The sequence below is a fragment of the Nocardioides ginsengisoli genome (genome assembly GCF_039537225.1).
In the GTDB taxonomy this organism is placed as follows: domain Bacteria; phylum Actinomycetota; class Actinomycetes; order Propionibacteriales; family Nocardioidaceae; genus Nocardioides; species Nocardioides ginsengisoli.
The window spans coordinates 170,558-226,222 of the sequence record NZ_BAABAC010000049.1 but is presented as its reverse complement, the minus strand read 5'-3'; the positions used below and the strand labels follow the sequence as shown (position 1 = coordinate 226,222).

The following is a 55,665-nucleotide window of genomic DNA, read 5'->3' as shown; positions in this document are numbered from 1 at the left end:
AACCTGCTCGACCTCGACCGTGAGGAGATGCGCCGCATGCGCGGGCGCGAGGTCTCGATGATCTTCCAGGACCCGCTGTCGGCGATGCACCCGTACTACACGGTCGGCAACCAGCTGATGGAGGCCTACCAGGTCCACCACAAGGTGGGGAAGAAGGTCGCCAAGGCCCGTGCGGTCGAGATGCTCGACCGGGTCGGCATCCCCAACCCGGACAAGCGCGTCAACGACTACCCGCACCAGTTCTCGGGCGGCATGCGGCAGCGCGCGATGATCGCGATGGGGCTCATCAACGACCCCGGCCTGCTCATCGCCGACGAGCCCACGACGGCGCTGGACGTGACGGTGCAGGCGCAGATCCTCGACCTGCTCCAGGACCTGCAGCGCGAGTTCAACTCGGCGATCATCATCATCACCCACGACCTGGGCGTCGTGGCCGAGATGGCCGACGACGTCCTGGTGATGTACGCCGGCCGCGCCGTCGAGTACGGGCCGTGCAACGAGATCCTGACGCACCCGGAGATGCCCTACACGTGGGGCCTGCTCTCCAGCGTCCCCGACGTCGCGGGTGACACCGAGGCCCGGCTGGTGCCCATCCCCGGCAGCCCGCCGAGCCTGCTGAACCCGCCGTCCGGCTGTGCCTTCCACCCGCGCTGCGCGCACCGGGACAAGGTGCCGGGCGACCTGTGCCGGACCGACCTTCCCGAGCTGGTCGCCGGCGCGCGGGGCGGCCACCACCTCAAGCGCTGCCACCTGCCCGACCCGGATGCCATCTACCTGACCGAGGTGCTGCCCGAGATCGCGCCGGACCTGGCGAAGGAGCTGTGATGAGCGAGAACACCGGCACGGAGACCGTGTTCGAGAGCGGCGACAACGACGGCCCTGTCGAGGTCGTCGGCCACGCCGCGGCAGTGGCGCCCAAGGACGCGAAGCCGATCCTCGAGGTCGACCAGCTCCGGATGCACTTCCCGGTCAAGTCGCCGGGCCTGTTCCGGCGTACCGTCGGGCACGTCCAGGCCGTCGACGGCATCTCCTTCCAGGTCGCGGAGGCCAGCTCGCTCGGTCTGGTCGGCGAGTCCGGCTGCGGCAAGTCGACCACCGGTCGCCTGATCACCCGGCTCTACGACCCGACCTCGGGCCAGATCCGGTTCGAGGGCAAGGACATCGCCAAGGCGCACCCGCGCGAGCTGAAGCCGCTGCGCCGCGACATCCAGATGATCTTCCAGGACCCGTACACGTCGCTGAACCCGCGGCACACGGTCGGCGCGATCATCGGCGCACCGCTGCTCATCCACAAGCTCCTGCCGCGGAACAAGGTCCTCGGCCGGGTCCAGGAGCTGCTCGAGATCGTCGGTCTCAACCCGGAGCACTACAACCGCTACCCGCACGAGTTCTCCGGCGGCCAGCGCCAGCGCATCGGCATCGCCCGCGCGCTGACCCTGCACCCGAAGCTGCTCGTCGCGGACGAGCCCGTCTCCGCGCTCGACGTGTCGATCCAGGCGCAGGTCATCAACCTGCTCCAGGACATCCAGAACGAGTTCGGCGTGGCGTTCCTCTTCATCGCCCACGACCTCGCGGTGGTCCGGCACTTCTGCCCGGAGATCGCGGTCATGTACCTCGGCAAGATCGTCGAGATCGGCGACCGCGAGTCGATCTACGAGAACGCCCACCACCCGTACACGCAGGCGCTGCTCTCCGCGGTGCCCGACGTGCGCCAGGCGGCGACGGGCGAGCGGCGCGACCGGATCCGGCTGCAGGGCGACGTCCCGAGCCCGATCAACCCGCCGTCCGGCTGCCGGTTCCGCACCCGCTGCCCGATCGCCCAGGAGATCTGCGCCAAGCACGAGCCGCCGCTGCTGCAGATCGGCCGTCAGCACAAGGTCGCCTGCCACTTCCCGGGCCGGATCGGCGAGGCTCCGCGCGAGCCGCTGACCGCCGGGCTGCTGGGCGTCGACGCCGAGGGCCGTCCCGACCCGGGCGCCAGCCCGAGCACCGACCTGGTCGAGCAGCCGGGCTACGCCGACACCTGGTTCGACCTCGACAACAAGTCCATCGGGCGCGCCTGATCGACTCCTGCCGGGCCGTGCCGCCCACGTCTCCCACCTCGGGTGACGTCGGTGGCACGGCCTAGAGTCATTTCCGTGGACTCCGACCTCCAGCTCTTCGACACGCCCGGCGCCGGGCCCTCCGGGGCGGCGACGACGGGCGGGTCGCTGGCCGACGCGACGCATGCGGCGGCACCGCTCGCCGTACGCATGCGGCCGCGCGACCTCGACGAGCTGGTCGGGCAGTCGCACCTGCGGGCCCCGGGGTCGCCGCTGCGGCAGCTGGTCGACGGCGACAAGCCGCTCTCGCTGCTGCTGTGGGGGCCGCCGGGCACCGGGAAGACGACGATCGCCTCGATCGTCAGCCAGCAGACCGGACGACGGTTCGTCGAGATCTCGGCAGTGTCGGCCGGGGTCAAGGAGGTCCGCGCGGCGATCGACCAGGCGCGGCGCGAGCTGATCGCGACCAGTCGCGAGACGGTGCTCTTCGTCGACGAGGTCCACCGGTTCAGCAAGGCGCAGCAGGACGCGCTCCTGCCGGGTGTCGAGAACCGGTGGGTGACGCTGGTCGCGGCGACGACCGAGAACCCGTCCTTCAGCGTGATCTCGCCGCTGCTCTCGCGCAGCCTGCTGCTGCGCCTCCAGCCGCTCACCGACGACGACATCGCCGAGGTGATCGACCGGGCGGTCGCCGACGAGCGGGGGCTGGGCGGCGAGTTCGCGCTCGACGACGAGGCGCGCTCGCACCTGGTCCGGCTAGCCGGGGGAGACGCGCGGCGGTCGCTGACCTATCTCGAGGCGGCGGCGGGAGCGGCCGTCTCGAAGGGTCTCGACGTGATCGACGTCGAGACCGCCGAGACGGCGGCCGACCAGGCGGCGGTGCGCTACGACCGCGACGGTGACCAGCACTACGACGTGGTGAGCGCCTTCATCAAGTCGATCCGCGGCTCCGACGCCGATGCGGCGCTGCACTACCTCGCGCGCATGCTCGAGGCGGGGGAGGACCCGCGCTTCATCGCCCGCCGGCTGATGATCTCGGCCAGCGAGGACATCGGCCTCGCCGACCCGACCGCGCTGCAGACCGCGGCCGCCGCCGCGCAGGTCGTGCAGATGATCGGCCTCCCCGAGGGCCGGCTCACCCTCGCGCACGCGACGATCGCGCTCGCCGTGGCGCCCAAGTCCAACGCCGTCACCACCGCGATCGGCGCGGCCGTCGCCGACGTCAAGGCCGGCAAGATCGGCGCCGTCCCGCCGCACCTGCGCGACGCCCACTACGCCGGCGCCAAGGGCCTGGGGCACGGCGTCGGCTACGTCTACAGCCACGACGCGCCGTTCGGCATCGCCGAGCAGCAGTACGCGCCCGACGTCATCCTCGACGCCGAGTACTACCGCCCCACCGAGCACGGCGCCGAGGCGGCGGTGAAGCAGCGGTGGGAGCGGGTACGCCGCCTCATCCGCGGCAAGTAGGCTTGTCCGTCGTGACCTCCGACCTCGCCGTACCGACCTGGCTGGCCGTCGCGATCGTGCTGGCCCTCGTGGTCCTGGCGGTCGCGGCGCTCCGCCTCGCGCGGTCCGTGCGCCAGGCGCGGAGCCAGACCGAGGCGCTGCTCGCGGCGGCCGCCCACGACGCCGACGCGCTGCGCGAGCAGCTGGCCGGCATCGAGGCCGAGCTGGCCGCCCAGCAGGCGGTCGCGCAGCGTCGCGACCGGAGGCCGGTGACGGTGGTCGACGAGCGGGAGTACGTCATCACCGACCTCGGCCACGACCGTGGTCCGCGGGTGCCCGCGCGCGTCGTCCCGGCGCCGGTGTTCACCGACATCGTGATCCGCGAGAGCGTGATCAAGACCGCCGCGCTCGCCGCCGGGCTGCGCCGGGCGCTGTCCGCCGAGGCGCGCAACCGGATCCGGTTCGAGATGAAGCGCGAGGTCAAGCGCTCGCGCAAGGAGCGCAAGGCCATGCTCAAGCAGGCCCGCCGTGACTGGGAGGCCCGCCAGCGCGCGACGCTCGAGGTGTCGCCGTGAAGTCCGGCGTCTGGTTCGCGGCCGGCGCCGCCGCCGGCGTCTACGGCATGGTCCGCGTACGACGACTCGCCGAGGCGTTCACGCCCGACGGGATGCGCGACCGGATCGGCGCGGCCTTCGTCGGCGCCCGCATGTTCCGCGAGGAGGTCGCGCAGGGGCAGGCCGAGGCCGAGACCCACCTGCGGGCCCGCCTCCAGGCCGCCGACGCCCGCCATCGCGAGCTCGCCGCCCCCAGCACGCCCAGCATCACCCGCACCACCGGCACCACGCCGATCGACAGCACCAGCACCCGCACCATCACGACGGCCGAGTCGGCCGCCCTCGACCAGGAAGGCTCCCGATGAGCAGCGACCGGTACCTGAGCAGCGCAGAGATCCGCAACCGGTTCCTCGCCCACTTCGAGGGGCGCGGCCACACCGTCGTACCGTCGGCGTCACTGCTGCTCGACGACCCCAACCTGCTCTTCGTCAACGCCGGCATGGTGCCCTTCAAGCCGTACTTCCTCGGCCAGGAGACGCCGCCGTTCCAGCGCGCGACCAGCGTGCAGAAGTGCGTGCGCACCCTCGACATCGAGGAGGTCGGCAAGACCACCCGGCACGGCACGTTCTTCCAGATGAACGGCAACTTCTCGTTCGGCGACTACTTCAAGGAAGGCGCCATCCAGTACGCCTGGGAGCTGATCACCAACGCCCAGGCCGACGGCGGCTTCGGCTTCGACCCCGACAAGATCTGGGTCACCGTCCTCCCGGACGACGACGAGGCGCGCGACGCGTGGAAGCGGATCGCCGGCCTGACCGACGAGCGGATCCAGCCGCGCGGCCTCAAGGACAACTACTGGAACATGGGCATCCCCGGCCCGGGCGGCCCGTGCAGCGAGATCTACATCGACCGCGGCCCCGAGTTCGGCCCCGACGGCGGCCCCGAGGCCGACGAGGACCGGTTCCTGGAGATCTGGAACCTGGTCTTCATGCAGGAGGAGCTCAGCGCCGTCCGCGCCAAGGACGACTTCGACGTCGCCGGCCCGCTGCCGAGCAAGAACATCGACACCGGCATGGGCCTCGAGCGGGTCGCCTACCTGCTCCAGGACAAGCACAACATGTACGAGATCGACACCATCTTCCCGGTGATCGAGAAGGCGATGGACCTCTCGGGCAAGAAGTACGGCGCGAGCGGCGCCGACGCCCACGTCGACGACGTCCGCTTCCGCGTGGTCGCCGACCACGTCCGCAGCTCGCTCATGCTCATCGGCGACGGCGTCACCCCCGGCAACGAGGGCCGCGGCTACGTCCTGCGCCGGCTGCTGCGCCGCGCGGTCCGCAACATGCGCCTGCTCGGCTACCAGGACCCGTCGCTGCCCGAGCTGCTGCCCGTGTCGCGCGACAAGATGGGGGAGAGCTACCCCGAGCTGGTCACCGGCTGGGACCGGATCGCCCAGGTCGCGTACGCCGAGGAGGAGGCCTTCCGCAAGACGCTGCAGGCCGGCACCCAGATCTTCGACCTCGCAGCGGGCGAGGTGAAGCAGGCCGGGGCGACCACCATCTCCGGCGAGAAGGCGTTCGCGCTGCACGACACCTACGGCTTCCCGATCGACCTGACCCTCGAGATGGCGGCCGAGGCTGGTCTCGCCGTCGACGAGCCGGGCTTCCGCGAGCTGATGGCCGAGCAGCGGGCGCGGGCCAAGGCCGACGCGAAGGCGAAGAAGGGCCAGCACGCCGACACCGGCGTCTACCGCGACATCCTCGACGCCAACGGCCCGACCGAGTGGCTGGCCTACGAGACGCTCGAGACCGAGTCCCGGCCGCTGGCGCTGCTGCGCGAGGGCGCCGCCGTACCGGCGCTGGCGACGGGCGAGATCGGCGAGCTGGTCCTCGACCGGACGCCGTTCTACGCCGAGTCCGGTGGCCAGGTCGCCGACGCCGGCGTGATCGAGTTCGCCGGCGGCAAGCTGGAGGTGCTCGATGTCCAGCGCCCGGTGCGCGGGCTCGTCGTCCACCAGGTGCGCGTGCTCGAGGGCGAGCTGCCCGCCGACGCCCGCGAGCTGCACGCGAAGGTCGACCCGCAGTGGCGCATCGGCGCCCGACAGGCCCACTCCGGCACGCACATCGTCCACGCGGCGCTGCGCGAGGTGCTCGGGCCCACCGCGCTGCAGTCCGGCTCCTACAACCGGCCCGGCTACCTGCGCCTCGACTTCGGCTGGCTCAACGCGCTCAAGCCCGAGCAGGTCCGCGAGATCGAGCAGGTCGCCAACAACGCGCTGCGCGCCGACCTGCCGGTCGGCTGGCAGTACATGACGCTCGGCGAGGCCAAGGACTGGGGCGCGATCGCCCTCTTCGGCGAGACCTACGACGACCAGAAGGTGCGCGTCGTCGAGATCGGCGGCCCCTGGTCGCGCGAGCTCTGCGGCGGCACGCACGTCGACCACTCCAGCCAGGTCGGCACCCTCGTCGTCACCGGCGAGGCGTCCGTCGGCTCCGGCAACCGCCGGATCGAGGCGCTCACCGGCGTCGAGGGCTTCTCCTACCTGGCCCGCGAGCGCGACGTCGTCGGCCAGCTGTCGACGCTGCTCAAGGCGCAGCCCGACGACCTGGTCGGGCGGGTCGGCGATCTCGTCGACCGGCTCAAGCAGGTCGAGAAGGAGATGGACCGGATCCGCCTCCAGCAGCTGCTGGCCGGCGGCGCGGCGATCGCCGACAGCGCGAGCGACGTCAACGGCGTGCGGCTGGTGGCCCAGCGCCTCGACGGCGCGGCCGCCGGCGACGTCCGCACGCTCGCGACCGACGTCCGTGCCCGGCTGACCGGCGATGCGCCGGCGGTGGTCGTCCTGATCGGCGCCGCCGACGGCAAGGCCGCGATCGTGGCCGCCCTCAACGACGCGGCCCAGGCCCGCGGCCTCGCCGCCGGCGACCTGGTCCGCGCCGCGGCGCCCTTCCTCGACGGCAAGGGCGGCGGCAAGGCCGACATGGCGCAGGGCGGCGGCACCGACGTGTCCCGCATCGACGAGGCGCTCGCCGCCGTGACAGCCGCGGTGGCGAACGCCTGATGCGGGTGGGCGTCCGCCTCGGTGTGGACCCCGGGGACGCCCGGATCGGCGTCGCACGCAGCGACCCGTCCGGGATTCTCGCCACCCCCGTCGAGACGGTACGACGTGGCAAGGGCGACCTGCGTCGGCTGCACCAGCTGCTGACCGCCGAGAACGCGGTCGAGGTGGTCATGGGCCTGCCCCGCTCGCTCGGCGGCGGGGAGGGCCCGGCGGCGCTGAAGACGCGGGAGTTCGCCGTACGGCTGGCCCGGCGGATCGCGCCGGTGCCGGTGCGGCTCGTCGACGAACGGCTCACCACGGTGACGGCGGAGGCTATGCTGCGCGACCAGCGCAAGGGCGCGAAGCGTCGTGCGGTGGTCGACCAGGTCGCGGCGGTCGTCATCCTGCAGCAGGCGCTCGACGCCGAGCGCGCGACCGGCACCCCCCCGGGCGAGCTGGTGACACCCACGGACGAGGAGAACGATGACTGAGTCGGAGTCGGTCCTGCCGGAGCCGTCGCCCGGACGGCGACGTGCGAAGAAGCGGCGCTCGGGCTGCCTGCCGATGCTGGTCGTCGTGGTGATCTTCGGCGCCGTCGTCGCGTGGTTCGCGCGCGGCGCCATCGCCGACGTCAAGGACATGCTGGCCGGACCCGCCGACTACGCGGGCCCCGGCAGCGGTGAGGTCGTGCTCGTCATCGACCCGGGCCAGTCGGTCACCTCGATGGGCGAGGAGCTGAAGAGCCTCGGCGTCGTCGCGTCGTCGAAGGCGTTCGTCGACGCGGCCTCCGACAACCCGAAGTCGACGTCGATCCAGGCCGGCACCTACCTGCTGAAGAAGAAGATGAGGGCGTCCGACGTCGTCAGCATCCTGGTCGACCCGTCGAAGATGGCGAAGGAGACGGTGACCATCCCCGAGGGGATGCGCCTCGACGACATCGTCAAGACCCTCGCGAAGAAGACCGACTTCACGGCGGCGCAGTACCGCAAGGTGCTCGCCGACCCGGCCGCGCTCGGGCTGCCGGCCTCCGCCGCCGGCAACCCCGAGGGCTACCTGTTCCCCGCGACGTACGTGGTGACGCCGGCCGACACCCCGACCACGGTCCTCAAGGCGATGGTCGCCAAGTGGAAGTCGACCGCGGCGTCGCTCGACCTCGACGCGCAGGCGCAGAAGCTCGGCATCACCGCGCACGAGGTGCTGACGGTCGCGAGCATGCTGGAGTTCGAGGCCAACCGCACGCAGGACTATCCGAAGGTGGCGCGAGCGATCTACAACCGCCTCGACAAGGACATGGCGCTCCAGTCGGACGCCACCGTGGCCTACGCCAACGGCCTGTCGGGTGAGGTGTGGACGACGTCGACGCAGCGGCAGATCGACTCGCCGTACAACACCTACCTGCACCAGGGCCTCCCGCCCGGTCCGATCGGCAACCCGGGCGAGGCGACGCTCGACGCCGCGCTGCACCCGGCCAACGGGCCGTGGCTGTACTGGGTGGTCGTCAACCTCAAGACCGGCGAGACGGTCTTCTCGACGACGCTGGCCGAGCACAACGCCGCGACGCAGAAGCTGCGCGAGTACTGCCAGACCTCCGACGCCTGCTGACCCGATGACCTCGCTGCGCTGCGCCGTCCTCGGCGACCCGATCTCGCACTCGCTCTCGCCGGCCCTGCACCGCGCCGGCTACGCGGCGCTCGGCATCGACGCGTCCTACGACGCGGTGCGGGTGCCGGCCGGCGAGCTGGCGGGCTTCGTGTCCGGGCTCGACGCGTCGTGGCGGGGACTGTCGGTGACGGCACCGCTCAAGCGCGAGGCGCTCGACTACGCCGACGAGGTCAGCGACCGCGCGCGGCTGGCCGGTGGCGCCAACACCCTGGTCCGTACGGCGACCGGCTGGGCCGCCGACAACACCGACCTGCCGGGAGCGATGGCCGCCGTCCGCGAGAGGTACGACGGTCCGGTCAGCGCCGCGACCATCGTCGGCGCCGGCGCGACCGCCGCCTCGACGGGCCTCGCGCTCGCCGAGCTGGGCGCCCGCACGATCCGCCTCCTCGCGCGGGATCGCGCGCGGGCGGCGGAGACCGTCGCGGCGCTGCAGCGGCACCCGGGACTGGAGGTCGACGTCGTACCGATCGACTGCGCGGCGATGATCGGCGAGGTCGTCGTCTCGACCATCCCGGCCGCGGCGCAGACCGAGGCCCTGGTCGGCAGCACCGCCGACGCGGCGGTCGTCTTCGAGGTCGTCTACGACCCGTGGCCCACGCCACTCGCCGCCGCCGCGCGCGACCGCGAGCAGCCGCTGGTGTCGGGCCTCGACCTGCTGGTGCACCAGGCGGTGCTGCAGTTCGCGATGTTCACTGGTCAGGAAGGACCACTGGGCGCGATGCGCTCGGCGGGCGAGAGCGCGCTGGCCGCCCGGTAGGTTCGCGGCATGGAGCTGCTCCCGGCGCTGGTCTGCGCCCTGATCGCGGGTGCGTCGGGCCTGCTGGTGCCGCGGCTGATCGCGTGGTGCCCGGAGCCGGAGCACGACCCGACGGAGAACCCGGAGGACTTCCCGGACCACGTTCCCTTCGCGGTGTTGGCCGCGCGGCCGGGGCTGACGGTGCGCTCGGTGGTGGCGTGCGCCCTTGCGGGGGCGGTGCTGGGCGGGGCGCTCGGGTGGACCTGGGCGCTGCTGTGGCTGCTCTTCCTGGTGCCGGTCTGCTGTGCGCTCACGGTGATCGACTTCGTCACCTGGTACCTCCCGTCGCGGCTGATCCGGCCGTCCTGGGTGATCGTCGGCCTGCTGGTCGTCGTCGCCGCGGTCGCACTCCGCGCCCCGGACGTGGCGCTGTGGGGGCTCGGGGGATTCGTCGGGCTGGGCGGCTACTACGGCCTGATGCGGCTGATCAGCCCCCGCTCGATGGCGGGCGGCGACGTACGGCTGGGGGCGCTGCTCGGCGCGGCGCTCGGGCCCTTCGGCGTCGGCGTGCTGCTCGCGTCGGTGCTCGCGGCCGCCGTCCTGGGGGTGGTGGCGATGGTGCCCATGCGGCTGCGCGGCACGATGATCCGGCGGCGGCTGCCGTACGGCCCGTTCCTGGTGCTGGGAGCGCTGGTCGCGATCGTGGCGGGGCAGGTGCTGGCCGGCTGAGCGGACCGGTCTGCGTCGTACCGGACGATTCGGTCGTGAGATCGCCCGATTCGCGACCGATACGTCCGGTACGACGAGTGCCCGGGCTTGTCGCTGTCCCTACGCGTCTTCTACCGGGTGGGCGACGACCAGCTGATCGTGCTGCGCGTCCTCCATCGTCGTCGGGACCGCGCGGAGCTTTGGGACGGGTCCGAGGCGCGCGAGTGACGCATGGGAGACTTCTCCCATGTTGCGCTGGCTGACCGCGGGGGAGTCCCACGGCCCCTCCCTGGTCGCGATCCTCGAGGGCCTGCCGGCCCATGTCGAGGTCGCGACCGACGACATCTCCGATGCTCTGGCCCGTCGCCGTCTCGGCTACGGCCGGGGGGCGCGGATGAAGTTCGAGGCCGACGAGGTCACCATCACCGGTGGCATCCGGCACGGACGCACCCAGGGCGGCCCGGTCGCGATCGAGGTCGGCAACACCGAGTGGCCCAAGTGGGAGACGGTCATGTCGGCCGACCCGGTCGACCCGGAGGTGCTGGAGAAGCAGGCGCGCAACGCGCCGCTGACGCGGCCGCGGCCGGGGCACGCCGACCTGGCCGGCATGCAGAAGTACGACTTCGACGACGCCCGCCCGATCCTGGAGCGCGCCTCCGCCCGTGAGACCGCGGCGCGGGTCGCGCTCGGCCGGGTGGCGAGCAACTTCCTCGAGCAGGCGACCGGCGCGCGGATCGTGAGCCACGTCCTCGAGATCGGCGGCGTCCGTACGCCGTCGCGCGAGCTCCCGGCCCCCGACGACGTCGCGCGCCTCGACGCCGACCCGGTCCGCTGCCTCGACGCCGACGGATCGAAGCAGATGGTCGAGCGGATCGACCAGGCCCACAAGGACGGCGACACGCTCGGCGGCGTCGTCGAGGTCGTCGTCCACGGGCTGCCGCCGGGCCTCGGCTCGCACGTCCACTGGGACCGCCGGCTCGACGCGCGCCTCGCCGGCGCGCTGATGGGCATCCAGGCGATCAAGGGCGTCGAGGTCGGCGACGGCTTCGAGCTGGCGGCGACGCCGGGCTCGCTCGCGCACGACGAGATCGTGTCCACCGACGAGGGCCTGCGCCGGGTCTCCGGCCGCTCCGGCGGCACCGAGGGCGGCATGACGACCGGCGAGATCCTGCGCGTGCGCGCGGCGATGAAGCCGATCGCCACGGTCCCGCGGGCGCTGCGCACGGTCGACCTCGCCACCGGCGAGGAGGCGGTCGCGCACCACCAGCGCTCCGACGTCTGCGCCGTCCCCGCGGCGGGCATCGTCGCGGAGGCGATGGTCGCGCTGGTGCTGGCCGACGCCGTCCTGGAGAAGTTCGGCGGCGACTCGGTCGGCGAGACCGCACGCAACGTGCAGACCTACCTCGACACGCTCCGGTTCAAGTGAGCAACGTTCCCGAGGGCCGGGGTGCGGGGGTCCACGGGGGCGGAACCCCCGTGCGTGCCCCCGTGTGTGTCCTGATCGGCACCATGGGCGCCGGCAAGACCACCGTGGGGCGGCTGGTGGCCGAGGCGATCGGCGTCGGCTTCGTCGACAGCGACCAGCTGATCGAGGACAAGGTCGGCAAGAGCGTCCAGGACGTCTTCGTCGAGGACGGCGAGCAGGCGTTCCGCGCGCTGGAGCGCGAGACCGTCGCGTGGGCCCTCGACAACCACGACGGCGTCATCTCGCTCGGTGGCGGCGCGGTCCTCGACCCGTCGACGCAGGCGCTGCTCGCCGCCCACCAGGTCGTCTTCCTGCGCGTGGGGCTCAGCGACGCGGTCAAGCGGGTCGGGCTCGGCTCGGGGCGGCCGCTGCTGCTCGGCAACGTCCGGGCGCGGGTCAAGCAGCTGCTCGACGAGCGCACGCCGGTCTACCAGGGCCTGGCCCGGATCACCGTCGAGACCGACGACCGCCCACCCGCCGACGTCGCGGCCGAGATCGTCGCCGCCATCACCGCCCCCGGGGAGTCCACGTGACCGCACCGACCGTCCTCCACGTCGCCACCGCGTCGCCGTACGACGTCGTGGTCGGCCACGGCGTCCTCGACCGACTGCGCGGGCTGCTGCCCGCCGGTGTCCAGCGGGTCGCGATCATCACTCCCGAGTCGCTCGAGCACCTGCTCGAGCCCTTCGCCGATCTGCTGGAGGGGCTGGACGTCATCGTCCTCCAGGTCCCCGACGGCGAGGAGGCGAAGAACTGGGAGGTCGCCGCGGCGTGCTGGGAGTCGCTCGGCGAGGAGGGCTTCACCCGCTCCGACGCGGTCGTCACGCTCGGCGGCGGCGCGACCACCGACCTCGGCGGGTTCGTCGCGGCCACCTGGCTGCGCGGCGTGGCCGTCGTCCACGTCCCGACCTCGCTGCTCGCGATGGTCGACGCGGCGGTCGGCGGCAAGACCGGCATCGACACCCCCGCGGGCAAGAACCTGGTGGGCTCCTTCCACGAGCCGGCCGGCGTCCTGTGCGACCTCGACCTGCTCGCCACGCTGCCGCGCGAGGAGCTCGTCGCGGGCCTCGGCGAGGTCATCAAGTGCGGCTTCATCGCCGACCCCGAGATCCTGGCCATCGTCGAGCGGACGGCGCCCGAGGCGCTCACCGCCGAGTCGGCCGAGCTGCGTGAGCTCGTCGAGCGCGCGATCCAGGTCAAGGCCGACGTGGTCGCGGTCGACCTCAAGGAGACCGGCGGCGCCGACGGCCATCCCGGCCGCGAGGCCCTCAACTACGGCCACACGCTCGCGCACGCGATCGAGAAGGCCACCGACTACTCCATCCGGCACGGCGAGGCCGTCGCGATCGGCTGCGTCTACGTCGCCGAGCTGGCCGCCCGCGCCGGGGGCCTCGCTCCCGAGCTCGTCGCCCGCCACCACAGCGCGTTCGGGCGGGTGGGCCTGCCGACCACGTGGCGCGGCGCCGATTTCGACAGCCTGCTCGCCACCATGCGGGTCGACAAGAAGTCGCGCGGCAACCAGCTGCGGTTCGTGGTGCTGTCCGACCTGGCCAAGCCGGTCGTGCTCGCCGGCCCGTCCGAGGACGACCTGCGCGCCGCCTACACCGCGATCTCCGGAGGTGCGGCATGAGCAAGCGCGACGTCTACGTCCTCAACGGCCCCAACCTGGGGCGGCTCGGCCGCCGGCAGCCGGAGATCTACGGCAGCACCACCCACGTCGACCTGCAGGACCGGTTGATGCCGGCGTGGGGCAAGGAGCTGGGGCTCAGGATCCACTTCTCCCAGACCAACCACGAGGGTCAGCTGCTCGACTGGCTCAACGACGCCGCCGACCGCGGCTGGCCCGTCGTCCTCAATGCGGGCGCCTGGACCCACTACTCCTACGCCCTCTACGACGCCTGCGCGCAGCTGACCGCGCCGCTCGTCGAGGTCCACATCAGCGCGCCGTCGAAGCGGCCGGAGGAGTTCCGGCACCACTCGGTCGTCACCCCGCACGCGGCGAAGGTGATCGAGGGTCAGGGCATCGACGGCTACCGGCAGGCGCTGGAGTTCATCGCGCGGTCGTGACGCCGACCGGCTCCGTCATGCCACGGAGCCGGGTCAGGCCGCGGTGCCGGGCCACCCGGACGGCGGCGGCGCTGATGCCGAGAGCGTCGGCGGTCTGCCGGGTGCTCAGCCCGGCCACCTCGGTGCACGCGAGGACCTCGCCCTCGCGGGTGGGCACCGACGCCAGGAGGCGTCGTACCCGGTCGTGGGCGACGACGTGGTCGTCCGGCCCGGGGGAGAGGTCGCTGCTGTCGGCGTGGGCCTCGTCGGTCGACGGCTCCGTCGCCCGGCGCAGCGTACGACGACGCGCGGCGCGCGCGTGGTTGCGCGCGATGCCGAAGAGCCAGCCCGCGAAGGCGTCGCGGTCGCCCTGGAAGTCGGCGACCGAGCGCGCGGCGACCAGCCAGGTCTCGGAGACCAGGTCGTCGGGGTCGTAGGCGACGTCGCCCGACGGACGCGCACGGAGCCAGACCAGCAGTCGGCCGGTCAGGCTCTCGTACAGCTCGCGCCACGCCTCGGGATCGCCGTCCCGAGCGCGGCGGATGAGGTCGTCGCTCACTCCGCCGGCCGCTCAGTCCTCGACCAGGTCGGTCGGGTCGTCGTGGCCACCGTGGCCACCGTGGCCGCTGGTGCCGTCGCTTCCGCCGCCGTCGCTCCCGCTGCGGCCCCCGTAGTCGTCGGTCGGTTGGTCGGTCGGCTGGTCGGACGGCTGGTCGGACGGCTGGTCGGACGGCTGGTCGGAGGGGTCGCCGCTGCCGCCGCCTCCGTGGCCGCCGCCGTCGTCATCGCTGCCGGATCGGTCATCGCCGCCGTGGTCGTCGTCCCGCGGCTCCCGGGTGGCGTGGGTGGCGTGCCCCGAGCCGGGGACGCCGACCGGTGCGGTGTGCTTGGCGCGGTGCGTGGCCGGGTTGTCGGTGCGGGCGGGCGTCGCAGGCCGGTCCTCGGACGCCGGCTCGTCCGGCGTGGTCTGCGGCGTGGCCGGATCGGTGGGCGTGATCGTCGCCGGTGGCGCCGGGTCGGGGTCGCGGTCGCCGCCGAGCCCGCCGAGGACGACGGCCCCGCCAGCGAGCAGGGCCACGGCCGCGGCTGCGCCCAGGGCCGCCGTCCACGGGTGCGCGATCACGCCTGGCGACGCCGACGGCGAGGTCGCCGTCGACGTCCGCGCGGCCGCCGCCAGCTCCGCCATGAACTCCGGGTCGGCCGGCGTCACGGGGACCGGGAGACTCAGCTCCGGTGGCGGGGTGGGCATCGGGTGGGTCAGTCCTCGGAGTCGTGCGAGCCGCTGTCGTCGCTGCCGCTGTCGCCGCCGTGACCGCCCTCGTCGGTGCTGTCGTGGCCGCTGTCGTCGCTACGGTCGTCGCCGCTGCCGCGGCCGCCACGGTGGTGGTGCTCGCCATTGTCGTCGGTGGCGTGGTGGGCGCGGTCACCGCCCCGGTCGTCGCCCTGGTCGTCGCCCTGGTCGTCGCCCTGGTCGTCGCCCTGGTCGTCGCCGTGGTCGTCGCCCTGGTCGTCGGACTCGGCGTGATGCGTCGCCGGCGCGCTCGGGTGGTCGTCGCCCTGGTGGTGGGTCTCGGGCGCCTCGGGCGTCTCGGTCTCGGGGGCCTCGGGCGTCTCCGGGGTCTCGGTCTCGTCGGTCTCCGGGGCGTCGGGGGTCTCGGTGCCGTCGTCGGAGACGCTCTGGTCGTGGCCCGGGCCCGGCTCGTCGCTCGAGGCCGCACCGACGGCGTACGCGCCGCCCAGGGTGCCGAGAACGATCGCCGAGGCCGCAGCCGCCGCGCGGAACGGGGTGAGCTTGCGCATGGGGGGATCCTTCCTGTGGGCGACCCGATGCCGCCGTCGTTCTGCTCTTGCCGCGAGCGGCGGCGGTTGTTACGCGGCGGCCGAAGATTTTCTCCGGTGGCCCCCGCCTCGTTAAGATCGGAGGCTGTGCCCGCATGCTGAGGCGTGCGCGACCACGATTGACATCTGCATCTGACTTCTGGACCGAAAAGGCTGGCGCATGGCAACGACGAACGACCTCAAGAACGGCATGGTGCTCAACCTGGAGGGCCAGCTCTGGCAGGTGGTCGAGTTCCAGCACGTGAAGCCGGGCAAGGGTCCTGCGTTCGTCCGCACCAAGCTCAAGCACGTCGAGTCGGGCAAGAACGTCGACAAGACCTTCAACGCCGGCACCAAGGTCGAGACCGCCACGGTCGACCGCCGCTCGTTCCAGTACCTCTACAACGACGGCACCAACTTCGTCTTCATGGACGTGCAGGACTACGACCAGATCGAGGTCGACCCCGCGATCGTCGGCACCGCCGCCGGCTTCCTCCTGGAGAACCAGGAGGTCATCGTGGCCACCAACGAGGGCCGCGTCCTCTTCATCGAGATGCCCGCCTCGGTCGAGCTCGTGGTGTCCTACACCGAGCCCGGCGTCGTCGGCGACTCCGCCACCGGCCGCACCAAGCCGGCCACGCTCGAGACGGGCGCCGAGATCCAGGTCCCGCTGTTCATCGAGCAGGGCGAGAAGATCAAGGTCGACACCCGCGAGGGTGGCTCCTACCTGAGCCGTGTGAAGGGCTGATGGGAGCCCGGACCAAGGCACGCAAGCGCGCCCTCGACGTCCTCTACGCCGCCGACCTGCGCGGCGAGTCGGGCGTCGAGGCGCTCGAGCGGGTCATCCGCGAGGGCGAGCCGCTGAGCAACCCCTACACCGCGGTCCTCGTGCGTGGCGTCTCCGAGCGCCAGGCGCGCATCGACGAGGTGCTCGAGGAGTTCTCCACCGACTGGAGCCTGACCCGGATGCCGGCGGTCGACCGCAACGTCCTGCGGATGGGCGTGTGGGAGCTGCTCTGGGCCGACGACGTCCCCGACACGGTCGCGGTCACCGAGGCGATGACCCTCGTCCGCGAGCTGTCGACCGACGAGTCGCCGGCGTTCGTCAACGGCGTGCTCGGCGCGATCCAGCGCAAGAAGGCCTCGCTCGTCTGAGCCGTCGTACCGGACGTATCGGTCGCGAAACGCCCCGTTCCGCGACCGAATCGTCCGCTACGACGCTGGCCTCGCCCGCGGTCGCGTGCCAGGGTGGGCGACATGCCGGACTCCTCTGAGGTCGATGTCGTCGTCATCGGGCTCGGGCCGGGCGGCGAGTACGCCGCCTCCGCCCTCGCCCGCGCCGGACTCTCCGTGGTCGGGGTCGACCAGCGGCTCGTCGGGGGCGAGTGCCCCTACTTCGGCTGCATCCCGTCGAAGATGATGATCCGCGCCGCCGACGCGCTCGGCGAGGCGCGCCGGGTGCCGGCGCTCGCGGGCGACAGCGACGTCCGCCCCGACTGGACGCCGGTCGCCGACCGGATCCGCGACGAGGCAACCGACGACTGGGACGACAAGGTCGCCGTCGACCGGCTCGAGCAGGCCGGCGCGCGCTTCGTCCGCGGCACCGGCCGGCTCGCCGGACCGGGGCGGGTGGTCGTCACGACCGACTCCGGCGACGAGACCTTCACGCTACGGCGGGGCGTGGTCCTCAACACCGGCACCGAGCCCGCCGTCCCGCCGATCGACGGCCTGGCCGGCACGCCGTACTGGACCAACCGGGACGCCGTCCAGGTGCGGGAGCTGCCGCGCAGCCTCGCCGTCCTCGGCGGCGGCGCGATCGGCTGCGAGCTGGCCCAGGCGTTCGCCCGCTTCGGCGTCGAGGTGAAGGTCATCGAGGCCTTCGACCGGATCCTCGGCCCCGAGGAGCCCGAGGCGAGCGAGGTGGTCCGGGCGTCGATGGAGGCCGACGGCATCACCTTCCGCACCGGGGTCGGGGTCACCGCCGTCGCCTACGAGAGCGGCTTCAGCGTCGGCCTCGCCGACGGGACGTCGGTCGGTGCCGAGGCGCTGCTGGTGGCGGCCGGACGGCGTACCAACCTCGGCGACATCGGCCTCGACACCGTGGGCCTCGACCCGTCGGCCCGGGTGATCGCGGTCAACAAGCGGATGCGGGTCAAGGGCGTCGACGGCGTCTGGGCGATCGGTGACATCACCGGCAAGGGCGCGTTCACCCACATGTCGATGTACCAGGCCAAGATCGCGGTCCGCGACCTCACCGGCGACGGCAAGCCGAAGGCCGACTATCGCGCGGTCGCCCACGCGACCTTCACCGACCCCGAGGTCGGCGCGGTCGGCATGACCGAGCAGCAGGCCCGCGACGCCGGACTGCGCGTCGGCGTCGGGCTGGCGCCGCTGCCGGCGTCGTCGCGCGGGTGGATCCACAAGGTCGGCAACGAGGGCCTGATCAAGGTCGTCGCCGACCTCGACCGCAAGGTGCTCGTCGGGGCCACCGCGGTCGGGCCGTCGGGCGGCGAGCTCATCGGGATGCTGGTCACGGCCGTGCACGCGGAGGTGCCGATCACGACGCTGCGCGGCATGCACTTCGCCTACCCGACCTTCCACCGGACCATCGAGACCGCGCTCGACGAGATCACCGAGAGGTGAATCGACGTCGGCTCCCTGGGTACCTCTGGGCGGACACCGGACCGTCCGAACGAGGAGGCGAGCATGGGACTCGACGACAAGGCGAAGCACAAGGCCGAGGAGCTCAAGGGGAAGGCCAAGGAGGCGACCGGCAAGGTCACCGACGACGAGGACCTCGAGGCCGAGGGCAAGGTCGACAAGGCCAAGGGTGACGTGAAGCAGGCCGGTGACAAGGTCAAGGACGCCTTCGACTGATCCCGACCGAGCACCGCCCGCGCAGGCCCCGCCGACGAGAGTGGCGGGGCCTTCGCACGTGCGGAAAAGACCGGCCCCGGTTCACGCGGAGCGGCCGGGACGCGGTAAAGTCGCGGCCAACAACATCCTTTAACGAGCCGTCCCGTGAGGCGGAGAAGGAGGTTCCGACAGTCTTGCCTGCACAGCAGACTCCGGAGACGCCCACGAGCACCGGGCGCGTCGTTCTCGACGCCGGTGACATCAGCCGGGCGCTGATCCGCATCTCCCACGAGATCCTCGAGCGCAACAAGGGCGCCGAGGATCTCTTGCTGCTCGGCCTGCACACGCGCGGCGTCCCGCTCGCGCGCCGGCTCGCGGCCCACATCGCCGAGGTCGAGGGGACGACGGTCGCCACCGGCGAGCTCGACGTCACCATGTACCGCGACGACCTGCGCTCGCACCCCACCCGCGCCCCCCACCGCACCCAGGTGCCGGCCGGGGGCATCGACGGCAAGACCGTCGTCCTGGTCGACGACGTGCTCTACTCCGGCCGCACCATCCGGGCCGCGCTCGACGCGCTGTCCGACCTCGGCCGACCTGCCGTCGTCCGGCTGGCGGTGCTCGTCGACCGGGGCCACCGCGAGCTCCCGATCCGCGCCGACCACGTCGGCAAGAACCTTCCGACCGCCCGCAGCGAGCGCGTCAGCCTGCGGCTGGTCGAGACCGACGGCGAGGACGAGGTGCGCATCCAGTGAACCGCCACCTGCTCAGCATCGACGACCTGAGCGCCAGCGACATCGAGCAGATCTTCACCACCGCGGCGGAGATGCACGACGTCCAGAAGCGCCAGGTGAAGAAGCTGCCCGCCCTGCGCGGCCGCACCGTCATCAACCTCTTCTTCGAGGACTCCACCCGCACCCGCTCGAGCTTCGAGATCGCCGGCAAGTGGCTCTCCGCCGACGTGATCAACCTGTCCGCCAAGGGCAGCAGCGCGAGCAAGGGCGAGTCCCTGCGCGACACCGTCCTCACCGTCACCGCGATGGGCATCGACGGCCTCGTCGTGCGCCACATGGCGAGCGGCGCGGCCGAGCAGATCAGCCGCTGGATCGACGTCCCGGTGATCAACGCCGGCGACGGCACCCACGAGCACCCGACCCAGGCGCTGCTCGACGGCTACACGCTCACTCGCAAGCTCGGCAGCCTCGAGGGCAAGCACGTCGCGATCGTCGGCGACCTGACCCACAGCCGGGTGTTCCGCAGCAACGTCAAGTGCCTGACCAAGCTCGGCGCGACGGTCACCGCGGTGGCGCCGCCGACCCTGATGCCCGCGGGCGTGGGGGACTGGTCGAAGGCGGCCGGCTTCTCTGTCTCATACGACCTCGACGAGGTGCTGACGGGGTCGCAGGGGGCCGACGCGGTGATGATGCTGCGTGTCCAGCGCGAGCGGATGAGCGGCGGCTTCTTCCCGACCGCCCGCGAGTACACCGTCGGCTACGGCCTCACCCGCGACCGGCTCGCCGTCCTCAAGCCCGGCACGCCGATCCTCCACCCCGGCCCGATGAATCGCGGCCTGGAGATCTCCGCGGACGCCGCCGACGCGATCGACTCGGTCGTCCTCGACCAGGTCTCCGCCGGCGTCGCGGTCCGCATGTCCGTCCTCTACCACCTGCTCGCCGGCGAGCCTGAGTCCAATGGAAGGGCAACCGCATGAGCATCCTGATCCAGGGCGCCACCCTGCCCGACGGTACGACGGGCGACGTCCTCGTCGACGGCGGCGTGATCACCGAGCTCGGCTCGGTCACGACCACCGCCGACCGGACCATCGACGCCGCCGGCCTGCGCCTGCTGCCCGGCCTGGTCGACCTGCACACCCACCTGCGCGAGCCGGGCCGCGAGGACGCCGAGACCGTCCTCACCGGCTCCCGTGCCGCGGCGGTGGGCGGCTACACCGCCGTCCTCGCGATGGCCAACACCAGTCCGGTCACCGACACCGCCGAGGCGGCCGAGCGGGTCCTCGACCTGGGTCGCGCCGCGGGCCTGGTCGACGTCCAGCCGGTCGGCGCGGTCACCAAGGGACTCGGGGGCGAGGAGCTCGCCGAGCTCGGCCTGATGGCCCGCTCGCGCGCCAAGGTCCGCGTGTTCTCCGACGACGGCAAGTGCGTCCACGACCCGCGGGTGATGCGGCGCGCGCTGGAGTACGTCAAGGCCTTCGGCGGCGTGGTCAGCCAGCACAGCCAGGACCCGGCGCTCGCCGGCCCGACAGCCTGCTGCCACGAGGGCGAGCTCTCCGGCCGGCTCGGCCTTCCCGGCTGGCCCGGCGTCGCGGAGGAGGTCATCGTCGCCCGCGACGTGATGCTCGCCCGCCACACCGGCAGCCGCGTCCACGTCGCGCACGTCTCGACCGCCGGCAGCGTCGAGGTGGTCCGCTGGGCGAAGGCGCAGGGCATCAACGTCACCGCCGAGGTCACGCCCCACCACCTGCTGCTCACGACCGACCTGCTCACCGGCTACGACCCGACGTTCAAGGTCAACCCGCCGCTGCGCCCCGACGAGGACGTCCGCGTGCTGCGCGAGGCCCTCGCCGACGGCACCATCGACGCGGTCGCCACCGACCATGCCCCGCACGCCCGTCACGACAAGGAGCACGCCTTCGTCGACGCGGCCTTCGGCATGCTCGGCCTCGAGACGGCGCTGCCGGTCATCACCACGGTGATGGTCGAGAACGGCCTGCTCGACTGGGCCGGCGTGGCCCGCGTGATGAGCGCCAACCCGGCCCGCATCGCCGGCCTCGACGACGTCCACGGCCGCCCGATCGCGGTCGGCGAGCCGGCCAACCTGACCCTGGTCGACCCGTCCGCGCAGGTCGTGATCGACCGCGACGCCAGCGTCTCGCTGAGCCGCAACAACCCCTGGCACGACCGCAAGCTCACCGGTCGGGTGGTCGCCACGCTGCTGCGCGGCACCCCGACCGTCCTGGAAGGAGCGCTCGCATGAGCACCCCGGCACTGCTCGTCCTCGAGGACGGCCGCGCATTCCGCGGCGAGGCCTACGGCGCCGAAGGCGAGACCTTCGGCGAGGCGGTCTTCAACACCGGCATGACCGGCTACCAGGAGACCCTGACCGACCCGTCCTACCACCGCCAGGTCGTCGTGATGACGGCGCCGCACATCGGCAACACCGGCGTCAACGACGAGGACCCCGAGTCCCGGCGGATCTGGGTCGCCGGCTACGTCGTCCGCGAGCCCGCCCGGGTCCCCAGCAACTGGCGCTCGCGTCGCTCGCTCGACGACGAGCTCAAGGCGCAGGGCGTGGTCGGCATCTCCGGCATCGACACCCGCGCGCTCACCCGCCACCTGCGCGAGCGCGGTGCCATGCGGGTCGGCATCTCCACGGTCGAGACCGACCCGGCCCGGCTGCTCGAGAAGGTCAAGGGCTCGGCCGAGATGACCGGCGCCAACCTGTCCGAGGCCGTCTCCACCGCCGAGGCGTACGTCGTGCCGGCGCAGGGCGAGAAGCGGTTCACCGTCGCCGCCCTCGACCTCGGCATCAAGGACATGACCCCGCAGCGGATGAGCGAGCGCGGCATCGAGGTCCACGTGCTGCCCGCCACCGCGAGCATCGACGACGTCCTCGCAGTCGAGCCGGACGGCCTGTTCTTCTCCAACGGCCCCGGCGACCCGGCCGCGACGACCGGCCAGGTCGAGCTGCTCCGGCAGGCGCTCGAGCGCGACCTGCCCTACTTCGGCATCTGCTTCGGCAACCAGCTCTTCGGGCGCGCGCTCGGCTTCGGCACCTACAAGCTGAAGTACGGCCACCGCGGCATCAACCAGCCGGTGATGGACCTGACCACCCGCAAGGTCGAGGTCACCGCCCACAACCACGGGTTCGCCGTCGACGCGCCGCGCGACACCCCCACCGAGACGCCGTACGGCGTCGCGACGGTCAGCCACGTCTGCCTCAACGACGACGTGGTCGAGGGCCTCGAGCTGCGCACCCCCGAGGGCGCGCTCAAGTCCTTCTCCGTCCAGTACCACCCCGAGGCCGCCGCCGGCCCGCACGACGCGGCGTACCTCTTCGACCGGTTCACGACCCTGCTGGAGGAGAACGCCTGATGCCGAAGCGTGAAGACATCAAGTCCGTCCTCGTCATCGGCTCCGGACCGATCGTCATCGGCCAGGCCTGCGAGTTCGACTACTCCGGCACCCAGGCGTGCCGCGTGCTCAAGGAGGAGGGCCTGCGGGTCATCCTCGTCAACTCCAACCCGGCCACGATCATGACCGACCCGGAGTTCGCCGACGCCACCTACGTCGAGCCGATCACCCCCGAGTTCGTCGAGAAGGTCATCGCCAAGGAGCGCCCCGACGCGGTACTGCCGACGCTGGGCGGCCAGACCGCGCTCAACACGGCGATCGCGCTGCACGAGAACGGCGTCCTGGAGAAGTACTCCGTCGAGATGATCGGCGCCAGCTTCGAGGCGATCCACCGCGGCGAGAACCGCGAGCTGTTCAACGCGATCGTGCACAAGGTCGGCGGCGAGGTCGCCCGCTCCTTCGTGTGCCACACGATGGACGAGGTCGCCCAGGCGGCCGGCGAGCTGGGCTTCCCGATCGTCGTCCGGCCGTCCTTCACGATGGGCGGCCTGGGCTCGGGCATCGCCTACGACGAGGCCGACATGCACCGGATCGCCGGCGCCGGCCTCTCGGCGTCCCCGACGACCGAGGTCCTCATCGAGGAGTCGATCATCGGCTGGAAGGAGTACGAGCTGGAGGTGATGCGCGACAAGGCCGACAACGTCGTCATCATCTGCTCGATTGAGAACTTCGACCCGATGGGCGTCCACACCGGCGACTCGATCACGGTCGCGCCGGCGATGACCCTCACCGACCGCGAGTACCAGCACCTGCGCGACCTCGCCATCGGCATCATCCGCGAGGTCGGCGTCGACACCGGCGGCTGCAACATCCAGTACGCCGTCAACCCCGCCGACGGCCGGGTCATCGTCATCGAGATGAACCCGCGCGTGTCGCGCTCCTCGGCGCTCGCGTCGAAGGCCACCGGCTTCCCGATCGCCAAGATCGCGGCCAAGGTCGCCGTCGGCTACACGCTCGACGAGATCCCCAACGACATCACGCAGGAGACTCCGGCCTCCTTCGAGCCGACGCTCGACTACGTCGTGGTGAAGGTGCCGCGGTTCGCCTTCGAGAAGTTCCCGACCGCCGACCCGACACTGACCACCCACATGAAGTCCGTGGGCGAGGCGATGTCGATCGGACGCAGCTTCAGCGAGTCGCTCAACAAGGCGCTGCGCTCGCTCGAGAACAAGAGCGCGCCCTTCGACTGGGCCGCGCCGCTCGGTGACAAGGCCGCGCTGCTCGAGTCGATCAAGGTCCCGCACGACGGCCGGATCCAGGAGGTCATGCAGGCGATCCGCGCCGGCGCGACCCAGGACGAGATCCACGCCGCCACGCGGATCGACCCGTGGTTCGTCGACCAGCTGTTCCTCATCGACGAGATCGCCCAGCAGGTCGCCGCCGCCGACAACCTCGGCGCCGACGTGCTCCGGCTGGCCAAGCGGCACGGCCTGTCCGACCTGCAGATCGCCGGCATCCGCGGTCTCTCCGAGGCCGAGGTGCGCGCCGCCCGCCACGCGACCGGCGTCCGCCCGGTCTACAAGACGGTCGACACCTGCGCGGCCGAGTTCGCCGCGTCGACGCCCTACTACTACTCCTCCTACGACGAGGAGACCGAGGTCCAGCCGCGCGCCGAGGGCAAGGAGGCCGTGATCATCCTCGGCTCCGGGCCCAACCGGATCGGCCAGGGCATCGAGTTCGACTACTCGTGCGTGCACGCCAGCCTGGCGCTGGCCGAGGCGGGCTACGAGACGATCATGGTCAACTGCAACCCCGAGACGGTGTCGACCGACTACGACACCTCCGACCGGCTCTACTTCGAGCCGCTCACGCTCGAGGACGTGCTGGAGATCTACGAGGCCGAGAAGGCCGCCGGCCCGATCGCCGGCGTCATCGCGACGCTCGGCGGGCAGACGCCCCTCGGCCTCGCGCAGGGCCTGCAGGACGCCGGCGTCCCGATCGTCGGCACCAGCCCCGAGGCGATCGACCTCGCCGAGGAGCGCGGCGCCTTCGGGCGGGTGCTCGCCGACGCCGGCCTGGTCGCGCCGAAGCACGGCACCGCCGTCTCCTACGACGAGGCGCAGGCGATCGCGCACAGCATCGGCTACCCGGTGCTCGTGCGGCCGTCGTACGTCCTCGGTGGGCGCGGCATGCAGATCGTCTACAGCGACGCCGCCCTCGAGGCCTACATCGACGCCGCGACCGAGATCAGCCCCGACCGCCCGGTGCTCGTCGACCGGTTCGTCGACGACGCGGTCGAGATCGACGTCGACGCGCTCTACGACGGCACCGAGCTCTTCCTCGGCGGCGTGATGGAGCACATCGAGGAGGCCGGCATCCACTCCGGCGACTCCTCGTGCGCGCTGCCGCCGATCACCCTCGGCAACGCCGAGATCGACCGGATCCGCGAGGCCACCGAGGCGATCGCCAAGGGCGTCGGCGTGCGCGGCCTGATCAACATCCAGTTCGCGCTGGGCGCCGACGTGCTCTACGTGATCGAGGCCAACCCGCGCGCCTCCCGCACGGTGCCCTTCGTCTCCAAGGCCACCGGCACCCAGCTGGCCAAGGCCGCGGCGCGGCTGATGCTCGGCGAGCCGATCGCCGAGCTGCGCGCCAACGGCGTCCTGCCGGCCGAGGGCGACGGCGGCACGCTGCCCGCCGACTCGCCGATCGCGGTCAAGGAGGCGGTGCTGCCGTTCAACCGGTTCCGCACCAAGGACGGCCAGTTCGTCGACACGGTGCTCGGCCCGGAGATGAAGTCGACCGGCGAGGTGATGGGCTTCGACGCCGACTTCGGTACCGCGTTCAGCAAGTCGCAGGCGGCCGCCTACGGCCCGCTGCCGACGTCCGGCAAGGTGTTCATCTCGATCGCCGACCGCGACAAGCGCACCATGGTGTTCCCGGCGCGGGTGCTGGCCGACTACGGCTTCGAGATCCTCGCCACCCAGGGCACGGCCGAGGTGCTGCGCCGCAACGGCATCCAGGCGACCGTCGTCCGCAAGCACTTCGAGGGCCCCGGCCCCGACGGCGAGCCGACGGTCGTGCAGATGATCCTCGACGGCGAGATCGCGCTGATCGTCAACACGCCCCACGGCGCCACCGGCGGCGGCGACTCCCGCGTCGACGGCTACGAGATCCGCTCGTCGGCGGTGCTCACCGGCACGCCGTGCATCACCACGGTGCAGGGCCTCGCGGCCGCGGTGCAGGGCATCGCGGCGGTGCGCGCCGGCTCGATCGGCGTCCGGTCGCTGCAGGAGTGGAACGCGGCCGCCGAGGCGGCTCGGTGAGTCTCTACGACAAGGTCTTCCAGCACCTCCTGGTCAAGATGGACGCCGAGCAGGCGCACCACCTGACCTATGACGCGCTCCGTGCCGGCGGACCGGTGCTCTCGCGGGCGCCGATCCCCGGCGGACGGCCGATCCGGGCGATGGGCCTGACCTTCCCCAACCGGCTCGGCCTCGCGCCCGGCTTCGACAAGAACGCCCAGGTCTACGACCGGATGGGCGCCTTCGGCTTCGGCCACGTCGAGATCGGCACGGTCACCGCGCTGGCCCAGCCCGGCAACCCCAAGCCGCGGCTGTTCCGGCTGCCCGACGACCGGGCGATCGTCAACCGGATGGGCTTCAACAACGACGGCTCGGCCGTCGTCGCGGCCCGGCTCGCGCGCCGCAAGAAGCGCGAGGGCGGGCTGGTCCTCGGCGTCAACATCGGCAAGTCGAAGGTCGTCCCCGACGACGACCAGGCCGCGGTCGAGGCCGACTACGAGACGTCGACGCGCCGGCTCGCGCCCCACGCCGACTATCTCGTCGTCAACGTCAGCTCGCCCAACACGCCCGGGCTGCGCAACCTCCAGGCCGTCGAGAAGCTCGCTCCGCTGCTGGCCCACGTCCGCCGTACCGCCGACGAGGTGACGGTCGCGCCGCTGCCGCTGCTGGTCAAGATCGCGCCCGACCTGTCCGACGACGACGTCCTCGCCGTGGCCGACATGGCGCTCGACCTCGGCCTCGCCGGCGTCATCGCGACCAACACCACGATCTCCCGCGAGGGCCTGCGCACGCCGGCCGCGAAGGTCGAGGCGATCGGCGCGGGCGGCCTGTCCGGCGCGCCGCTGACCGAGCGCTCCACCGAGGTGCTGCGCCTGCTCCGCGGCCGGGTCGGCAACCAGCTGACGCTGATCGGCGTCGGCGGGATCAGCACGCCCGAGGAGGCCGCGGCGCGGATCGAGGCCGGCGCCGATCTGGTGCAGGCCTACAGCGCGCTCATCTACGGTGGCCCGATGTGGCCACGTCAGATCCTCAAGGCGCTGTGAGATGAGCTTCGGCGACTACCAGCTGGAGCTCTACCTCGGCGCGCTCGGCGGCGTCCTGCCCGCCCACCCCTTCGACCACGCCGAGCTCGAGGCGCGGGCGCTCGCCGCGCTGCCGCCCGAGCTGCGCACGTACGTCGCCGGGGGAGCGGGCGACGAGACGACGCAGCGCGCCAATGTCGCCGCCTTCGAGCGCTACGCCGTCGTCCCGCGGATGCTGCGGGCCTCCGCCGAGCGCGACCTGTCGGTCGAGCTCTTCGGCCGGACCCTCGCCAGCCCGCTGATGCTCGCGCCGGTCGGCGTGATCGGGATCTGCACGCCCGACCAGCACGGCGACGTCCACGCGGCCGAGGTGGCGGCCGCGACCGGGGTGCCGTTCATCGGCTCGACCCTGATGAGCGACCCGCTCGAGGACGTCGCGAAGGCGGCCGGCGACGCGCCGAAGTGGTTCCAGCTCTACACGCCGAAGAACCGCGACCTCGCCGCCAGCTTCGTACGGCGTGCCGAGGCGGCCGGCTACGAGGCGATCGTGGTCACCCTCGACACGTGGGTGCCGGGCTGGCGCCCACGCGACCTGGCGTCCGGCAACTTCCCGCAGCTGCGCGGCAAGGCGCTCGCCAACTACACCTCCGACCCGGTCTTCCAGGAGATGACCGGGCCGAGCCCCGACCCCGGCACGGTCGTGATGACGTGGGCCGGCACCTTCGGCCACCCGGTGACGTGGGACGACCTGCCGTGGCTGCGCTCGCTCACCGACCTGCCGATCGTGCTCAAGGGCATCTGCCACCCCGACGACGCCAAGCGCGCTCTCGACGAGGGCGCCGACGGCATCTACTGCTCCAACCACGGCGGCCGCCAGGCCAACGGCGGGGGAGCGGCGCTCGACTGGCTGCCCGACGTGGTGGCCGCCGTCGACGGCCGGGCACCCGTCGTCTTCGACTCGGGGGTGCGCACCGGCGCCGACGTGATCAAGGCGGTCGCCCTGGGCGCCGACGCGGTCGCGATCGGCCGCCCCTACGCCTACGCGCTCGCACTCGGCGGCGTCCCCGGCGCCGTCCACCAGGTCCGCGCCTTGCAGGCCGAGGCCGACCTGATCATGGCGGTCGACGGCTACCCGACCCTGGCCGACCTCGGCCCCGACGCCCTGCGGAGACTCCCATGACCTTCGGATCCCGGCTCGTCGCCGCCATCGCCGACCGCGGCCCCTTCTGCGTCGGCATCGACCCGCACGCGGCGCTGCTCCAGGCCTGGGGCTACGGCGACGACCTCACCGGCCTCGAGCGGTTCGCGCTCGGCGCGGTAGAGGCGGTCGCGCCCCACTGCAGCGTGATCAAGCCGCAGGCGGCCTTCTACGAGCGCTTCGGCAGCAAGGGCGTGGCGGTCCTCGAGCGGGTCATCGCCGAGGCCCGCGCGGCCGGCGCGCTGGTGCTGCTCGACATCAAGCGCGGCGACATCGGCTCCACCTCGCAGGCCTACGCCGACGCCTACCTCGACCCCGCGTCCCCGCTCGCCAGCGACGCGGTCACCGTCACGCCCTACCTCGGCTTCGGCTCGCTGCAGCCCTTCGTCGACACCGCCCTGAAGCACGACGCCGGCCTGTTCGTCCTCGCCGCGACCTCCAACCCCGAGGGCCCCGAGGTCCAGCAGGCCGTCGTCGAGGGCGGCCGCACGGTCTCCGCGACCGTGCTCGACCACCTCGCCCGGCTCAACGCCGGTGCCGACCCGCTCGGCTCCTTCGGCGCCGTCGTCGGCGCGACGCTCGCCGACGACCGGGGACTCGACTTCGGCTTCAACGGGCCGATCCTCGCGCCCGGCTACGGCGAGCAGGGCGGCACGACCGACGACATCCGCCGGATCTTCGGCGCGGGCGCGCGCAACGTGATCCCCACGTCCTCGCGCGGGGTGCTGCGCCTCGGGCCCGACGCGGGCGCGATGCAGGCCGCCGTACGGCGGGCCAACGACGAGCTGCGCGAGCTGCTCGGGTGAGCCGCCGGACCCTGCTGGTCGGCGCTGCGGTCGCGGTCGTGGCGCTGGCGGTCGGGTTCCTGGTGCTCCGCACGACACGCGACGACGACCCGTTCGCGTCGTACTGCGACGAGGTGGTCGCCCAGCGCGACAAGCTCGGCGCGGCGCTCTCGGCGGGCGCCGAGACCGGCCTGATCCGTGCGCTGCCCAGCTTCCAGGCGCTGGAGCGCAAGTCGCCCGACGACATTCGCCAGGACTGGCGGCTCGTCGTGGCCCGGATCTCTGACCTCGAGGACGCGCTCGCCGCAGCGGGCGTCGACGCGGCGTCCTACGACCGCGCGCGGCCGCCGGCGGGCCTGTCCGCGGCGAAGAAGGACGCGATCGACGCGGCCGCGGCCCGGCTCGGGTCGCAGGAGACCAACACCGCGCTGCGCCGGGTCGACCAGCAGGCGCGCGATGTCTGCAAGACGCCGCTCAGCCTCTAGGGCGGCGGGTAGCGTGCCGGCATGAGGACCATCGTCCATCTCGTGGAGGATTGGAGCGACGGCCGCGTGCCGGAGGCACTCCGGCTGCCGAGCAGGCTGGGCGTCCGCGGTCGGATCGCGACCGCCGCCGCGCTGCTCGTGGCGCTGCTCGTCGGCGTCGTGGCCGTGGTCGAGCTCTGGGCCGGCGAGACCCCCGGCCGGTGGTTCGACGTCCTGTTCACCGTGGTCATCGCCGGCCTCGTGTCTGCTCCCTGGCTCGGGCTGGTGGGCTCGATCCGCGGGGCGCAGGAGGACCGGGCGGCCCAGGCCCGCTGGCAGGCGACGCGTGCGGCCGCGCGCCCGGCCCGGGCGGTCGTCGTACGGCGGCACGTGAACCTGAGCGAGGACGGCACGGTCAGCACCGTCGCCCTCGTCGTCAGCCTGCCCGACGGCGCCCAGGTCGAGGGGGAGTGGCGGCCGGCGAACTCCCGCCAGGTCCTGCTGCAGACCCAGGTGCCCGGCCTCGGCTCGACCGTGCGCGTCTGGCGCGCACCCGGGGCCGCCCCGGATGCCGAGGAGGTGGCCGTGATCGAGGCCCTCGACGCCGCCGTCGTCGGACCTGCGCCACCCGCATTGCCGCAGCCGCGCGGGACTGGCTAGATTGGCCGACGGTGCCTGCCTTCCGACGGCGCCGACCCTGACCGAAGGACTCCTCACCCGATGGCTCTGCCTCCCCTGACCCCCGAACAGCGCCAGGCCGCCCTCGAGAAGGCAGCGGCCGCTCGCCGTGAGCGGGCCGAGGTGAAGAACCGGCTCAAGAACTCGGGCGCCTCGATCTCCGAGGTGCTGCAGCAGGGCCAGGTCAACGAGGTCATCGGCAAGATGAAGGTCCTCGACCTGATCCAGTCCGTCCCGGGCCTCGGCAAGGTGCGCGCGCGTCAGGTCATGGAGCGGCTCGGCATCGCCGAGTCCCGCCGGGTCCGCGGACTCGGCGCCAAGCAGGTCGCCGCCCTGGAGCGCGAGTTCTCGGGTGAGTAGCAAGCTGTTCGTCCTTGCCGGGCCCACCGCGGTCGGCAAGGGCACGGTCGCCGCTGCCATCCGCGCCGACCATCCCGAAATCTACCTGTCGGTCTCCGCCACCACGCGCGCGCCGCGTCCGGGCGAGGTCGACGGCGTCCACTACCACTTCGTCGACGACGCCGAGTTCGACCGGCTCGTCGCCGAGGGCCAGATGCTCGAGTGGGCCGTCGTCCACGGCGTCCACCGCTACGGCACGCCGCGGGGCCCCGTCGACGCGGCGCTCGCCGACGGCCGCCCGGCCCTGCTCGAGATCGACCTGCAGGGCGCGCGGCAGGTCCGCGAGAACGCGCCGGACGCCGTCTTCGTCTTCCTCAAGCCGCCGTCGTGGGACGAGCTGGTCCGCCGACTGGTCGGTCGCGGCACCGAGAGCGAGGAGGAGCGCGAGCGCCGGCTCGCGACCGCTCGCGAGGAGCTGGCAGCCGAGGCCGAGTTCGACGTGACCATCGTCAACCGCGAAGTTCATGCCGCCGTGGCTGAGTTGGTAGGCTTAATGGTTGATTCCGTCCACGATCAGTGAGGACCTCTGTGTCTGCCCCGAACATCGCCGCCGAGGGTGTCACCAACCCTCCCATCGACGACCTGCTGTCCAAGACCGACAGCAAGTACAAGCTGGTCCTCTACAGCGCCAAGCGTGCGCGGCAGATCAACGCCTACTACTCCCAGCTCGGTGAGGGCCTGCTCGAGTACGTCGGTCCGCTCGTCGAGACCCACGTGCAGGAGAAGCCCCTGTCGATCGCGCTGCGCGAGATCAATCAGGACCTGCTGACCTGCGAGGACATCGACCCCGCCGAGCTCGCCGCCGAGCAGGCCGCCGCCGCTGCGGTCGCCGCGGCGCCCGTCGCCGACGTCGAGTGATCTGACGGCCATGTCCCGGCCCCGCGTGGTGCTCGGTGTCTCCGGCGGTATCGCGGCCTACAAGGCCTGCGAGCTGCTCCGCCGGTTCACCGAGTCCGGCCACGACGTGAGCGTCGTCCCGACGGCCGCGGCGCTGGAGTTCGTCGGTGCGCCCACCTGGGCGGCGCTGTCGGGCAAGCCGGTCTCCGCCGAGGTCTGGGACGGCGTCCACGAGGTCCCGCACGTCCGGCTCGGCCAGACGGCGGACCTGGTGGTCGTCGCTCCGGCGACCGCCGACCTCGTCGCCAAGGCCGCGCACGGCCTGGCCGACGACCTGCTCACCAACACGCTGCTCACCGCGCGCTGCCCGGTCGTGCTGGCCCCGGCCATGCACACCGAGATGTGGGAGCACCCGGCCACGGCCGCCAACGTCGCGACCCTCCGCTCCCGCGGGGTGATCGTGATCGAGCCCGCCGAGGGCCGGCTCACCGGAGCCGACACCGGCAAGGGCCGGCTGCCCGACCCCGAGGAGATCTTTGAGGTCGCGCGCGACATCCTCGCCCGCGCGCAGTCGGCCGGCGCGGCCGGCGTCCAGGATCTCGCCGGGCGGCGCGTCGTCGTCTCCGCCGGCGGCACCCGTGAGCGCCTCGACCCGGTCCGCTTCCTCGGCAACCGGTCCTCGGGCCGGCAGGGCTACGCCCTGGCCCGGGCCGCCGCGGCCCGCGGCGCCGAGGTCACCCTGATCGCGGCCAATGTCACGCTGCCCGACCCTGCCGGGGTCAAGGTGGTGCGTGTCGAGTCGACGGCCGAGCTCCGCGACGCCGTCCTGTCGGCCGCGGCCACCGCCGATGCGGTGGTGATGTCGGCCGCGCCGGCCGACTTCCGGCCGGTGTCGACCTCGGAGACGAAGATCAAGAAGGCCGACGACGGATCGGCTCCTTCGATCACGCTGCAACAGAATCCCGACATCCTCAAGGAGATCTCGACCCACCGGGCCCGCCCGGAGGCCGTGATCGTCGGGTTCGCCGCCGAGACCGGAGACGCGACCGGCAGCGTGCTCGACCTGGCGCGGGCCAAGCTGGCCCGCAAGGGCTGTGACCTGCTCGTCGTCAACGACGTGAGCGGCGGCGCGGTCTTCGGCAGCACCGACAACGAGGCGGTGATCCTCGGCGCCGACGGCTCGGCCCTCGAGGTGCCCCACGGCTCGAAGTCGGCGCTCGCCCACCACATCTGGGACCAGGTCGTCACGCGCCTGGCAACCACTTCTACGTCGTGAGACGAGTGACCATGACTCCCGGCCGTTCGTATCGTTGGAACGGCACCACATCAGTCACACCGCTATCGACCATGTCGGCACGGGGGTCCCGACACGGCCTACCACCCCAGGAGTTCCCACCATCATGACCGGACGTCTGTTCACGTCGGAGTCGGTGACCGAGGGTCACCCGGACAAGATCGCTGACCAGATCAGCGACACCGTGCTCGACTACCTGCTCGAGCACGACCCGAAGAGCCGGGTCGCGGTCGAGACGCTGCTCACCACGGGTCTCGTCGTCGTCGCGGGCGAGGTGACCACCGAGGCCTACGCGCCGGTGGCCCAGCTCGTGCGCGAGAAGATCCTCGAGATCGGCTACGACTCGTCCGACAAGGGCTTCGACGGCAACTCCTGCGGCGTGCAGGTGGCCATCGGCGCGCAGTCGGCCGACATCGCCCAGGGCGTCGACGACGCCTTCGAGGAGCGCGTCGACGGCTCCGGCGACGAGCTCGACAGGCAGGGCGCCGGCGACCAGGGCCTCATGTTCGGCTACGCGTGCGACGACACGCCCGAGCTGTTCCCGCTGCCGATCAAGATCGCGCAGACGCTCGCCGAGAAGCTCACCGCGGTGCGCAAGGACGGGACGCTGCCCTACCTGCGCCCCGACGGCAAGACCCAGGTCACCATCGAGTACGACGAGGACGACCGCCCGCTGCGCATCGACACCGTCGTGCTGTCGACCCAGCACTCCGAGGACATCGACCAGGAGACGCTGGCCAAGGACATCACGGTCAACGTGATCGAGCCGGTCCTCGAGCAGTTCGCCTCGTCGGTGCCGTCCGAGGGCCACCAGCTCTTCATCAACCCCACCGGTCGCTTCGTCGTCGGTGGCCCGATGGGCGACGCCGGCCTGACCGGCCGCAAGATCATCGTCGACACCTACGGCGGCATGGCCCGCCACGGCGGCGGCGCCTTCTCCGGCAAGGACCCGTCCAAGGTCGACCGCTCGGCTGCCTACGCGATGCGCTGGGTCGCCAAGAACATCGTCGCCGCGGGCCTGGCCCGTCGCGCCGAGGTCCAGGTCGCCTACGCGATCGGCGTGGCCAAGCCGGTCGGTGTCTTCGTCGAGACCTTCGGCACCGGCGTCGTCCCGGACGAGAAGATCCAGGAGGCCGTGCTCCAGGTGTTCGACCTGCGCCCGGCGGCCATCCTGCGCGACCTCGACCTGCGTCGCCCGATCTACGCCAAGACGGCCGCCTACGGTCACTTCGGCCGCGAGCTGCCCGAGTTCACCTGGGAGAAGACCGACCGCGCCGAGGCCCTCAAGGCTGCTGCCGGAATCTGAGCCCGAACGCACGTCACACGCCCGTCGTCCCCTGGGGACGGCGGGCGTGTTCCGTCGGGGGCCACTGATAAAACTGCCGACATGACGCCCACGCCCGACGAGCCGGCCCTCGAGCTGCCCGGCCTCGTGCGCGACCGCGTCAAGGAGGGTCGCGCCAAGGCCGCGGCCACCCGCGCGCGCAAGGCGGCCGGTGCGGCGATCGCGGAGATCGACCCGGTCGCCCGGGTAGTGCTCGACCTGCCGCTGGCCCACCTCGACCGCACCTTCGACTACGCCGTCCCGGTCGCCATGGCCGAGGGCGCCCGAGCCGGCACGCGGGTCAAGGCCCGCTTCGCCGGCCAGGAGGTCGACGGCTATGTCGTCGAGCGGGCCGCTGCCTCCGACCACGACGGCACGCTGATGCCGCTGCGCCGGCTGGTCAGTCCCGAGCCGGTGCTCAGCCCGGCGGTCGCCGAGCTCTGCCGCCGGGTGGCCGAGCGCTACGCCGGCGTCAGCGCCGACGTACGACGCCTCGCGGTGCCGCCGCGCCACGCCACCACCGAGCGCGAGCCCACGCCCCCCGCGCCGCCGTTGCGCTACGACCCGGCCGCGGCCGACCGCGCGTGGGCGCCCTATCCGGCGGCCGCGCCCTTCCTCGCCCACCTGCGCAACGAGCACCCGCCACGGGCGGTCTGGGGCGCCGGCCCGGGCGACGACTGGCCGACGCTGTTGGCCCACCTCGCCGCGTCCGCGCTCGCCGCCGGGCGGGGCACGATCATCTGCCTGCCCGACCACCGCGACGTCGCCCGGCTCGACGCGGCGCTCCTCGACCTGCTCGGCCCCGACCAGCACGTCGCCCTCCAGGCCGACCGACCGTCCGGCCTGAGCGAGTCTCCGGCGCAGCGGGGGCCGCACGCCGCCGAGCTGAGCGGCCCCGCCAAGCGCTATCGCGAGTTCCTCGCGGTCAGCCGCGGCGAGCGCCGCATCGTCATCGGCACCCGGTCGGCCGCCTTCGCGCCGGTCCACGACCTCGGCCTGGTCGCGATCTGGGACGACGGCGACGAGCTCCACGCCGAGCCGCGCGCGCCCTACCCCCATGCCCGCGAGGTGCTGCTGCTGCGCGCCGAGCTCGAGGGCACGGCCGCGCTGATCGGCAGCTTCAGCCGCACCGTCGAGGCCCACCAGCTGCTCCACACCGGCTGGGCCCACGAGATCGCGCTGCCGCGCACCGGCCTGCGCGAGCGCGCACTGATCGCGATCAGTGGCGCGTCCGAGACGGCGCTTGCCCGCGACCCCAACGCCCCCGGCGCCCGGGTCCCGCGCGAGGCCCACGACGCGCTGCGGTGGGGGCTCGAGCGCGGGCCGGTTCTGGTCCAGGTCCCGCGTGCGGGCTATGTGCTCAGGCTGGCCTGTGAGCGCTGCCGCACACCGGCCCGCTGCCGCGCCTGCGCCGGCCCGCTCGAGCTGACCGGCCCCACCACGCCGCCGCGCTGCCGGTGGTGCGCCACCGAGGCGCTCGACTGGGCCTGTGCCGAGTGCGGCGCCAAGGGCCTGCGCGCGCCCGTCGTCGGCGACGCCCGCACCGCCGACGAGCTCGGCCGCAGCTTTCCGAAGGTCCCAGTCGTGTCGTCGTCGGGCGACCAGATCCGCGCCCGCGTCGGGCCCGAGCCGCGCATCGTGGTCGCGACCCCGGGGGCCGAGCCGGTCGCCGCCAACGGCTTCGCGGTCGTCGTCCTGCTCGACACCTGGTGGGCGCTGGGCCGCGACAGCATGCGCGCCCCCGAGGAGGCGCTGCGCCGCTGGGCCAACGCCGTCGGCCTGCTCGGCCCGGGCGGGCGGGCGCTGGCCGTCGGCGACCCCGGCATCCCTGCGCTGCAGGCCCTCGTCCGCTGGGACCCCGAGGGCTTCGCCGCCCGCGAGGCCGACGACCGGCGCGAGGCGAGGCTCCCGCCCGCCGCGCGGATCGCCACCATCACCGGCAGCCCCGGCGCGCTCGACGACGTCCTCACCCTGCTCGCGCTGCCCGACGCCGCCGAGGTGCTGGGGCCGGTGCCGACGCGCGACGACGAGGCCGAGCGGGTCGTCGTCCGGGTGCCGCGGGCGATGGGCGCCGAGCTGGCCCGGGCGCTGGGGGAGGTGCAGCGGCTGCGAGCTGCGCGCAAGCTCGAGGCGGTCCGCATCCAGGTCGACCCGCCCGAGATCTGACCTGCGCCCCGTGGCCTCCTAGGATTGCGCAGTGGCTATCCGACCCATCCGCCTCTTCGGCGACCCGATCCTGCGCAAGCCGACGCTCGAGGTCGTCCACTTCGACGCCGAGCTGCGCCAGCTGGTCACCGATCTGACCGACACCATGCTCGACGCCCCCGGCGCGGGCCTGGCCGCGCCGCAGATCGGGGTGGGCCTGCGCGTGTTCACCTACAACGTCGAGGGCGAGGTCGGCCACCTGGTCAACCCGCAGCTCGCGCTCTCCGACGACACCCAGGACGGCCCCGAGGGCTGCCTCTCGCTGCCCGAGCTCACCTACGACTGCCTGCGTGCGCTGTCGGTCGTGGCCACCGGCTTCAACATGTACGGCGACCCGGTCACCATCGAGGGCAGCGGCTATCTCGCGCGCGCCATCCAGCACGAGACCGACCACCTCGACGGCATCCTGTTCATCGACCGTCTCGACGACGCCGGCCGCAAGGCCGCGATGCGCGAGATCCGCGAGTCGGAGTGGTTCGGGCTGGAGAAGCCGACCATCCGGGTCTCGCCCCACGCGACGGGAGGCTTCGGCCGATGAGGGTCGTCTTCGCCGGCACCCCCGAGGTCGCCGTCCCCGCGCTCGACGCGATCGCCGACTCCGGTCACGAGCTGGTCGGTGTCGTCACCCGCCCCGACGCTCCGGCCGGACGCGGGCGCAAGCTCACGCCCAGCCCGGTCGCGCAGCGTGCCGCCGAGCTCGGCGTCCCCGTCCTCAAGCCCATCCACCCGCGCGACCTGGAGTTCCAGGACGCGCTGCGGGCGCTCGAGCCCGACTGCTGCCCGGTCGTCGCCTACGGCGCGCTCATCCCGCGCAGCGCGCTCGACATCCCGGTCCACGGCTGGGTCAACCTGCACTTCTCGGTGCTGCCCGCCTGGCGCGGCGCGGCCCCCGTCCAGCACTCGATCTGGGCCGGCGACGAGTACACCGGCGCCACCACCTTCCGGATCGTCGAGGCGCTCGACGCCGGCCCGACGTTCGGCGTGATGACCGAGCGGATCCGCCCGACCGACACCGCCGGCGACCTGCTCGGGCGGCTCGCCGAGGGTGGGGCGGGCCTGCTCGTCGCGACCCTCGACGGCATCGCCGACGGCTCCCTCGAGGCGCGCGAGCAGCCCACCGACGGCCTCAGCCTGGCGCCGAAGATCTCCGTCGACGACGCGCGCGTCGACTGGAAGGAGCCGGCCGTCGGCGTCGACCGCCGGATCCGCGCCTGCACCCCGGGCCCCGGCGCCTGGACGACGCTCGACGGCGAGCGGGTCAAGCTCGGCCGCGTCGAGATCGTCGCCGACGGGCCGGACCTGGTGCCCGGCGCGATCCAGGTCGGCAAGAACGAGGTCCTCGTCGGCACCGTCACCCAGCCGGTCCGGCTGACCGACGTCAAGGCGTTCGGCAAGAAGCAGATGGGCGCGGCCGACTGGGCGCGCGGCGTACGCCTGCCCGAGACCGCGAGCTTCGAGTGAGCCGACCGCGCGGACGGCGCGTCGACCCGGCCCGCGCGGCCGCGCTCGAGGTGCTCCGGGCGGTCCGGGCCGAGGACGGCTACACCAACCTGGTGCTGCCCGCCGTCCTCAGCCAGCACGGCCTCACCGGCCGCGACGCGGCCTTCGTCACCGAGCTGGCGGCCGGGACGGTGCGGCGCCAGGCGACCTACGACGCCGTCCTCGCGGCGTGCATCGACCGGCCGCTGCGCAAGGTCGAGACGGCCGTCCTCGACGCGCTGCGGCTCGGCACCCACCAGCTGCTCGGGATGCGGGTGCCCGCGCACGCGGCGATCAGCACGACCGTCGACCTGGTCCGCGCGAAGGTCAGCCAGGGCGCCGGCGGCTTCGCGAACGCCGTGCTGCGCAAGGTGTCGGCGCGCGACCTGGCGGCCTGGATCGACGAGGTCGCGCCGTCGTCCGACGCCGATGCCCACGGGCACCTCGCGGTCGCCGAGAGCCACCCGCGCTGGGTGGTCGACGCGCTGGCGTCGGCCGTCGGCGAGGACGAGCTGGCCGCGCTGCTCGCCGCCGACAACGTCCCGCCGCGGGTGACCCTGGTGGCGCGGCCCGGCCGGGCGACGCGCGACGAGCTCCCCGGGACGCCGACGCCCTACTCGCCGTACGGTGTGACGCTGGAGGGCGGCGACCCCGCCGCCGTGCCCGCGGTCGCGGAGGGTCGCGCCGGCGTCCAGGACGAGGGCTCCCAGCTGGTCGCGCTCGCGCTGGCAGCTGCGCCGGTCGAGGGCCGCGACGAGCGCTGGGTCGACCTGTGCGCCGGCCCCGGCGGCAAGGCGTCGCTGCTCGCGGCGCTCGCCGCCGAGCGGGGCGCGGCATTGACCGGCGTCGAGCTCCACCACCACCGGGCCCGGCTGGTCGCGCGCGCCGCGTCGTCGGGCGGGGGCGCGGGCTTCGCCGGCGTCGTCCAGGCCGACGCCACCCGGGCGCCGTACGCCGACGCGAGCGCCGACCGGATCCTCCTCGACGCGCCGTGCACCGGCCTCGGCGCGCTGCGCCGGCGGCCCGAGGCACGGTGGCGCCGTACGCCGGGCGACCTCGCCGAGCTGGTCGCGCTCCAGCGCACCCTCCTGGCCGAGGCCGGGCGGGTGCTGCGGCCCGGGGGAGCGCTGCTCTACGCGACCTGCTCGCCGGTGCTCGCGGAGACCGCCGAGGTGGTCACCGCCGTCCTCGGCGACCACCCGGAGCTGCGACTCGACGACGTGCGGCCGCACTTGCCCGCCGTACCGGACGCGGACGGGCCGCTGCCCGGTTCCGTCCAGCTGTGGCCGCACCGGCACGCGACCGACGCGATGTTCCTGGCGCTGCTGCGCCGGACTTCCTGACGGAAACTTGCGCTTCCTGACGGTTGCAACCGTCAGGAAGCGCAGGAATCCCCGCTGAAGCGGGGATTCCGACCCGGGAATGCCCCCCGATGGTTGACGGTTCAACCAGCGTGAAGAAGATCGGATTCCTCTCCTTCGGCCACTGGTCGCCGGATCCGCACTCCCAGACCCGGACCGCAGCCGACACGCTGCTGCAGTCCATCGACCTCGCCGTGGCGGCGGAGGAGCTGGGCGCGGACGGCGCGTACTTCCGGGTCCACCACTTCGCCCGCCAGCTCGGCAGTCCGTTCCCGCTGCTCGCGGCGATCGGGGCGCGCACCAGCCGGATCGAGATCGGCACCGGTGTGATCGACATGCGCTACGAGAACCCGCTCTCCATGGTCGAGGACGCCGGCGCGGCCGACCTGATCTCCGGCGGCCGGCTCCAGCTCGGCATCTCGCGCGGGTCACCGGAGCAGGTCATCGACGGCTGGCGCTACTTCGGCTACGGCCCGGGTGAGGGCGAGACCGAGGCCGACATGGCCCGCCGCCACACCGAGGTCTTCCTCGAGGTGCTCAAGGGCGAGGGCTTCGCGCAGCCGAACCCGCGGCCGATGTTCGCCAACCCGCCGGGCCTGCTGCGGCTGGAGCCGCACTCCGAGGGCCTGCGCGACCGGATCTGGTGGGGCGCGGCGTCCAACGGCACCGCTCGCTGGGCCGCCGGCCTGGGCATGAACCTGATGAGCTCGACGCTCAAGGAGGACGAGAGCGGCCAGCCGTTCCACGTCCAGCAGGCCGACCAGATCCGCGTGTTCCGCGAGGCGTGGGCCGAGGCCGGGCACGCGCACGAGCCGCGCGTGTCGGTCAGCCGGTCGATCTTCCCGCTGGTGACCGACGAGGACCACATGTACTTCGGTGGTCGCCCGGACGACGACCAGGTCGGGCAGATCGACAACATGCGCGCGATCTTCGGCCGCTCGTACGCCGCCGAGCCGGACGTCCTCGTCGAGCAGCTCCGCGGCGACGAGGCGATCGCCGAGGCGGACACGCTGCTGCTGACCGTCCCGAACCAGCTGGGCGTCGACTACAACGCCCACGTGCTCGAGTCGATCCTCACGCACGTCGCGCCGGCGCTCGGCTGGCGCTGAGGCTGCTGGTCCCACCCGGCAATTCGGTGGCGAATCCGCGAAGGAGGCGACCGATTTGCCGGGTGAGACCGTCGATCAGCGGACCCAGGTGAGTCCCTTTGCCGAGCTGCTGGACCTCGGCGTCGGTCGTGCCCTGGCCGCCCTGGACGGAGATGAAGATCCCGTGGTGGGCCTCGGTCGTGTAGACGCCGGGGATGCCGCCCTTGTCGGGCGAGCCGATCCATCCGGCGCGACCGGCGGCCTTACGGATGACGAGACTCGCGACGCCGCCGTCCTGGGCGGTGCAGGAGGCCTTGTCGTCGACGAGGTACCACTCGCAGGTCCAGCCGGCGGGCACGGTGACCGGCGGCTTCTCGACCATGCCGAGCATGCCGAGCGCGCGGGCGTCGGGCATCGCGAAGGCGAGGGTGAGCCCCGGCCACTCGGTGAGGACGGCGGTGTCGCCGCTCCAGTAGGCCTCGAGCTGCGCAGGCGACCCGTGCGGCACCACGATGAAGCCGGTGCCCGGGCCGGGGCGGGTGCTGGAGGCGGCGACGTACAGCCCGGTCTTGTCCTTGGTGATGGTGCCGGAGAGGCCGTTGCCGAGGTCGAGGACCTGGCCCTCGTGCAGGCTCGGCGTGGCCGGTGCGGCGGGCGTCTTGGGCTGCTCCGCCAGCTGCGGGTTCGCGCCACCCGTCACGTGCCCGCCGAGCTGGCCGGCGGCGACGGCCAGGGCCGCGACGACGGCGACGCCCGCGGCGCCCCCGGCCACGGCCGCGACCCGGCGCCGCCGACGCAGTCGTACGCCGGCACGCAGTGAGGTCGCCGCCAGGTGCTCGAGGTCGGGGTGCTCGGTGCGGAGCCGGTCGCGCAGCGCGGTGGTGGCGAGCTGGTCGAGCTCGTCGGGGTCGGTCATGGCTGGGTCCTCTCGGAGATGGGGGCGATCAGGGGGGCGCAGCCGCAGCAGGGCGCGGCGCGCGCGGGTCCGGACTGCGGACTCACTGATCCCGAGATCGTGGGCGGTGTCGGCGACGCTGCGGTCGTCCCAGTAGCGCAGGACGACGACGGCGCGGTCGAGCGGAGGCAGTCCGGCGAGCGCGGTGAGCAGGTCGACGCGGGTGGCCGGGTCGGCGAGGTCGGCGTCCCGGTCGGTCGGTCGCGGTGGCGACAGGTCGGCGTCGGTGAGCTCGGTCGGCCGCTCGCTGTTGCGGCGCAGCCGGCGATGGGACAAGAAGGTGTTGAGCAGGGTGGTGCGGGCGTAGGCGAGCGGGCTCTCCGCCGTACTGACGCGGGGCCAGCGGGCGAACACCTTCGCGTAGGTCACCTGGGTGAGGTCCTCGGCGAGATGGTGGTCGCCGGTGAGTAGCATCGCCGCCTGATGGAGCTGGGTACCGGTCGCCCGCACGAATGCGGTGAACTCCTCGGCCTGCCGGTCTGCCTTCACACCCACCTGACGCTCCGAGGGTCGGGACGCGTGACAGTCGATCTCGCGCCGTCTCGCCGTATCCGCTCACGCTACGTGACCTGGCCCACGACCCGGCGCGTCGCGGCGCGGAGCGCTGCGCGCGGGTCGCGACCGGCGTACCGTGAAAGGTCGTGACGAGCTTTCTCGCGGGCGTGCGCTCCCCGCTGTGGGTGAGCCGGATCGTCCTGCTGGTCGGAGCGGTCAGCCTGCTCAGCGCCTACCTGCCCGCCATCGCGGTCCGGACCCGGCTGGTGCACGAGGTCGTGCCGCCGTCGTTCCCGGCCGCGGCCACGACCGGCGGCGCCGCGATCGGGGTGCTGCTCATCCTGCTCTCGCGCGGACTGCGCCGGGGCAAGGCTCGCGCCTGGACGGTCGCGCTGCTGCTGACCTGCTTGGCCGGCGCGATCCACGTGCTGCGCGGGCTGCAGGTCGAGCAGGCCGCGCTGTGCGGGCTGTTCGTCGTCCAGCTGGTCGCCGCGCGGAAGAGCTTCACCGCCCGCCCCGACCCGCTGTCGCTGCGGCGGATGCTCAGCGTCGTCACGGTCGGGCCGGTGCTGGCCGTCGGCCTCGGCTGGCTGTGGCTGAGCCTGAGCCGTGACGGCCAGGCGGTCGGTACGTCGTCCGGCGACCGGCTCGCGCAGGCGGTGCTCGGGCTGGTCGGCGTCTCCGGTCCGGTGACCTTCACCGACCCGCACGCGCAGGTCGTGGCCGCCGTGGGCCTGGCGGTGCTGGGCGTCGCCGTCGTCCTGCTGGCGGTGGTGGTCGGGCTGGCGCCGCCGGACGGCCCGCACCCGATGACCGCGAGCGAGCACACCGCGCTGCGGGCGCTGCTCGACGAGTGGGGCTGGGTCGACTCGCTCGGCTACTTCGCCACCCGCGACGATCGCGCCGTGGTCTTCAGCCACACCGGCCGCTCCGCCGTGTCGTACCGCGTGATCGGCGGCGTCTCCTTCTCCGCCGGCGACCCGATCGGTCACCCCGACGACTGGCCGCAGGCCGTGGCGGCCTGGCTGGAGGAGACCCGCTCCTACGGGTGGGCGCCGGCCAACCTCGGCTGCAGCGAGCGGGGCGCGGAGATCTACCACCGCGCGGGGCTCGACGTCCTCGAGGTCGGCGACGAGGCAGTGCTGCACACCTCCGACTTCAGCCTGGAGGGCCGGGCGATGCGCTCGGTGCGCCAGGCCGTCGCCCGCGCCCAGCGCGCCGGCCTGGCCGCATCCGTCGAGCGGGTCTCGACGCTGCCGGTCGAGCTGCGCGAGGAGCTGCGGACCCACGCCATCGAGTGGCGCGACGGAGCGATCGAGCGCGGATTCGCGATGGCGCTCGGACGCTTCGGCCAGGAGCGGGACGACGCCGGCGTCGTCGTCCTCGCGCGCGACACCGCCGGCGAGGTCCGCGGGTTCCTGTCGTTCGTGCCGTGGGGCGACGACGGCATCTCGCTGGACCTGATGCGCCGCAGCCCGGACGCCGTCAACGGCGTCGTCGAGCTGATGGTGACCACCCTGCTGGCCGACGTCGAGCAGCTCGGCATCACGAAGGTGTCGCTCAACTTCGCGGCCTTCCGCAGCGTGTTCGACCGCGGCGAGCGGATCGGTGCCGGCCCCGTCCTCAAGGCCTGGCGCGCGATCTTGATCTGGGCGTCGCGGTTCGCCCAGATCGAGGCGCTCTACCGCTCGAACGTGAAGTACCGCCCCGAGTGGGTCCCGCGCTATCTCGTGTACGGCGACGTCGCCGACCTGCCGCGCGTGGCGAGCGCCGTCCTGCGTGCCGAGGCGCTCGTCGTCGCTCCGCAGTGGTACCGCCGGCTCAGCCGCAAGCCGTCGCGGGCCGGCGCGGTGGAGGAGATCCCGGCGCTGCAGGCGGGCACGGAGCCCGTCGTGAGGGACGACGCTCAGTCGAGCACGTGACCTCGCCGCGCTGATGCTCGCTTTCGCCGCTTCGGGGCGGGTTGTCTGACCGGTTCGGTACTGTCGCGCCATGGCGTCCCCGGCGATCGAGATCGAGGTCGAGAGCCGCGTCGTGCGGGTGAGCAACCCCGACCGTCACTGAATACTCTCTTGACATGACGACCAAGGAGAAGCGCTCGGAGTCCCGCCGGGCCGCGATCTATGCGCGGATCAGCAACGACAAGCAGAAGGGCAAGGAAGGCGAGGGGCTGGGCGTTCAGCGGCAACTAGAGGACTGCCGTGACCTCGCCCAGCGCCTTGGGCTCACGGTCGTCGCTGAGTTCGTGGACAACGACATCTCGGCTCACTCCGGCAGGGAACGTCCGGAGTATCTGGCGATGCTCGATGAGGTCAAGGCAGGCCGGATCGATGTTGTGGTCGCGTGGCACACGGACCGGCTTCACCGGCTCACCCGCGAATTGGAGAAGTACATCGAGCACTGCGAGCCGCACAACGTCGAGACGCACACAGTGAAGGCGGGCCACGTCGACCTTTCGACGGCTACGGGACGCATGGTTGCGAAGATCCTCGGTTCCATCGCTCAACAGGAGTCAGAACAGAAGATCGAGCGAATGAAGGCCGCCTATCGCCAGCGGGCGAAGACGGGCAGGGCTCACATCCGGACGCATCGCCCGTTCGGTTGGGACGACGACGGCTTGACGCTCCGGCAGGAGGAAGCCGGAGCGGTCGAGTTCATGACTCGATCGATCATCAAGGGTGAGTCCATCGCGTCGATTGCCCGGGATCTCAACGGGCAGGGACTCCGGACCTCACGTGGCAGGGAGTGGACGGTGCGTAGCGTCCGGGAAGTCGCGATGCGGCCCAGGAACGCAGGGCTTGTGCAGTACGACGGGCAGATCCTCGACGGGGTCACGGGGGAGTGGCAGGCGATCGTCTCCGAATCGGACTTCCGCACTGTTCTTTCCATCCTCAAAGACCCGAAGCGACGGACCAACACCGATGGGACCGCGATCAAGCATCTTCTTCCCGGCATCGCGATGTGCGGCAAGTGCGGTGCCCCCTGCAAGTACGCGATCGTTCATCACACGAAGGCAGGCAAGCCGTCGCAGCACGTCTATCGGTGCTCCAAGAGCACGTGCGTTGTTCGCGACGAGAAGAAGTTGGACAACCTCGTCACTCGCGTGGCGCTCATGCTGTTGCTCAATCAGAAGATGAGGAAGGCGCTTGCTCCGCGAGACGGGGAGGGACCGGACTATCTGACCGAACGGGATCGGATCAACGAGCAACTAGACGAGTTGGCTGCCGCTTACGGACGTGGGACGTTCACGCTCTCCCAGGTCGAGACGGCGTCAACGGCACTCCGTGAGCGGATGCAGGTGCTCGATGGTCTCATCGCCACCCAGACGCGCGGTGACACCCTTCGGGAGATGCTCTCCGTCCCGGACCTCGTGCAGGCGTGGGAGCAACTGCCGCTGTCGCGTAAGCGCGAAGTGATCCGCTCGCTGATGACGGTCCAAGTGATGCCGATAGGCAAGGGCAACTATCGGAACGTGAAGTTCCATCAGCACATCAAGATCACGCTCGTGAATGACGTCCTTGGAGACGAAGACTTGACTGCCGCGATCTTGGCTCACCGGCTCACGTCGGATCAGGAACGGGCAGTTGTCCGCGCTTTCGCTGCCTGACGCGACTCGCGCACCAGCCGCAGGATTGCGATTGTCAGCATGCACAGAGCCGCCACAAAGGCGAGCAACGCAGCGATAGCGATCATGCTGCTCGCCTGCACCAATGCTGATCCGCCGGTGTAACTGAGGATGACGGCGACGACGAACAGTCCCGCTGACGCGGCGAAGCAGATGAGTCCGTTGAAGATCAGGCGCGGCATGTTTCGATGTTCGCATCGTTGGCTTGCCCCCGTCCCACGATTCGGCAACTAGCGTCGTCCCTCAACGATGTACGCACGGACCTTCCTGCGCACTTCCCTCCTGAGTTCAGGTGTAACGACCAGCATCGGCCTGGCCGGCAGTTGACCGCCAGCGCTACCGATCTGGTGAAGCCGCGCGTGTGGTGCCTTCGTTCCCCAGACGAGGCGGTTCTTGCTTCGTCGGTCGATGTTGTAAGGCGCTCCCGGGGCGAACGACTGCTTCAAGCGTCCGGTAAGTACGAGCGTGTGCGGACTTCCACTTTTGGCCTTCAGCGCCCGGTACTGAGGTGTGAGCGCGTGCCACGGCTTCGCAACGCTGGCACCGTTGGTCGCAAAGGTCTTGCTGACGTGCTCGGCGAACACGCGTGGCAACTGATTGATTACCGGCGACGGGTCGCTTGCTCTAGCCGCGACGGCGCGGAGACGATCCGCTGACGTCTTCACTCCGCTGATTCGCATTCCCATGGCTATGCCGTCCTTTGCCGGTAACGGTTCAACGTGACCTTCTCTACGAGCATGAAGCCCGCCCACGGCCGGAGGTCAGCGGTGCCGTTGAAGTTCCCGTTCTGCAAGAACATCGTTCCAGTGAACGCGAAGCCCTTCGCGATCCGAAGACTTGCCGACACTGCGACTCCGAGGAGGTCAGGCGGAACCGGATAGGGAACGCGACCCCGCAAGTGTCCGTAGATCGCCTCCCACGCGAGACGCGCACCTTCAAGCGTGCGCTGCGGGGGAACGCGCTCGTCACGGTGAAACGCAATCCCCATGCGTCGCGCGGTCTCCAAGATTGCTGAGTCCCAATCGATCGGCTCGACGGGCTCAGTCGGGATGGTTGCGGGGTCGCTCATGTTCCCTACTCCTGTCAGAGGTTCACGCCGCGAAGGATCACGACCGCTTCGGGGAGAAGCGGAGCGCAGTCCATTCGGGTGAGGACACGAAGGCCGATGCGCTGCGTCTCCCGGTACAACTCGCCCAGGCGGATGACCTCTGCGTTGCGGTCGCGAGCAACGGCAACGGTGCTCATGTCGGCAAGGCAGATCGAAGTCGTGTCGGTCGTGCCGTCAACGACGGGGATCTTCTTCGTGACGGTGACCGGGTAGCCGTGAAGCCGGAACTTGCCGCCTTCGGTCGGGTCCGGGGTCAACTGATAGCGCTGCTGGCCGTCCTTCAACTTGCTCAACTTCGTGAAGGTCTCGGGTCGCATGAACCACTGGAGCCGCGTGGCATCGACGGATGCAGCAAGCGCCAGTCCCAGCGCGTCAAGAAGCGGATCGAAGTTCGTGAGCGCACCGACGGCAGTGAGGTCCTGCGTGTCGGCCCAGTTGAGCATTCCTAGCGGCTCGTCGCCTCCGGTGCCGCCAGTGCCAGCGAAGAACGTCTGATCGATCTTGTCGGCGAACGTGAAGACCAACTGATCACGGATCGCTGCTTCCACGTTGACGACCGACTGACGAAGGAGGGACTCAGAGAAGGTCGCGATCCCCGCGAGGCTCTTGACGGTTCGTTCAAGAAGTCGAACCTCATCGAAGTCGGCATCGAGGTTCGTCGGGATGTTGCCGTTCTCCGTGACCCACACGGGAGGGTTCGTGAAGCCGTTGATCTTCGGTACGCGTACGGGGCTGCCGTCGCTTTCGAAGATCCGCACGCCGCTGCTCAGGAAGGCAGAAGCCTCCTGAAGGGGAGTGACAAGGATGCGCTGAACAATCTCGGTCACGAGTTCGGGAGAGTTGCCCACGTTGGTGGTCATGTTAATGCTCCAAAGGATCGAGTGATGGATATCGGTCCCTTGGGCGTCTGGCCCCAGTGGGTGAACGGGCACCTGGCCCCTGTTGCGTTGCTCATTCTAGTGAGTTCAGTTGCGAAGGAAGGATCCGAAGGCGGAAAGGTCGGAAGGTGTTGATTCGCTTGCGCCCTGGCCTACGTCGCCCAGCGGTCGGATTCGCGCAAGGTGCGGACGCTGCTTGACCAGTTCCTCAACCGCAGTTGCGATCTTCTCGCGGTCCGGAAAGCCGTCTTCGTCCATCAGTTCATCCGACAGTGGAAGATCCCGCGCATCGTGAAGGCGTCCCAGCGTCTCGACGTAGGAATGCACGAGCCGCGTCGTCAATTCGCCAGTTCGCTTCGCAGCGTTGCGGTGCTTCGCGGACTCTCGTCGCAGTTCCTCGACGTAGGCGCGCGTGAAGGTCTCGCCCTGGTCGCTGTCGTTGTCGCCCTCTGCGGCGCCCAGATCGCCGTTTGCAAGGCTTTCAGTAGCCCCCTGGCGTCCGGGGCCGGCGGCCTTGTCGTCGGCCTTCAGATCGCCGTTCTCGGTTTCCATCTTCGTTCCTTTCAGTCGATATCGGGGATGGTCGTGCATTCGCAGTGGGGATGACTTTCCGGAAGTTGATCAACCGGATAGGTCTCCTTGGACAGAGCGACGCACGTAGGGCACGGGTCGGGATCGAGTAGCCAGCGCATCCGCTCGACGTTGTGCGCCTGCATGACCTGCTGACTCGCCATGCGTCCTGCAACGACGGGTTCAGTGCGGGCGAGTCGGGCGAGCCGGGGGAGCGGATCGAGCCGGGGCGACTGCTCCAACACGGAGATGACCACCTCCGTCAACCGATCGGGTTCGGTCCGGGGCAGCGCTAGGCCGACAGGTGCGACGCGGAGGAAGGCAGAGGTCCAGACGTCAGCAAGTTGCGTTGCCGCTTCGTTGACCGTCGAAAGATAGATCCCAAGGGACGACGCCAGCGCGAAGCCAGACAGCGTGCTCGACGCTGCCGCCAGCAAGACGGTCTGTTCGGCTCTCTGCGCGTACTGGGCTTGCGTTGCCCGGTAGCCCTCCGGCGTCATCGGCTCTCGCCTGATGCGTTGAGTGCTTGCGTAGCGGTCGCGTTGACCAATTGTGCGGCTGCCGCTTCACGAGTTCGGATCTGTCGCGCTTCCTTGTTGCGCTCTGCTTCTGTCGGTGTGAGTCCGAGTAGCCGTTCTGCAGCGAAGTCGGGATCGAGGATGCCGCTCGCGACTCCCTTACTGGCCGCGTCCATCGCCTGACCTTCGGAGCGCGTTTCGAACGATCCCCAGATGACTTCAAGCCGGACAAGCGCGGGGTCGAAGTAGCCGACCTCGACGGCATGCGCAAGCCGGATGACCTCTGCCCAGGCAGTCGCGAAGCCGTGAGCCTTCTGCCGGACAAGAGAGACCAATGAAGCCTCTGCCGCGCGGATCGCATCAGCGCTCGACGGCTGATCACCGAACAATCCCAGATAGTGCGAAGGAAGCGACGACAGCGACGACATGTCGCGCTTCAACATCGCGAGAAGGTTCACGTAGCCGACGAGGTCAGATCCCGCGAACTCACCGAACCGGCTCTGAGCATCCTCGCTGACCCAGAGACGACCCGGGAGCGATGAGAAGCGATGTCCCGTCGAGACCTCGCCCGTGGGCTGTCCGTTCTCGTCGGCTTCTTCTTCAAGCGAGATGCCGGATGCCCAGCGTCGCGGGGATGCGTGGCTCTCTGCCGTCGTCATCGCATCTGTCTGCAACTTCGTCATTGCATCGAAGAGCCCTTGCAGGTCCTTCAGTTCGCTGCGTCCGTACGGGTTGGTAATCGAAGGCCGGTTCACCAACGGCACAAGCGGCACCGCGCCAAGCGGATTCGGCAGAGTCTCGACCTGTTCCCACTGCGCACCTTCAAGGCTCCCGGGCGCGCCGTCGCCGCTGTCGCGAACTTCGCTCGACGTACGGAATCGAATGACCTTCTGCGGAAGGAACATGACTGCATGGCCGCGCTCGTCCTCCACCCAACGCTTGATGCCTGCTCGTCGGCTTCGCGTCGCTCGATCGAAGATCACCGCGCATTCGCGTGCGCTCTCAACCGTGATGACCGGGCGTCCGCTGCGATCGGCCCAGACAAGGCCGAAACTGCGTCCGTAACCGAGCGCTTCGGTGTGTGCGAGCGGAGATGCCTCTGTCATGCCGCTGTCGGTCCAGAGACGCCACAGCGCATCGTCTGCGGGTCCGTCCGTCGCGGTACGGAAGCCCTGCACGTTGAGCCGTTCCTCAATGGCTCCGATCAGGTGCCGTGCCCAGGGCAGTTGCAGCGTCTTCAGTCTGCCTTCGGTGGCTTCCTGCACTTCCTTCGCCACGAACTGCAAGGGCACCGTGCCCGTCATGTACTGATCGACCGTGTCTAGGTTCGGTCGCTCCTCGTTCACGATTCGGTTCAAGCGCGTGAACTCGCTCTGTTCTGTCACCATCCTGCCGATACCGCCTTCAGTCGTCGGGTCTTCTTCGTTGATGCGTGGTGAGCCGCGCGAGCGTGAGCGATGCACATTGCGACGGCGGCATCGATCTTCTGCGGGCTCTTCGGGGTCGGCTTGCTGATCTGGTCGCCGTACTTGGTGTGCAGCACTTGGGCATTGAGCACGTGGCGCATCAGGTCCGGGTCTCCCGTGTGGGTCGCCTTGCCTTCAAGCACGGCTTCCGTCATCAGATCGACGGCAGGACCCATGCGGCCCTTGACGTTGGTCGGGAACTCGATGACCCGCGTACGTCCGAACTTCCTAGCCCACTGCGCAATCTCGCCGCGCCATGCGAACGGATCGCAGGCAAGTTCGATGACGTTGAGGTCTCGGAACGCTTCTTCAACGGCTGATGCAACTTCAAGGCGTGGAACGCGCCACTCGTCGTCGCCGTCAGGTCGCTCCCAGAGTCCGAGAAGCCAGACGTGGGGATCGTTGACGGTGCAGGCGACGAGAGCGGATGCATCGCCGGACACGCTGCCGTCGAAGCCCAGGCACACCGGCTCTCGCGGCTTGATGATCCGCTTCTGATCGATGCGCGCCTTCCACTGCTCCGGCAGGAACCACGCCGTTGAAGGTGTGACCTGCTGATTGAGCCGGAAGCGACGGAACGCGGGCTCACGCATGGTTGAGAGCAACGAGCGCATGCCGTCACGCGAGAGGAACAAGTCCAGCGCCGGATTTGCCGCTTCCCAGCAGTGTTCGCACGTGATCGGGTGCTTCTCGTCAGAGATGAACTCTTTGAAGAAGAAGCTCGGGTCCGATGCCGACCGTCCCAGTTCGACCAGGCTCGTCATGACGGAGTCGAGCCGGTCCGAAGGCGTCGAGATCGCAAGCGTCAGCGACTCGGGACGCTTGCCGCTGAAGCCGACAATGGACTCCCACACGGGACGAGTGACGTAGGCGAGTTCGTCAACGATGCAGAGCGATGGATCCCAACCCTGCAACGCGCCAACGTCGGCAGGAAGTGCGTACATCTCGCCGCCGGTGCCGGGAACCTCGATGTGGTCCTTCAGGACGCGGGCACGCTTCGCGAGTTCTGGACTCGTCTCGATGAGCCGCTTCGCGATGCCCAGGACGATGCCTGCCTGCCGCTGGTCGCTTGCAACGACGACGACCTGAGCGCCCGGCGTCGTGAACAGGTCATAGACCGCGTAGACGGCGGCAAGAGTGCTCTTCGCGTTGCCACGGGCAATCGAGACAAGTCCCATGCGGATGCCCGGTGCGAACAGCCCCGCACCCAACTCGCGTTGGAAGACCTCCAAGCGGAACGGCTTCCCAGCGTTCTGACCCTTCGGGATCTTCAGATAGGTCTTCGCGAAGCGCTCGATCCGCTTCGCCTTGTAGCGCGGGAAGCGCACCATCGGGACCGGGCTCGTGTCCACCTGGCCCTTCGGACCTGGCTTGACGTTGCTCACGACGCATCGCCTGCTGGGAGAGAGTGGGAAACTCGCCGTCTCTCTCGCGGGTCGCAGTCCCTCCCTGAGGGCATGCCCCGTGGGTCTCCTGAAGTTCGATCAACGATGGAACCTCGAGCCGGACCGCGAGCGCTGTTGCAGGCGCGGCAGACGACATCGATCATGTCGAGCGTGATCGCTCGTCCTGCCGCCTTCGCTGCCCAGGCTTCGGGGGAGTGGTCGCCGGTCAGGTCGTCCGGGCTGCCGCAGTCGGAGCACCACGGCTGAAGGTCGCGAGCCTGTCGGGACAGCCGTCGCCAGTCGGTTCCGTAGCCGCGTGCGTCGGCACTTGTGGGGTTCTTCCGCTCACCACGTGTCTTCGGGTGCTCTGCTTCGCAGTCGGCGCAGCGAGTCCGCTCGGTCGGGTCTCCGCAGTCCAGGCATGCACGTAGGACGCGCTCTGCGGGCTTACGACGGCTTTCTATTGCGCTCCGTTGTCTCTGGCCCGTGAGGGCTGTATTCGCGGCTCAGAACGCTGATTATGAGTTTTCCAGGCTCGTCAGTCCAGAACCGACACGCCGATAAACGAGGAAGGACCCAACCCCGGGCCGTAGTCAGTGGCGGGATTGGGTCCTTCTCGTGCCGGTACGGCACAGCAACAACTCACAGAAAGCGCCTTCCTTCCGGGAAGGCGTGAGCAGACTATCACCGATATCCCGAAGTCCGTCTACGCCGCCGTGGATGACATTTCAGACATACGTAGATGTCCAGGTCCTTGCGATAGGAAAGATGTTCAGAATGATCAACTTCGCAACGAGGCTTTGTCTCGTCGCTCCTCATGATCGCTTCCTCTCAGTGTTCGCAAGGAACGTCCCTGATGCTCGATTCTCATCTACCTCGCCAATTCGAACGAGATGACGCAGAACATCCCGGGCTTCGATTGATGGAATCCCGAGGTGAGCACTGATGTGCTGGAGGTATGCAGCCTTGTTGTTCTTTCGAAGGAACATCAATGCCGGATCAACGTGGCAGTGAAGTCGGTCCGGCAGGGTCTCTACCGTGGAGACACCTCTATCTCCAAGATATCCGCCTCTGATCTTCGTTCGCGCGGACTTGGGCTTCTTCTTTAGGGTCGTCTTCAAGGGTCTACTTCTAACGGGTGTCTCCACGGTAGAGACCCGACTCTCCGTCGGAGACACCTGAATGCGACGTGTCTCCAGTGGAGAGACCTTGTTGGGTGTCTCTGCGCTAGAGACCTTGGGGCTAGGTGTCTCCGTTGTAGAGACCTTGCGAAGCCGACGAGACTGCTTTGGCTTCGGAAGCAACTCGATCAGCGCATCGAGGTTGAGCCTGTAGACACTGGGCTTGCCGGGCCTGCGTTGGCGCACGACCAGGCCGCGCGCGATGAGACGATCGGCAATCTTGTGGAACTGGGCAACGCTGAAGCCCATGTCATCGGCGGCAACCTCTGCTCGGCTGAACATCTCGCCGCGACTGGCGACGACGAACAGGAACGCCTTCTCGTAGACGTCGAGTCCGCGAGCGTCCCGGACGACGAAGGCCGGTGCTCGCTCGGCTGCTGCGTCGGTTCTGGTCATCGTGTCGCCTTTCGGTCGCCGTGCTCACTTCTGGGGTAGTGTGTGCTCACTAGTAGAGCACAAACAAGGAGGCGTCATGACAGAGGCGACACACCATCGGAAGCCGCGAGTGAACCGGAGCGAGGTCCTTCGCGCCCGCGTAGAGCCGGAACTTGTCGAGGCGGTCGAGCAACTGAGGGAGTCCAACCACATCAGCACTGAGTCGGAGATGGTTCGGCTGCTGATCCGGCGCGGTGTCCTGGCCGTTGCTCAACAGGGGCAGGCGGCTCCGCGCCAGCAGGAAGCCCTGAACCGGGAGCAGTACGCCGAACGGGCTGCGGCTCACATGGAAGCGCTGGGCACCCTCCTGGAGCGCATCGAGAGCCACGACGCTGAAGGCGCGGTCATGCTGGCAGAAGGGATGCGCAAGACGATGACTGCCTACGCGCGTGACCTGAAGAAGCGAGTCGGCAAGTGAGCGAGAGTCTGAGGACCCGCGCATACCTTCTGGCGATGGAAGGTGATCTTCAGTCGAACCGCACCGAAGACCTCGCGCTCCTGCTCGATGACCTGGTGGACACCATTAGGACGGCGGGCGACGACGGCGAGTTGATCGACCGATGGAAGTTCGTGACGAGGTTCGTGCATGCCCAGTGCATCGACGACTGCACCCGCATCAACGGTGGTCCTCTCTAGACTCACGCGCATGGGTGAAGCGGTGATGATAGAAGTTCCGCGCGAAGACGGGACAGAGGTTCTTTCAGTCCGCTTGACCAACCCCGACCGGATCTACTTCCCACAGATCGGCGCGACCAAGCTCGATCTCGTCGAGTACTACCTGGCCGTCGGCGACGGCATCGTCAACGCGCTGTGGGAGCGGCCGTGCATGCTGCACCGGTTCCCGAAGGGGCTCGACGGCGAGAAGGTCCATCAGAAGCGGCTGCCCGCCGGCGCGCCGGACTGGGTCGAGACGGTGCAGCTGTTCTTCCCGCGCTGGAAGCGGACCGCCGACGAGCTGTGCGTGACCGAGCTGGCGTCGGTGATCTGGGCGGTGCAGATGTCGACGGTCGAGTTCCACCCGTGGAACAGCCGCCGCGGCGCGACCGAGCAGCCCGACGAGTGGCGCATCGACCTCGATCCCGGCCCCGCGTCGACGTACGACGACATCCGCAAGGTCGCGCACGTCGCGCACGAGGTCCTCGACGAGCTCGGCGCCGTCGGCTTCCCGAAGACCAGCGGCAGCAAGGGCCTGCACGTCTACGTCCGGATCAAGCCCGAGCACGACCACAAGGGCGTACGACAAGCCGCGCTCGCCTTCGCCCGCGAGGTCGAGCGGCGGGCGCCGCAGCTGGTCACCACGACCTGGTGGAAGAAGGACCGCGACCCGTCCGCGGTCTTCGTCGACTACAACCAGAACGCCCGCGACCACACGATCGCGGCGGCGTACTCGGTGCGGGGCCTGCCCGACGCCCGCGTGTCGACGCCGGTCCGCTGGGACGAGGTCGACGACGCCGACCCGCGCGACTTCACGATCCGCACCGTGCCGGCGCGGTTCGCCGAGCTGGGCGACCTCCACCACGACATCGACGACCACGTCTTCGACATCGCGCCGCTCCTGGCTTGGGCCGATCGCGACGACCTGCCCCACGACGAGGACCCCGAGGAATGAGCAGCAAGGCCCGACGGCGCCTGGAGAAGGCCGCCGCGACGCAGCGCCTGGTCCGGATCTCGCGGAGTCCGCGCCACGCGGACCCGATCGACGGCTTCGTCGTCGCGGTGGGCCGGAAGTGGGCGCTGGTGCGGGACGTCGTGGAGGGCGGGTACTTCGACGCGCTGGTGGCGATCCGGGTCAAGGACGTCACCCAGGTGCGCAAGGACCGCACCTTCGCCGGCGCCTTCGCGCGCACGCGCCCCGAGTGGCCGCCCTCCGCCCCGCTCCACGCCGACCTGCGCACGACGAAGGGGCTGATCGACTCGATGCGCGACCTGGCGCCACTGGTCGGGATCGAGCAGGAGCGGCGTCGTGGTGGAGTGGTGTGGATCGGTGTCCCGGTCGAGGTGGACGACGGGTTGCTCCGGCTCGACCAGGTAGCGCCGGACGGCTCGTGGCGCGACGAGCCGCACGGCTTCCGGTTCCGGCGGATCACGAAGGTCGTGGTGGGCGGCCGCTACCAGGATGCGCTTGCCGCCACGATGGTCGCCCGCGAATAGATGGACTCGTCGCAGCCCGCGTCGAGAACCACGCGCCGTCGTCACGATCGCCCCTCAGGGGACTCTCCGGTGCGCTGCATGCCCCGAGGACGCAGCAGCGCCCGGAAAAGTTGCATCAGGCGCTGAGCGGACGCTCCAGGGCCTCGCGCAGCTCCCGCGCGTGCGCGGCGAGGATCACGGCGGCGAACCCGTTGCCGGACGCCTCCTCCTGCGCTGCCTCGCGGTCCCACGAGTCGGCCAGGCGGTTCGCCTCGGCCTGCATCCGAGCCCTGCTCGCCATCTCCGCGGCGCGCTTGCGGGCCTCGCTGTTCATCATCGGCATGATGATCGCCTCCCCTCGGAGGACACCGTTGTCCTCTCTCCATCATCGACCTCGGTGAGCGGAACCGGAGGGGAAACGCCGGGATTGTCGGACAATTCTGGAGAGTCTCCGTGAGGCTCAGCGGGGCTCGTCGTCCCAGGCGACGGCGCTGATCCGCCAGCCGGCGGCGGTGCGGACCAGCTGCAGCGACTTCATGCCGGCGCCCTGCGCGGGGGAGCCGGACTCAGTCCAGGACTTCGCATACGCGCACCAGTGCTGGGCGATGTCGCCGTGGAGGTCGGTGCGGCCGGCGACCTCCCACTCCCGGAAGCCCTCGAGCGCGCCGGACGCGAGCACGGATGCGCGCGGGGCGACGAACCCGTCGACGTCGTACGTCACGGGAGTGTCGCCGGCAGCGCTCACGACCACCGCCTCCGGCAGCAGTACGGCGTGCAGGTCGGCCGCATGCTCCGCCGCGTCGGGGCCGCTGACGAAGGCCGCGAAGAAGCGCGCGACGACGGTGCGGATCTCCGCGTGGTCATCGGCCGCGCTCGACGACACCGTGCCGCCCGCGTCGCGCAGGTGGTGCTCGACCTCGTGCACCAGCGTCGCGCACAGCTCGGCGACAGTCAGCCGGGTGCCGTCGCCGCGACGTCCCGTCCGCCCGAGGACGGAGTCGGTCGACGGCGCCGCC

General features: G+C 71.0%; 60 protein-coding genes (1 of these 60 running past the window's edge). 45 read left to right on the top strand and 15 right to left on the bottom strand.

The window, feature by feature from the left end; translation table 11 throughout:
* The 15 genes from AB4880_RS24825 to AB4880_RS24755 all read left to right on the top strand — a co-directional run.
* On the top strand, positions 1-825 hold the 3' portion of the coding sequence (locus tag AB4880_RS24825) for an ABC transporter ATP-binding protein (protein WP_367921907.1). 234 nt of this gene lie to the left of the window's left edge; the window shows 825 of its 1,059 coding nt (coding positions 235-1,059); its start codon lies beyond the left edge, outside the window; it ends in the stop codon at positions 823-825.
* Complete coding sequence (locus tag AB4880_RS24820) at positions 825-2,063, top strand: ABC transporter ATP-binding protein (protein WP_367921906.1); 1,239 nt, start codon at positions 825-827, stop codon at positions 2,061-2,063. The genes AB4880_RS24825 and AB4880_RS24820 overlap by 1 nt, the downstream gene beginning before the upstream one ends.
* A 75-nt stretch (positions 2,064-2,138) precedes the next feature.
* The gene (locus AB4880_RS24815) at positions 2,139-3,509 is read left to right on the top strand and encodes a replication-associated recombination protein A (protein ID WP_367921905.1); all 1,371 of its coding nucleotides are present in this window, start codon (positions 2,139-2,141) and stop codon (positions 3,507-3,509) included.
* A gap of 11 nt (positions 3,510-3,520) precedes the next feature.
* Complete coding sequence (locus tag AB4880_RS24810; RefSeq protein WP_367921904.1) at positions 3,521-4,063, top strand: hypothetical protein; 543 nt, start codon at positions 3,521-3,523, stop codon at positions 4,061-4,063.
* On the top strand, positions 4,060-4,407 hold the full coding sequence (locus AB4880_RS24805) for a DUF6167 family protein (RefSeq protein WP_367921903.1): 348 nt from the start codon (positions 4,060-4,062) through the stop codon (positions 4,405-4,407). Before AB4880_RS24810 ends, AB4880_RS24805 begins: the two co-directional genes overlap by 4 nt.
* A complete protein-coding gene (gene alaS / locus AB4880_RS24800; RefSeq protein WP_367921902.1) occupies positions 4,404-7,103 on the top strand; it encodes an alanine--tRNA ligase in 2,700 nt (899 codons plus the stop codon). Before AB4880_RS24805 ends, alaS begins: the two co-directional genes overlap by 4 nt.
* The gene (gene ruvX, locus AB4880_RS24795; RefSeq protein ID WP_367921901.1) at positions 7,103-7,573 is read left to right on the top strand and encodes a Holliday junction resolvase RuvX; all 471 of its coding nucleotides are present in this window, start codon (positions 7,103-7,105) and stop codon (positions 7,571-7,573) included. The genes alaS and ruvX overlap by 1 nt, the downstream gene beginning before the upstream one ends.
* Entirely contained in the window at positions 7,566-8,684 is a 1,119-nt protein-coding gene (mltG, locus tag AB4880_RS24790) for an endolytic transglycosylase MltG (protein ID WP_367921900.1), read from the top strand. Before ruvX ends, mltG begins: the two co-directional genes overlap by 8 nt.
* 4 nt (positions 8,685-8,688) lie before the next feature.
* Entirely contained in the window at positions 8,689-9,501 is an 813-nt protein-coding gene (locus tag AB4880_RS24785; protein WP_367921899.1) for a shikimate dehydrogenase, read from the top strand.
* 9 nt (positions 9,502-9,510) lie between these two features.
* Entirely contained in the window at positions 9,511-10,209 is a 699-nt protein-coding gene (locus tag AB4880_RS24780) for an A24 family peptidase (protein ID WP_367921898.1), read from the top strand.
* Between the two features lie 48 nt (positions 10,210-10,257).
* Positions 10,258-10,416 carry a type II toxin-antitoxin system RelE/ParE family toxin gene (locus tag AB4880_RS24775; RefSeq protein ID WP_367922007.1) on the top strand — a complete coding sequence of 53 codons (159 nt, stop codon included), beginning with the start codon at positions 10,258-10,260 and terminating at the stop codon, positions 10,414-10,416.
* Positions 10,417-10,435: 19 nt separating this feature from the next.
* The gene (gene aroC / locus AB4880_RS24770) at positions 10,436-11,614 is read left to right on the top strand and encodes a chorismate synthase (RefSeq protein ID WP_367921897.1); all 1,179 of its coding nucleotides are present in this window, start codon (positions 10,436-10,438) and stop codon (positions 11,612-11,614) included.
* A 62-nt stretch (positions 11,615-11,676) separates the two neighbouring features.
* Positions 11,677-12,186, top strand: coding sequence for a shikimate kinase (locus AB4880_RS24765; RefSeq protein WP_367921896.1), 510 nt, complete (start codon positions 11,677-11,679; stop codon positions 12,184-12,186).
* Positions 12,183-13,283: a 3-dehydroquinate synthase gene (gene aroB, locus AB4880_RS24760; RefSeq protein ID WP_367921895.1), complete on the top strand. Its 1,101-nt coding sequence runs from the start codon at positions 12,183-12,185 to the stop codon at positions 13,281-13,283. The genes AB4880_RS24765 and aroB overlap by 4 nt, the downstream gene beginning before the upstream one ends.
* Positions 13,280-13,720, top strand: a complete 441-nt coding sequence (locus AB4880_RS24755) for a type II 3-dehydroquinate dehydratase (protein ID WP_367921894.1) — start codon at positions 13,280-13,282, stop codon at positions 13,718-13,720. Before aroB ends, AB4880_RS24755 begins: the two co-directional genes overlap by 4 nt.
* On the opposite strand, the gene AB4880_RS24750 is transcribed toward AB4880_RS24755, so the two are convergent.
* From AB4880_RS24750 to AB4880_RS24740, 3 genes are read right to left on the bottom strand one after another with little or no spacing between them, the layout of a single operon-like run.
* Positions 13,704-14,258: an RNA polymerase sigma factor gene (locus AB4880_RS24750; protein WP_367921893.1), complete on the bottom strand. Its 555-nt coding sequence runs from the start codon at positions 14,256-14,258 to the stop codon at positions 13,704-13,706. The genes AB4880_RS24755 and AB4880_RS24750 overlap by 17 nt on opposite strands.
* A gap of 12 nt (positions 14,259-14,270) precedes the next feature.
* Positions 14,271-14,948 (bottom strand): PT domain-containing protein, encoded by a 678-nt coding sequence (locus tag AB4880_RS24745; protein WP_367921892.1) that lies wholly within the window; start codon positions 14,946-14,948, stop codon positions 14,271-14,273.
* A gap of 8 nt (positions 14,949-14,956) precedes the next feature.
* The gene (locus AB4880_RS24740; protein ID WP_367921891.1) at positions 14,957-15,499 is read right to left on the bottom strand and encodes a hypothetical protein; all 543 of its coding nucleotides are present in this window, start codon (positions 15,497-15,499) and stop codon (positions 14,957-14,959) included.
* A 199-nt stretch (positions 15,500-15,698) separates the two neighbouring features.
* On the opposite strand from AB4880_RS24740, the gene efp reads away from it, so the two are divergent.
* The 24 genes from efp (at position 15,699) to AB4880_RS24620 (ending at position 39,924) form a co-directional block, all read left to right on the top strand.
* A complete protein-coding gene (efp, locus tag AB4880_RS24735; protein ID WP_367921890.1) occupies positions 15,699-16,265 on the top strand; it encodes an elongation factor P in 567 nt (188 codons plus the stop codon).
* Positions 16,265-16,672, top strand: coding sequence for a transcription antitermination factor NusB (nusB, locus tag AB4880_RS24730; protein WP_367921889.1), 408 nt, complete (start codon positions 16,265-16,267; stop codon positions 16,670-16,672). The genes efp and nusB overlap by 1 nt, the downstream gene beginning before the upstream one ends.
* 102 nt (positions 16,673-16,774) lie before the next feature.
* Entirely contained in the window at positions 16,775-18,160 is a 1,386-nt protein-coding gene (locus AB4880_RS24725) for a dihydrolipoyl dehydrogenase family protein (RefSeq protein ID WP_367921888.1), read from the top strand.
* A gap of 63 nt (positions 18,161-18,223) precedes the next feature.
* Positions 18,224-18,394, top strand: coding sequence for a CsbD family protein (locus tag AB4880_RS24720; RefSeq protein ID WP_367921887.1), 171 nt, complete (start codon positions 18,224-18,226; stop codon positions 18,392-18,394).
* Positions 18,395-18,567: 173 nt separating this feature from the next.
* A complete protein-coding gene (gene pyrR / locus AB4880_RS24715; protein ID WP_367921886.1) occupies positions 18,568-19,128 on the top strand; it encodes a bifunctional pyr operon transcriptional regulator/uracil phosphoribosyltransferase PyrR in 561 nt (186 codons plus the stop codon).
* On the top strand, positions 19,125-20,084 hold the full coding sequence (locus AB4880_RS24710) for an aspartate carbamoyltransferase catalytic subunit (RefSeq protein ID WP_367921885.1): 960 nt from the start codon (positions 19,125-19,127) through the stop codon (positions 20,082-20,084). Before pyrR ends, AB4880_RS24710 begins: the two co-directional genes overlap by 4 nt.
* The gene (locus AB4880_RS24705; protein ID WP_367921884.1) at positions 20,081-21,367 is read left to right on the top strand and encodes a dihydroorotase; all 1,287 of its coding nucleotides are present in this window, start codon (positions 20,081-20,083) and stop codon (positions 21,365-21,367) included. The genes AB4880_RS24710 and AB4880_RS24705 overlap by 4 nt, the downstream gene beginning before the upstream one ends.
* Positions 21,364-22,485 carry a glutamine-hydrolyzing carbamoyl-phosphate synthase small subunit gene (gene carA / locus AB4880_RS24700; protein WP_367921883.1) on the top strand — a complete coding sequence of 374 codons (1,122 nt, stop codon included), beginning with the start codon at positions 21,364-21,366 and terminating at the stop codon, positions 22,483-22,485. The genes AB4880_RS24705 and carA overlap by 4 nt, the downstream gene beginning before the upstream one ends.
* Positions 22,485-25,790 carry a carbamoyl-phosphate synthase large subunit gene (gene carB, locus AB4880_RS24695; RefSeq protein WP_367921882.1) on the top strand — a complete coding sequence of 1,102 codons (3,306 nt, stop codon included), beginning with the start codon at positions 22,485-22,487 and terminating at the stop codon, positions 25,788-25,790. The genes carA and carB overlap by 1 nt, the downstream gene beginning before the upstream one ends.
* Entirely contained in the window at positions 25,787-26,812 is a 1,026-nt protein-coding gene (locus AB4880_RS24690; protein ID WP_367921881.1) for a quinone-dependent dihydroorotate dehydrogenase, read from the top strand. Before carB ends, AB4880_RS24690 begins: the two co-directional genes overlap by 4 nt.
* Before the next feature lies 1 nt (position 26,813).
* A complete protein-coding gene (locus AB4880_RS24685; protein ID WP_367921880.1) occupies positions 26,814-27,971 on the top strand; it encodes an alpha-hydroxy-acid oxidizing protein in 1,158 nt (385 codons plus the stop codon).
* Positions 27,968-28,795, top strand: coding sequence for an orotidine-5'-phosphate decarboxylase (pyrF, locus tag AB4880_RS24680; RefSeq protein WP_367921879.1), 828 nt, complete (start codon positions 27,968-27,970; stop codon positions 28,793-28,795). The genes AB4880_RS24685 and pyrF overlap by 4 nt, the downstream gene beginning before the upstream one ends.
* Positions 28,792-29,259, top strand: coding sequence for a hypothetical protein (locus AB4880_RS24675; RefSeq protein WP_367921878.1), 468 nt, complete (start codon positions 28,792-28,794; stop codon positions 29,257-29,259). The genes pyrF and AB4880_RS24675 overlap by 4 nt, the downstream gene beginning before the upstream one ends.
* Positions 29,260-29,280: 21 nt before the next feature.
* The gene (locus AB4880_RS24670; RefSeq protein WP_367921877.1) at positions 29,281-29,898 is read left to right on the top strand and encodes a hypothetical protein; all 618 of its coding nucleotides are present in this window, start codon (positions 29,281-29,283) and stop codon (positions 29,896-29,898) included.
* 60 nt (positions 29,899-29,958) lie between these two features.
* On the top strand, positions 29,959-30,276 hold the full coding sequence (gene mihF / locus AB4880_RS24665; protein ID WP_367921876.1) for an integration host factor, actinobacterial type: 318 nt from the start codon (positions 29,959-29,961) through the stop codon (positions 30,274-30,276).
* Positions 30,269-30,835, top strand: coding sequence for a guanylate kinase (gene gmk / locus AB4880_RS24660; protein ID WP_367921875.1), 567 nt, complete (start codon positions 30,269-30,271; stop codon positions 30,833-30,835). Before mihF ends, gmk begins: the two co-directional genes overlap by 8 nt.
* A gap of 8 nt (positions 30,836-30,843) precedes the next feature.
* Complete coding sequence (gene rpoZ, locus AB4880_RS24655) at positions 30,844-31,173, top strand: DNA-directed RNA polymerase subunit omega (protein ID WP_367921874.1); 330 nt, start codon at positions 30,844-30,846, stop codon at positions 31,171-31,173.
* Between the two features lie 10 nt (positions 31,174-31,183).
* Positions 31,184-32,428: a bifunctional phosphopantothenoylcysteine decarboxylase/phosphopantothenate--cysteine ligase CoaBC gene (gene coaBC, locus AB4880_RS24650; RefSeq protein WP_367921873.1), complete on the top strand. Its 1,245-nt coding sequence runs from the start codon at positions 31,184-31,186 to the stop codon at positions 32,426-32,428.
* Between the two features lie 124 nt (positions 32,429-32,552).
* Positions 32,553-33,752, top strand: a complete 1,200-nt coding sequence (gene metK, locus AB4880_RS24645; protein ID WP_367921872.1) for a methionine adenosyltransferase — start codon at positions 32,553-32,555, stop codon at positions 33,750-33,752.
* A gap of 81 nt (positions 33,753-33,833) precedes the next feature.
* Positions 33,834-35,936 (top strand): primosomal protein N', encoded by a 2,103-nt coding sequence (locus AB4880_RS24640; RefSeq protein WP_367921871.1) that lies wholly within the window; start codon positions 33,834-33,836, stop codon positions 35,934-35,936.
* Positions 35,937-35,967: 31 nt separating this feature from the next.
* Positions 35,968-36,513, top strand: coding sequence for a peptide deformylase (def, locus tag AB4880_RS24635; protein WP_367921870.1), 546 nt, complete (start codon positions 35,968-35,970; stop codon positions 36,511-36,513).
* On the top strand, positions 36,510-37,436 hold the full coding sequence (gene fmt / locus AB4880_RS24630) for a methionyl-tRNA formyltransferase (RefSeq protein ID WP_367921869.1): 927 nt from the start codon (positions 36,510-36,512) through the stop codon (positions 37,434-37,436). The genes def and fmt overlap by 4 nt, the downstream gene beginning before the upstream one ends.
* A complete protein-coding gene (locus tag AB4880_RS24625; RefSeq protein WP_367921868.1) occupies positions 37,433-38,797 on the top strand; it encodes an RsmB/NOP family class I SAM-dependent RNA methyltransferase in 1,365 nt (454 codons plus the stop codon). Before fmt ends, AB4880_RS24625 begins: the two co-directional genes overlap by 4 nt.
* Before the next feature lie 110 nt (positions 38,798-38,907).
* Positions 38,908-39,924, top strand: a complete 1,017-nt coding sequence (locus tag AB4880_RS24620; RefSeq protein ID WP_367921867.1) for an LLM class flavin-dependent oxidoreductase — start codon at positions 38,908-38,910, stop codon at positions 39,922-39,924.
* On the opposite strand, the gene AB4880_RS24615 is transcribed toward AB4880_RS24620, so the two are convergent.
* Complete coding sequence (locus AB4880_RS24615; RefSeq protein ID WP_367921866.1) at positions 39,890-41,353, bottom strand: SigE family RNA polymerase sigma factor; 1,464 nt, start codon at positions 41,351-41,353, stop codon at positions 39,890-39,892. The two genes, AB4880_RS24620 and AB4880_RS24615, sit on opposite strands and share 35 nt — an antisense overlap.
* 146 nt (positions 41,354-41,499) lie before the next feature.
* Here AB4880_RS24615 and AB4880_RS24610 point away from each other — a divergent pair, with 146 nt between their 5' ends.
* Positions 41,500-43,275 carry a phosphatidylglycerol lysyltransferase domain-containing protein gene (locus AB4880_RS24610; RefSeq protein ID WP_367921865.1) on the top strand — a complete coding sequence of 592 codons (1,776 nt, stop codon included), beginning with the start codon at positions 41,500-41,502 and terminating at the stop codon, positions 43,273-43,275.
* A gap of 155 nt (positions 43,276-43,430) precedes the next feature.
* Positions 43,431-44,960: a recombinase family protein gene (locus tag AB4880_RS24605; protein ID WP_367921864.1), complete on the top strand. Its 1,530-nt coding sequence runs from the start codon at positions 43,431-43,433 to the stop codon at positions 44,958-44,960.
* Here the strand turns inward: AB4880_RS24605 and AB4880_RS24600 are convergent.
* The 9 genes from AB4880_RS24600 to AB4880_RS24560 all read right to left on the bottom strand — a co-directional run bounded on the left by AB4880_RS24600 (position 44,924) and on the right by AB4880_RS24560 (position 52,480).
* A complete protein-coding gene (locus tag AB4880_RS24600) occupies positions 44,924-45,160 on the bottom strand; it encodes a hypothetical protein (protein ID WP_367921863.1) in 237 nt (78 codons plus the stop codon). The genes AB4880_RS24605 and AB4880_RS24600 overlap by 37 nt on opposite strands.
* Positions 45,161-45,208: 48 nt before the next feature.
* A complete protein-coding gene (locus AB4880_RS24595) occupies positions 45,209-45,658 on the bottom strand; it encodes a phage virion morphogenesis family protein (protein WP_367922006.1) in 450 nt (149 codons plus the stop codon).
* Positions 45,659-45,666: 8 nt separating this feature from the next.
* Positions 45,667-46,047, bottom strand: a complete 381-nt coding sequence (locus AB4880_RS24590; RefSeq protein ID WP_367921862.1) for a hypothetical protein — start codon at positions 46,045-46,047, stop codon at positions 45,667-45,669.
* Positions 46,048-46,061: 14 nt separating this feature from the next.
* On the bottom strand, positions 46,062-46,946 hold the full coding sequence (locus AB4880_RS24585; protein WP_367921861.1) for a phage major capsid protein: 885 nt from the start codon (positions 46,944-46,946) through the stop codon (positions 46,062-46,064).
* Between the two features lie 105 nt (positions 46,947-47,051).
* Positions 47,052-47,516 carry a hypothetical protein gene (locus tag AB4880_RS24580; RefSeq protein WP_367921860.1) on the bottom strand — a complete coding sequence of 155 codons (465 nt, stop codon included), beginning with the start codon at positions 47,514-47,516 and terminating at the stop codon, positions 47,052-47,054.
* Between the two features lie 11 nt (positions 47,517-47,527).
* Positions 47,528-48,034 carry a structural protein gene (locus AB4880_RS24575; protein WP_367921859.1) on the bottom strand — a complete coding sequence of 169 codons (507 nt, stop codon included), beginning with the start codon at positions 48,032-48,034 and terminating at the stop codon, positions 47,528-47,530.
* On the bottom strand, positions 48,031-49,398 hold the full coding sequence (locus AB4880_RS24570) for a phage portal protein (RefSeq protein ID WP_367921858.1): 1,368 nt from the start codon (positions 49,396-49,398) through the stop codon (positions 48,031-48,033). The genes AB4880_RS24575 and AB4880_RS24570 overlap by 4 nt, the downstream gene beginning before the upstream one ends.
* Positions 49,399-49,433: 35 nt before the next feature.
* Positions 49,434-50,903 (bottom strand): terminase large subunit domain-containing protein, encoded by a 1,470-nt coding sequence (locus tag AB4880_RS24565; protein ID WP_367921857.1) that lies wholly within the window; start codon positions 50,901-50,903, stop codon positions 49,434-49,436.
* Positions 50,904-51,718: 815 nt separating this feature from the next.
* Positions 51,719-52,480 carry a hypothetical protein gene (locus tag AB4880_RS24560; RefSeq protein ID WP_367921856.1) on the bottom strand — a complete coding sequence of 254 codons (762 nt, stop codon included), beginning with the start codon at positions 52,478-52,480 and terminating at the stop codon, positions 51,719-51,721.
* A 76-nt stretch (positions 52,481-52,556) separates the two neighbouring features.
* Here AB4880_RS24560 and AB4880_RS24555 point away from each other — a divergent pair, with 76 nt between their 5' ends.
* From AB4880_RS24555 to AB4880_RS24540, 4 genes are all read left to right on the top strand, one after another.
* Positions 52,557-52,937, top strand: coding sequence for a hypothetical protein (locus tag AB4880_RS24555; protein ID WP_367921855.1), 381 nt, complete (start codon positions 52,557-52,559; stop codon positions 52,935-52,937).
* On the top strand, positions 52,934-53,155 hold the full coding sequence (locus AB4880_RS24550) for a hypothetical protein (RefSeq protein ID WP_367921854.1): 222 nt from the start codon (positions 52,934-52,936) through the stop codon (positions 53,153-53,155). Before AB4880_RS24555 ends, AB4880_RS24550 begins: the two co-directional genes overlap by 4 nt.
* Before the next feature lie 73 nt (positions 53,156-53,228).
* Complete coding sequence (ligD, locus tag AB4880_RS24545; RefSeq protein ID WP_437440514.1) at positions 53,229-54,128, top strand: non-homologous end-joining DNA ligase; 900 nt, start codon at positions 53,229-53,231, stop codon at positions 54,126-54,128.
* Positions 54,125-54,670 (top strand): hypothetical protein, encoded by a 546-nt coding sequence (locus tag AB4880_RS24540; RefSeq protein ID WP_367921852.1) that lies wholly within the window; start codon positions 54,125-54,127, stop codon positions 54,668-54,670. The genes ligD and AB4880_RS24540 overlap by 4 nt, the downstream gene beginning before the upstream one ends.
* Positions 54,671-54,785: 115 nt before the next feature.
* Here the strand turns inward: AB4880_RS24540 and AB4880_RS24535 are convergent, their stop codons facing one another.
* Both AB4880_RS24535 and AB4880_RS24530 read right to left on the bottom strand, forming a co-directional pair.
* Positions 54,786-54,992, bottom strand: a complete 207-nt coding sequence (locus tag AB4880_RS24535; RefSeq protein ID WP_367921851.1) for a hypothetical protein — start codon at positions 54,990-54,992, stop codon at positions 54,786-54,788.
* 117 nt (positions 54,993-55,109) lie between these two features.
* Positions 55,110-55,665 (bottom strand): hypothetical protein (locus AB4880_RS24530; protein ID WP_367921850.1); only part of this gene is annotated, 556 nt, incomplete at its 5' end.

What these genes read in the sequence shown, in the direction of transcription:
- metK (WP_367921872.1), top strand. Translation starts at nt 32,553, where the DNA reads ATGACCGGACGTCTGTTCACGTCGGAGTCGGTGACCGAGGGTCACCCG.
- AB4880_RS24540 (WP_367921852.1), top strand. Translation starts at nt 54,125, where the DNA reads ATGAGCAGCAAGGCCCGACGGCGCCTGGAGAAGGCCGCCGCGACGCAG.
- AB4880_RS24580 (WP_367921860.1), bottom strand. Translation starts at nt 47,516, where the DNA reads ATGGAAACCGAGAACGGCGATCTGAAGGCCGACGACAAGGCCGCCGGC.
- AB4880_RS24670 (WP_367921877.1), top strand. Translation starts at nt 29,281, where the DNA reads ATGAGGACCATCGTCCATCTCGTGGAGGATTGGAGCGACGGCCGCGTG.
- AB4880_RS24640 (WP_367921871.1), top strand. Translation starts at nt 33,834, where the DNA reads ATGACGCCCACGCCCGACGAGCCGGCCCTCGAGCTGCCCGGCCTCGTG.
- AB4880_RS24585 (WP_367921861.1), bottom strand. Translation starts at nt 46,946, where the DNA reads ATGACCACCAACGTGGGCAACTCTCCCGAACTCGTGACCGAGATTGTT.
- pyrF (WP_367921879.1), top strand. Translation starts at nt 27,968, where the DNA reads ATGACCTTCGGATCCCGGCTCGTCGCCGCCATCGCCGACCGCGGCCCC.
- AB4880_RS24820 (WP_367921906.1), top strand. Translation starts at nt 825, where the DNA reads ATGAGCGAGAACACCGGCACGGAGACCGTGTTCGAGAGCGGCGACAAC.
- AB4880_RS24720 (WP_367921887.1), top strand. Translation starts at nt 18,224, where the DNA reads ATGGGACTCGACGACAAGGCGAAGCACAAGGCCGAGGAGCTCAAGGGG.
- AB4880_RS24605 (WP_367921864.1), top strand. Translation starts at nt 43,431, where the DNA reads ATGACGACCAAGGAGAAGCGCTCGGAGTCCCGCCGGGCCGCGATCTAT.
- AB4880_RS24725 (WP_367921888.1), top strand. Translation starts at nt 16,775, where the DNA reads ATGCCGGACTCCTCTGAGGTCGATGTCGTCGTCATCGGGCTCGGGCCG.
- nusB (WP_367921889.1), top strand. Translation starts at nt 16,265, where the DNA reads ATGGGAGCCCGGACCAAGGCACGCAAGCGCGCCCTCGACGTCCTCTAC.
- carA (WP_367921883.1), top strand. Translation starts at nt 21,364, where the DNA reads ATGAGCACCCCGGCACTGCTCGTCCTCGAGGACGGCCGCGCATTCCGC.
- AB4880_RS24560 (WP_367921856.1), bottom strand. Translation starts at nt 52,480, where the DNA reads ATGACCAGAACCGACGCAGCAGCCGAGCGAGCACCGGCCTTCGTCGTC.
- AB4880_RS24590 (WP_367921862.1), bottom strand. Translation starts at nt 46,047, where the DNA reads ATGAGCGACCCCGCAACCATCCCGACTGAGCCCGTCGAGCCGATCGAT.
- mihF (WP_367921876.1), top strand. Translation starts at nt 29,959, where the DNA reads ATGGCTCTGCCTCCCCTGACCCCCGAACAGCGCCAGGCCGCCCTCGAG.
- AB4880_RS24555 (WP_367921855.1), top strand. Translation starts at nt 52,557, where the DNA reads ATGACAGAGGCGACACACCATCGGAAGCCGCGAGTGAACCGGAGCGAG.
- aroC (WP_367921897.1), top strand. Translation starts at nt 10,436, where the DNA reads ATGTTGCGCTGGCTGACCGCGGGGGAGTCCCACGGCCCCTCCCTGGTC.
- alaS (WP_367921902.1), top strand. Translation starts at nt 4,404, where the DNA reads ATGAGCAGCGACCGGTACCTGAGCAGCGCAGAGATCCGCAACCGGTTC.
- ruvX (WP_367921901.1), top strand. Translation starts at nt 7,103, where the DNA reads ATGCGGGTGGGCGTCCGCCTCGGTGTGGACCCCGGGGACGCCCGGATC.
- AB4880_RS24740 (WP_367921891.1), bottom strand. Translation starts at nt 15,499, where the DNA reads ATGCGCAAGCTCACCCCGTTCCGCGCGGCGGCTGCGGCCTCGGCGATC.
- AB4880_RS24780 (WP_367921898.1), top strand. Translation starts at nt 9,511, where the DNA reads ATGGAGCTGCTCCCGGCGCTGGTCTGCGCCCTGATCGCGGGTGCGTCG.
- AB4880_RS24745 (WP_367921892.1), bottom strand. Translation starts at nt 14,948, where the DNA reads ATGCCCACCCCGCCACCGGAGCTGAGTCTCCCGGTCCCCGTGACGCCG.
- AB4880_RS24575 (WP_367921859.1), bottom strand. Translation starts at nt 48,034, where the DNA reads ATGACGCCGGAGGGCTACCGGGCAACGCAAGCCCAGTACGCGCAGAGA.
- coaBC (WP_367921873.1), top strand. Translation starts at nt 31,184, where the DNA reads ATGTCCCGGCCCCGCGTGGTGCTCGGTGTCTCCGGCGGTATCGCGGCC.
- efp (WP_367921890.1), top strand. Translation starts at nt 15,699, where the DNA reads ATGGCAACGACGAACGACCTCAAGAACGGCATGGTGCTCAACCTGGAG.
- AB4880_RS24685 (WP_367921880.1), top strand. Translation starts at nt 26,814, where the DNA reads ATGAGCTTCGGCGACTACCAGCTGGAGCTCTACCTCGGCGCGCTCGGC.
- carB (WP_367921882.1), top strand. Translation starts at nt 22,485, where the DNA reads ATGCCGAAGCGTGAAGACATCAAGTCCGTCCTCGTCATCGGCTCCGGA.
- AB4880_RS24705 (WP_367921884.1), top strand. Translation starts at nt 20,081, where the DNA reads ATGAGCATCCTGATCCAGGGCGCCACCCTGCCCGACGGTACGACGGGC.
- mltG (WP_367921900.1), top strand. Translation starts at nt 7,566, where the DNA reads ATGACTGAGTCGGAGTCGGTCCTGCCGGAGCCGTCGCCCGGACGGCGA.
- AB4880_RS24595 (WP_367922006.1), bottom strand. Translation starts at nt 45,658, where the DNA reads ATGCGAATCAGCGGAGTGAAGACGTCAGCGGATCGTCTCCGCGCCGTC.
- AB4880_RS24535 (WP_367921851.1), bottom strand. Translation starts at nt 54,992, where the DNA reads ATGCCGATGATGAACAGCGAGGCCCGCAAGCGCGCCGCGGAGATGGCG.
- AB4880_RS24755 (WP_367921894.1), top strand. Translation starts at nt 13,280, where the DNA reads ATGAGCAAGCGCGACGTCTACGTCCTCAACGGCCCCAACCTGGGGCGG.
- AB4880_RS24785 (WP_367921899.1), top strand. Translation starts at nt 8,689, where the DNA reads ATGACCTCGCTGCGCTGCGCCGTCCTCGGCGACCCGATCTCGCACTCG.
- AB4880_RS24600 (WP_367921863.1), bottom strand. Translation starts at nt 45,160, where the DNA reads ATGCCGCGCCTGATCTTCAACGGACTCATCTGCTTCGCCGCGTCAGCG.
- fmt (WP_367921869.1), top strand. Translation starts at nt 36,510, where the DNA reads ATGAGGGTCGTCTTCGCCGGCACCCCCGAGGTCGCCGTCCCCGCGCTC.